This is a genomic window from Flavobacterium sp. (assembly GCF_036782315.1).
Classification (GTDB): domain Bacteria; phylum Bacteroidota; class Bacteroidia; order Flavobacteriales; family Flavobacteriaceae; genus Flavobacterium.
Genome location: NZ_DAIPZK010000011.1, coordinates 1 through 57,671, shown reverse-complemented (window position 1 = coordinate 57,671; position 57,671 = coordinate 1). Strand labels below are relative to the sequence as shown.

Sequence of the window (57,671 nt, the reverse complement as noted above, 5' to 3'; positions counted from 1 at the left end):
TGGCAGGTAAAATCAAAATGGAAAAATCTGCTATTTCAATGGAAATGAGTGCTAAATTAGCAGCAAAATAAGATTTTTTATAAAATAAAAAGCCGAATTTCAATTTAGAAATTCGGCTTTTTTTATGCTCTATATTTATCGTTTAATCCCCGTTCTTCTAAAATCATTGGAATGATTTTTTCTAAGCGAGCTATTTGCGTTTTTTCTTGTTTGGCAGTAATTATGTGTTCTATAAACTCTCTTTGTTTGTATGGAGAAAATTTATTGAATTTGGTAAAAAGTTCTGAATTATTATCCAATTCTTTTTGCAATAACTCAGGGATAATAGTTTCTTTTTTTTCTTTTGGAATTGACAGTCCTTTTTCTTCAATCTCAATGGCTTCTTTTATATAGTTTAAAATCAGTTTTTCATCGATTTCGTTAGCTGAATTAAATCGCATTTGACGTAAAGATTTGGTGTTTTCTTCATTAGCATTGATAAGCAATTTTTTTTCATCTTTCAAAAAAACACCATTGTAAAACCAAATTCCAAAATAGGATTTAAAACCACCAATTCCTACTACATTTTTATTTTTATAGGTATACACGGGTCCGCCCCACTTAGTAGTTTCAACTAAGGGTGTTTTACGAATTATAGCGTGCAATTGTTCTATTTCGTTATCCCATTGGTTGGTTTTATTCCATTTGTTTTCTGTTTCCAAAATTATATATATTAATGTTTTTCAAATATAAAAAATCTTCCAAAAAAAAGAGGAACAATGTCCTCTTTAATTAGTCTTAGAATTTTACTTTTACTGTAATTGGTTTACCATTTCGCATTACGGTTACGTCTTTCTCATCACCCACGTTTAGTTTAGCTAAACAATCCATGTAACCATATACTTCTTTGATTTCGCAATCCCCAATTTTTACCAAAATATCACCTGCTATAATTCCAGCTGTATGAGCAGGACGATTATCGGTAACTCCATCAATATGCAAACCATCACCATGATCAGTATAATCTGGCATAATCCCCAATGTTACTTTATATTTTGGAACTACTTTTTCTGAATTCATGGCGGTTTTAGTGAATTCAATTTTTTCTAATTTTTCAATATCCGAACATACTCTAAATACATAATCTGTAATGTTTTTCACGCCATAATAGTTGATTTTATCTTCATCATCTGATGGTTTATGATAGTCATTATGCGTTCCAGTAAAGAAAAATAATACAGGAATATCTTTTAAATAAAACGATGTATGATCAGAAGGGCCTTGTCCAGCCAGGTCTAAAGTAATATTAAAACCAGCAGGTTTATTTTTGTTTACGATTTTTGTGAATTCTGGAGAAGTTCCAACACCACCCACTGTTAAGCCTTTATCTGTATTTAATCGTCCAATCATATCCATATTAATCATTGTTACTACATTTGGATATAAGGATTTCAAGGTTTCAGTCATGTGTTTAGAACCAATTAAACCATCTTCTTCACCCGAAAACAAAGCAAAAATATAATTCGCATTTTCTTTTGCTTTGTTTTTTGATAACATACGCGCTAATTCTAAAACTCCAGCCACGCCCGAAGAATTATCATCAGCACCATTATGAATTTCACCATGAGAATTTGGTTTCGTAGAATGATTGTGTTCGTTTAAACCTAAATGATCATAATGTGCTCCAATAACAATCGTTTTAGAAGCTTTGTTATCTAAAAATGCAATTACATTGGTTCCGTGATTTGCTTTATCACCAGAGCCATCTGTAGCATGTGGATTCAATTTTACTTTATAATTGAATTTTTGAAAGTAACTATTGTTAGCATAAGGTTTTAATCCCAATGCTTTGAATTCTTTTGCGATGTAATCTGCTGCTTTTTTTTCTCCTATTGAACCAGTTAAGCGACCTTGTAATTCATCTGAGGCTAAATAAGTGATATGTTTTTTTAGCGATTTTGGTTGGGCAATTTCAGCAGCATCACCTTCAACCCAATCGGCAATAAAAACATTGGTTTCTCTTGGTTTGCTTTGCATTCTATTACTTGAGAAAACCAATTTTTTTCCATCTGGTGAAAACATTGGAAACGCGTTAAATTCGCTTTCCCAAGTAATTTGTTGTAAGTTTTCGCCATTAATATCAATCATAAACAATTGAAAATCATATCCACGAGTTGAATGATGATTTGAAGAAAATATAATCTTCTTATCAGAAGGATGAAAGTAAGGAGCCCAATTGGCTTTACCAAGATTCGTAATTTGTTTTAAATCTGAACCATCAATGTTGCACGTGTAGATTTCCATTTCAGATGGAGCGACAAGATTTTGTGCTAATAAATCTTTATATTCTTTAATAGCTTCAGGCGTTTTTGGACGAGACGAACGAAATACAATTTTTTTACTATCGTGCGAAAAGAAACAACCACCATCATATCCTAATCCAGAAGTGATTTGCTTCAAATTGCTTCCATCAATATCCATGACATAAATTTCTAAATCACCACTTCTAATACTTGTGAAAGCAATCTTTTTTCCATCTGGAGATACTACCGCTTCAGCATCATAACCCGGGCTATTGGTAAGTTGTTTAACGATTTTTCCATTTAAATCTGCCATATAAATGTCAAATTCAGGATAAATTGCCCATAGATATTTTCCATCTATTGGCTTTGGCGGTGCTGGACAAGCATGGTCTGCAGCGTGAGTAGAAGCATATATGATATGCTTTCCGTCAGGCATATAAAACGAACAAGTAGTTCTCCCTTTTCCAGTTGAAACTAATTGCAAACTTTTTTCATTGAATTCTTGTGCTTGTAAATCTAACATGAAGATTTGATCACACGTAACCCCAAACGCTTTATTGGTAACTTGAAGCGTTAATTTGTCACCTTTTGGACTAAAATAAGCTTCGGCATTATCGCCTCCAAAAGTTAACTGTTTGATGTTTTTAAGATGTTTTTCTTGAGCTACCGAAATACTGCTAACAATTAAAAGAACACCTAATAATAGATTTTTTTTCATGTTTATTTTTTGAAACATAATTGCTTTGATTTTTAATAACAATAGAATGCGAATATACAAAAAAAGACAAGCTGTAAATTGCTTGTCTTTATAATACTTATCTATACGTAAATAGATTATTTTTTAAATGTTGCTGTAATCTCGGCAATTTTTACAATTACTTCTGTAGCTTTTACCATGCTTTCAACGGGAACATATTCATATTTTCCGTGAAAATTGTGTCCGCCAGCAAAAATATTTGGACAAGGTAATCCTTTGTAAGATAATTGACATCCATCCGTTCCACCGCGAATAGGTTTTATAATAGGTTTAATTCCTAATTCCTTCATCGCTTTCTCGGCAATTTCTACAATATGAAAAACAGGTTTTACTTTTTCTTTCATGTTGTAATATTGATCTTTTACTTCAGCAATTACAATTTCTTCTCCAAATTGTTTTTTCCATTTTTTATTGAATTTATTCGCTAATTCATGGATAAACTCTTTTCTTTCTTTGAATTTTTTAGCACTATGGTCACGAATGATTAATTCAACAACCGTTTCTTCAATACTTCCAGTGATACCTACTACATGAAAGAAACCTTCATATCCTTTTGTTTTTTCTGGAATTTCGTTTTTAGGTAATTTTGAAATAAACTGATTTGCTAACAACATGGAATTAATCATTTTTCCTTTTGCATAGCCTGGGTGAACACTTTTTCCTTTAAATGTAATTTTAGCACCAGCGGCATTAAAATTCTCGTATTCTAATTCACCTATTTGACTTCCGTCCATTGTATAGGCCCATTCGCAACCAAATTTCTCTACATCAAACTTGTGTGCTCCACGTCCAATTTCTTCATCTGGAGTAAAACCTACACGAATTTTTCCGTGCTTGATTTCGGGATGTTGGATTAAGTATTCCATTGCCGACATAATTTCTGTAATACCCGCTTTATCATCAGCACCAAGTAAAGTGGTTCCGTCTGTTGTAATTAAAGTTTGTCCTTTGTATTGCAATAAGTCTTTAAAATAACTGGGTGATAAAACAATGTTTTGTTTTTTATTCAAAACGATATCTCCGCCATCGTAATTTTTTACAATTTGTGGCTTTACGTTAGCACCCGTAAAATCAGGAGTTGTATCATAATGTGAAACAAAACCAATAGTAGGAACTTCATGTTTTACATTACTTTCTAATGTAGCCATAACATAACCATTTTTGTCAATAGTTACTTCTGTCATACCCATTGCTTTAAGTTCTTTTACTAAAAGATTTGCAAGGTCGAGTTGTTTTTTAGTACTTGGTGTAGTATCAGAATTTGGATCTGATTCGGTGTCTATAGTAACGTAGCTTATAAAGCGATCGATAATGTGTTGCATGATTAATAATTTGTACAAATATATGGAATAGGTTGAATAGGTTAATTAATTCTCCTATTCATTTTATAAATTAGGCAAACTAAATTATTTCCCGATACAATATCTTTTTTCTCTTTATTAATAAGGGTTAAAGAGGTTAGAGGTGTACTCGGGGTGTTAAAAATTAAATTTATTTAAGTTTTAAAACTTTAACAAAAATAAGTAAAAAATAAAGATCTTGGATTAAAAAATAGTTGTTTAATTTTAAAAAGGATACAATTATTTAAAAGTAAATTGGAGTTAACAAATGCTTTTGAATTCTATTTAACAATATTTTATACAAACAATAATTCATTTTTTATACATTTGTGATGTTTTAAAGTTAAAAATGAAAAAATATCACATAATATTAATAGTTTTATTAGGCATGTTTTTAATGCCTAATACTGCTATGGCTTGTGGTAACTCTAATTCAAAACATTCTTGTGAAAAAGAAGTTTCATCTAACAAAACTGAAAAGAAGTGTTGTTGTAGTAATGACAGTTCTGAAAGCAAAGATGAAAAGGGATGTAATGGCGATTGTGGTCATTCAAATTGTGGTTGTTCTATGACTTGTCCTTCTTCTTCAATCATTTTTATTCCAGAAATTACTTTTAAAATTAACTTTATTCAATATTCTTCAATAGAGAAAGTTAAGTTTTCATACACGGCACCATCAATCTCAGATGGTTTTCATTCTATTTGGCTAATACCTAAAATAGGCTAAATTCTTTTTTTGACAGCCATTAGTGTGTCAAATTTATAGCATTTTGCTATCAGATTAATCATCAGTTTACTTTCCGTTTTTATTTTTAATTATTTTAAGCAGATAGACTTGTAAACTGTTATTCATTATTTTTTTATCAACTTATCAAAGGAATTCACTTTGATTACTAATACATTATTAAAATGAAAAATTCATTTAAAAATATAATGCTAGCAACTTTTATATTGCTTAGTATTGCTGTCAATGCACAAATTAAAAATGCAAAAACAGAAACAGTTAAAATTTATGGAAACTGTGGAATGTGCGAAACCAAAATCGAAAATGCAGGAAATATCAAAAAAGTAGCTAAAGTAGATTGGGATCAAGATTCGAAGATGGCCACTTTAACTTATGATACTACTAAAACTAATCCAGACGAAATACTAAAAAGAATAGCATTAGCAGGATATGATAGTGATAAGTTTCTTGCACCAGATGATGTCTATGACAATCTTCATGGATGTTGTCAATATGACAGAGTTGCTAAAGTTCCAGTTAAAGAAGAAATCAAAGTGGAAGAAACTACTGAAATCCATAATAATCATGTAAACCACAATGAAACTTCAAAGATGGTACTTCAAGAAGTTAACCAACTTAAAGTTGTTTTTGATAACTATTTTGTGGTAAAAGATGCTATGATTTCTTCTGATGGTAACACAACTTCAATTGCTTCAAAGGAATTACTAACTGCAATAAACAATGTTAAAATGGACAAATTGGATATGGATGTTCATATGGTTTGGATGAAAGTTGTAAATCAAATTAAAAAAGATACTGAACTGATTTCAAAATCAAAAGATATTAATAAACAACGAAATCACTTTACAACATTATCAAAAGACATTTATTCATTATTAAAAGTTGCAAAGTATGAGGTTCCAGTTTATTTCCAACATTGCCCTATGTACAATGATGGTAAAGGTGCAAATTGGTTAAGTAAAGAAAATGCAGTAAAAAATCCTTACTACGGCTCAATGATGTTAACTTGTGGAAAAACGGTAGAAACTATTAAATAATCTAAAATGAGAAGAATAATTTTTGCATTTTTTTTAATTACTAATATAGCCACTGCACAGATTGATGTTGGAGATACAATACCATCAATAGCATTAAAAAGTACTAGTAATACAGAGGTAAATATTACATCTTTTAAAGGGAAATATGTATTAATTGATTTTTGGGCATCATGGTGTGGTCCTTGCAGATTAGGCAATAAAAAGTTAGTAAAACTACATAATGAAGTTAGTTCAGATAAAATAGAAATAATAGGAATATCAATCGATACAGATACTAATAAATGGCTAAAAGCTGTTGAAAAAGATAAAATTAAATTTACCCAATTGATAGACTCAAAAGGTTTTGATGCTGAAACAGCAATACAATTTGGTGTAGAGGAATTACCATCGAAATTTTTATTCAATGAAGAAGGTATTCTAATTGCAAAAAATCCAACAGAAGAAGAAATAATTAAATTAATAGAAAAGTAAAATGAAAAAAATAAATAAAGTATATCTAGTAATTGCATCAATCGTTTTGATGTTTTCAATAAAAAGTAATGCACAAATTGTAAAAGCTGAAATTAGAGCAACGGGTTTAACTTGCTCAATGTGTTCAAATGCTATAAATAAGCAACTTAAAGCATTACCAGACGTTATCAATGTTGAAACTGACTTAAATACTAACACATTCACGGTAACTCTTAAAGAAGGAAATGAATTAAGTCCAAAAACATTTAAGGAAAAAGTAGAAAAAGCAGGTTTTTTTATTGGATCATTAGTAATAACTGCCAAAGCTGAAACCATTAGTAAAAGTCCTTACATTTTAGTAAATGACAAAAAAGACACTACAGAAGTTGTTAAATTTCAAGTAGTTGATAAAGGTTATGTTACAGAAAAAGAGTTTAAAAAATTATCAAAATCATTTAAGGACATTTCGACTTATGTTGCAAACAGTGAAGATGATTTTCATATTAAAATTTTAAACTAATGAGAAAGTTTTTTATTCTAATAATATTATTCAGTATTCAAAAAAGTGTAAGTCAAGAACTGTTTCTAATCACAGATCCCGCTAGTAATGTTCCGGCAAACTCATTAGGTGTCAATCTTCTTCAATCACGTTTTAAAGAAGAATTTAAATCAGGATATAGTTATCATCTGATGCCCGAAGTTACATATGGGATTAATAAAAATTTGATGGTTCGTGCATCTGCTTTTGTGAGTAACAGAAGTAATGATTTAGTAACAGAAGGAGGAAGCTTTTATGTCAAATATCGTTTTTATTCTACAGATGATTTAAACAGTCATTTCCGTATGGCAGCTTTTGGAAGATATAGTTTCAATAATGCCGACATACATCAGGAACAAATTGAAATCATGGGACATAATACGGGTTTTGAATCTGGAATTGTGGCTACTAAACTGATTAAAAAATTAGCAATTAGTTCATCAATTAGTTTTGAGAAAGCTTTTGACAACAAACCAGATTATCCATTTCCAAACGAATTAGGAGATAATGCCACTAATTACACTCTTTCTTTTGGAAAATTAATGTACCCTAAAAAGTACACTAGTTTCAAACAAACCAATATCAATTTAATGGTTGAATTTGCAGGTCAAACCATTAACGAAAACGGTAAATCATATTTGGATGTTGTGCCTGTAATTCAATTTATTTTCAACAGTCAAGCGAGAGTTGATGTAGCTTACAGACATGAGTTAATGAGTTCAATGGTACGTTCGGCGCCAAATGGAGTGTATTTCAATTTGTATTATACTTTCTTCAATTTAAAAAAGCAAAGTAATTAATTTCAAAAATCAATTATCATGAAAACACTATTTATTATAGCGTTGTTAGCAATTACAATAACTTCTTGCAATCACAAAGTAAAAGAAACCGATGGCATAGAAACAAAATCAACTTCGAACGAATTGTATGCTTGTTCTATACATCCAGAAATTACAGGAAAAAAGGGTGAAGAATGTTCAAAATGTGGAATGGAATTAACGGAGCCTGTACAACAAAAAGAAGCAACACATAACCACAATGATGGTTCACACGAACATAAAGATACAACAACAGTTGAAGCTCAAAATGTTCAGGAAAAGACAGAAGTTTCTCAAGAATCAACAAATCAATTTTCAACATCTGAAATTATTGCTAACTATTTAAAACTTAAAAATGCTTTGACAAAAGATGATAGTAAAGTAGCTGCTATAACTGCAAAAAGTTTATTAAAAACATTTAATAGTACTGATACTTCTTCTCTTAATTCAAAATTAAAAAATGAACTTTTAAGTATATTAGAAAAAGGTAGCGTTCATGCAAAGCATATCGGAGATAATTCTGGCAAAATTCATAATCAAAGAGAACATTTTATTATGCTAAGTAATAGCATTAATGATTTAATCATAACCTTTGGTTCAAAGCAAAAACTATATCAAGATTTCTGTCCCATGGCAAATGATGGTAAAGGAGCTATTTGGATAAGTGAGGTTAAGGAAATTAAAAACCCTTATTATGGTGCTGAAATGTTGAGTTGTGGTAGTTTGAAAAAGACATTCTAACATAAAAAGGCAATGAAACTCTATATTAAAAATATGGTTTGCGATCGTTGTAAAATGGTTGTTAAAAATGAAATCGAAAATTTAGGATATTCACTAGTAAAAGTTGAATTAGGAGAAATTGAACTGAATCAAGAGATTACAGATATTCAAAAAAAGGATATTAAATTAAATCTTGAGAAGTTTGGTTTTGAAGTAATTGATGATAAAAGAAGTCGAATAATTGAACTTATCAAAAATAAATTAATTGATTTAGTTCAAAATAAAAATGCAGATTTAGATAAAAATCTATCGTTATTTCTCTCAGAAAACCTAAATCAGGATTACAGTAAACTAAGTAATTTATTTTCAGAGATTGAAGGTATTAGTATAGAAAAGTATTTTATAAATCTAAAAATTGAAAAAGTTAAAGAGCTTATTATTTATGATGAATTAAGTTTTAGTGAAATTGCTGATTTACTTAATTACAGTAGTGTAGCACATTTAAGTAACCAATTTAAAAAAATAACTGGTTTTACACCAACGCATTTCAAACAAATAAAAGAAGCTAAACGAACGCAAATCGATAAATTATAAATAGTGTAAATCATTTCCATAATTATACAAGTCAACTTAAGCCAATCATCAGAACTTTGTACCAATAAAACTCATAAAGATGAAAACTGAAACAAGAAAACAGATTTACATTCCTCTTGAAAATGTTGAGAGTGAGCACTGTGCTTTAATAGTTGATAAAGGTATACAGTCAGTAAAAAACATTACAAGTCATACTGTAGAGTTAAATAACAATCGAGCAGTTATTGAAACAGATAAACCTGAAGAAGTTATTCCGAATGTTGTAAAAACTATTCGTGATTTAGGATATGAAGTAACAACAATAAAAAAGACAATTCCGGTGCTTCAAATGACTTGTGCTTCATGTGCGATTAGTACAGAAAGCATCGTAAAATTTTTACCTGGTATTGTTTCATCACAAGTTAATTATGCAACAGCCACTTTAACAGTTGAATATATTCCGAGTTTAGTTACAGTAAATCAAATGCGTCAAGCAGTTCAAAGCATTGGTTATGATTTATTTATTGAGGAAGGAAATGAAAATTCTGAAACTTTAGAAGAACTTCACCAAAAAAAATATAATTTACTAAAAAAGAAAACAATTGGAGCTGTTTTTTTGACATTACCACTAGTAATTATAGCCATGTTTTTTAGGGATATTCCTTACGCTAATTACATTATGTGGGTGTTATCAACTCCTGTAATTTTAGGTTTTGGTAAAGACTTTTTTATAAATGCTTGGAAGCAAACTAAACATGGGTCTGCCAATATGGACACACTAGTTGCATTAAGTACAGGTGTTGCTTATATATTTAGTGTATTCAATACTCTTTTCCCAGATTATTGGCATTCAAAAGGATTACACGCTCATGTTTATTTTGAATCTGCAGCAGTAGTAATTGCTTTTATTTTATTAGGTAAGTTACTGGAAGAGAATGCTAAAGGAAATACATCTTCAGCAATTAAGAAGTTAATCGGCTTACAACCCAAAACCGTTAACATATTAGATACTGAACAGAATCAAATAGCATTACCTATTGAACAAGTTGAAGTTGGAATGACCATCATAGTTAAGCCAGGAGATAAAGTAGCGGTTGATGGAATAGTAACACAAGGAAGTTCGTTTGTAGATGAAAGCATGTTAAGTGGAGAACCATTAGCTGTTAAAAAGGAAGTAAATGATAAAGTGTTTTCAGGAACAATCAATCAAAAAGGAAGTTTCCAGTTTAAAGCTGAAAAAATTGGTTCAGATACTATGTTGGCTCAAATCATTAAAATGGTTCAAGAAGCACAAGGTAGTAAAGCTCCAGTGCAGAAATTGGTGGATAAAATTGCAGGTATATTTGTACCAATTGTTATAGGAATTGCAATTCTTTCTCTTATATCATGGGTAATTTTAGGAGGTGAAAATGGATTTACACAAGGAATACTAGCTTTAGTGACAGTTTTAGTAATTGCATGTCCATGTGCATTAGGTTTGGCAACTCCAACAGCTATTATGGTTGGTGTGGGTAAAGGAGCTGAGCAAGGTATTTTGATTAAAGACGCTGAAAGTTTAGAATTAGCAAAAAAAGTAGATGCTATAATTCTGGATAAAACAGGAACTATTACCTATGGAAAACCTACTGTAACCAATAGTAAATGGTTGGATGAAAATGATAACTTAAAACAAATATTATTAAGTATTGAAAAACAATCTGAGCATCCATTAGCTGAAGCCGTTGTAAATTATCTAAAAGATATAAATACGGTTCACATACATCATATTGAAAGTCTAACAGGTAAAGGTGTTAGAGCAAATTATAAGGATATTAATTATTTAGTGGGTAATCAAAAACTATTAACCGAAAACCAAATACTAATAGACAATTCCTTAAAGGAACAAGCAGATAAATGGTTGCATAAAGCAAAAACAGTTATATGGTTTGCGGATGACAAAAAAGCTTTAGCAGTTTTAGCTATAGCAGATGAGATTAAAGAAACTTCTATTGAAGCAATTAAGGAATTACAAAAAATGGGTATTGAAGTCCATATGTTAACCGGAGATAATTATAATACAGCTAAAGCTATTGCTGAAAAAACAGGAATTTCAAGTTTCAAAGGTGAAGTACTTCCAAAAGACAAAGCCGATTTTGTAAAAGAACTTCAAGCAAAAGGTAAAATTGTAGCTATGGTAGGTGATGGTATTAACGACAGTACCGCATTAGCTCAAGCCAATGTGAGTATTGCAATGGGAAAAGGAAGTGATATTGCAATCGATGTTGCCAAAATGACAATTATATCATCCGACTTAATGAAAATTTCAACAGCAATAAAACTCTCAAAAAGCACTGTAAATACAATAAAACAAAATTTATTTTGGGCATTTATTTATAATGTTGTAGGTATTCCAATTGCAGCTGGAATTCTTTACCCAATCAATGGTTTTTTACTTAATCCAATGATTGCTGGAGCAGCAATGGCACTAAGTAGTATAAGTGTTGTTGGCAATAGTTTAAGGCTTAAATATTTCAATAGTTAATTAAAATCATAAAACAATGGAAAAGAATATTTTTAAATTCAAAACGAATATAAATTGTATGGGCTGTGTCGCAAAAGTTACACCCACATTAAATGAGATTTCTGAGATAGAAAACTGGGAAGTTGATGTCCAAAATAAGGATAAAGTTTTAACTATTGAAACACAATCTTTAAATCAGAATGAAATAGTAGCAGCAGTTGAAAAGGCTGGTTTTAAAATTGAAAAAATAACTAACTAACAAGATGAGAAAAATAATCTTTACAAGCTTTCTATTAATTCAAGCGTTATTAATAAATGCTCAAGAAAAAATTCAAATAAGAACAACATCTGCAAGTCCTGCTTCATCATTTGAACAGGAAGTCGGCAGTGCAAAAATTAAAATAGCCTATAGTAGACCATTAGTAAGAGGCAGAAAAATATTTGGTGAGTTAGTACCATTTGATAAACTTTGGCGAACTGGTGCAAGTGATTGTACCGTAATTACAACTTCTGAAGATATCTCCTTTGGTAATAGTATATTAAAAGCGGGTAGTTATTCAATATTTTCAATTCCTTCAATTAATGAGTGGACAATAATCATTAATACAGATATAACTTTACATGGTGAAACCGGCTATGATGAGAAAAAAGACGTAATGCGTTTTAAAGTTCCCACAGAAAAAAGTCCCTATTTCTATGAAACATTTACAATTGAATTAAATGACATTAATAGCAAAGGTGAAGCATTTCTAAAAATCTTTTGGGAAAATACTATGGTCAAAATACCAATTAAAAGTAAAGAGGACGATATGTTATTAGCGTTGATAGACCAACATATCGTTAAAGGAAAAACGCAAGATGCCAACTTATTATTTCAAGCAGCTAACTATTATTACAGTACAAATAGAGATTTCAAACAAGCAATTAAATGGCTATTGGATGCTGAAAAGTTAAATCCTCAAAATTTCCATTATCCAAATTTGAGACAAAAAATAGCATCGGAAAACAAAGATTACACTAGTGCTATTGAAGCTGCAAAAAGGGCAGTATCATTAGCAGATAAGGAAAAAATGAAAAAAACTATAGAAACATTGAACAATAAAATAGCAAGTTGGGAATTGCTATTAAAAAAATAAAATCAAAAATGCTTGATTTTCAAAAATTTGCAATAACTAAAATGAAAATATCAGATATGGATTTACAAAATATTTTTTCAAAAAAAATGTTGCAAATAGTACTATTACTTTTTGTATCACAAATCTTATTCGCTCAAAAAATAGTACGATACGATTTATACGTTCGCGATACAATTGTCAACTATTCTGGAACTGAAAAAAGAGCTATTGCGGTGAACGGTCAAATTCCAATGCCAACCTTAACTTTTACAGAAGGCGATATTGCCGAAATATATGTCCATAACGAATTGAAAGAAACTACTTCGTTGCATTGGCACGGATTATTTTTACCTAACAAAGAAGATGGAGTACCGAATTTAACCCAAATGCCCATTCAACCTGGCACAACGCATAAATATACGTTTCCCATCATCCAAAACGGAACGCATTGGTATCATTCGCACTCTGGATTGCAAGAACAAATCGGAATGTATGGTATGTTCATTATGAATAAAAAAGAAAACGATCCTACTTTTAGAAGAGGTATCGATGATTTACCTACCATTCCTGTCATTTTAAGTGAATGGACCGATTTAAAACCCGAAAACGTTCACCGAATGTTGCACAACGCTTCCGATTGGTTTGCCATCAAAAAAGGTTCCACACAAAGTTATAGTGAAGCCATTAAACAAGGGCATTTTAAAACAAAACTAGGCAACGAGTGGAAACGAATGAATGCCATGGATGTAAGCGATGTCTATTACGAAAAGTTTCTAATAAACGGAAAAAACGAAAGTCAATTAGCACAATTCAAAGGAGGTGATAAAGTCCGACTTCGTATTGCCAATGGAGGTGCTTCCTCTTATTTTTGGTTGACCTATGCAGGTGGAAAAATTACGGTAGTAGCTAGTGATGGTAATGATGTAGAACCTGTGGAAGTAGATCGATTACTAATTGCTGTTTCAGAAACCTATGATGTCATAGTCACAATTCCAGCCGATAATACGTCATATGAATTTTTAGCTACCGCCGAAGATAGAACAAAGTCGGCTTCAGTTTATATTGGAAACGGTATCAAACAATTGATTTCACCCTTGCCAAAATTAAAATATTTTGAAGGGATGGAGATGATGAACGATATGATGAAAATGAACGGTGAGTTAGATGATATGGGAATGAGCATGTCTTTAAATCAAATGGATATGAACGTAGTTATGTATCCCGAAATTACTGGAGAAGCTGATAATAAAAAGAAAGAACAAACACCAAAGGCAGCAAGCCATCAAGAACATTCAAAACATAATAAGTATGATGCTAATGCATTGGCGAACATCACCACATTGAATTACGCCATGCTTAAAGCTACCGAAAAAACAACATTACCAAAAGATGCACCAGTAAAAGAACTTCGTTTTGAACTTACGGGAAACATGAACCGTTATGTGTGGAGTATGGACAATAAAGTGATTTCAGAAACCGATAAAATCTTAATTAAGAAAGGCGAAAATGTTAGAATTACGCTCTACAACGGTTCCATGATGCGCCATCCCATGCATTTACACGGACACGATTTTAGAATCATTAACGGACAAGGGGATTATGCACCTTTAAAAAACGTAATGGATTTAATGCCAATGGAAACCAATGTAATAGAATTCAATGCTAATATTGAGGGCGATTGGTTTTTTCATTGTCACATCTTGTATCACATGATGGCAGGCATGGGTAGAATTTTTACGTATGAAAATCAGGAACCCAATCCATTAATTCCTAATCCAAAATTAGCCCAACGCAAATTATTTGCTGATGACAGAGCTTTTCACATCATGGCTGAAAACGATTTTGCTACCAATGGAAATGATGGTATGGCAATGGTACAAAATACCCGTTGGAGTTTAGGTGCAGAATGGAGATTAGGATACAACGATATGCACGGTTATGAAGCCGAATTCCACTTGGGAAGATACATTGGTAAAATGCAATGGTTAATGCCCTTCATAGGTTTTGACTGGCGTTACCGCGACATGGAAGGCGAAGTTGAAAAAAATATATTCGGACAAAAAAACACCAAAGACCACAGAGCTGTTTTCAGTGCAGGATTCGCCTATACCTTACCCATGTTAGTTCAATTTCAAGCAGAGGTTTTTCAAGATGGAAATCTAAGATTACAATTAATGCGTGAAGACATACCTGTTTCCAAACGATTACGAATGGGCTTCATGGTCAATACCGATACCGAGTATATGTTAGAAGCACGATATATCCTAAAACGAAATCTCAGTCTAAGAACCCATTACGATAGTGATATGGGGTTTGGAGTAGGGTTAAATTTAAATTATTAATAGAAAAGAGCGCTTTCAACTGCGCTCTTTTTTTATTTAAAATTATTTTTGATTATTTCTTCAAAATCCTCTTTTATAAACTCCCAATATTTTCCTTTATAGCAAATTGGGTCAAAATCATCATCAGCTTGTTCAAAAGAAATAAAGTTTTGAATAATTAAATTTCTATCATGAGTATAAAGATATCTTTGTTCATGTAGTTCTATCATTTGATTTATAGAATAAGAATCAAGTAAATTATGTAAATCCCAAAAATCCTTTTTTCTTCCACCTCTTTGAATGACATCTATCTTCATAGCAATAATCTCTTCAATATACCACCAACTAATCTAAAGTTTTGAAAAATAGGAGCATTCATTAAAGTAATGAGACTATTTTTCAGCAAATCATTTACGGTATTGTAATAGAGCATTATGCTTTTTGTTTGTTTTTATTAACAGTGTAAGGTTTTCTTCTTGAGTTTTGAAGAGCCACTTTAATCTTAGGTAAACCGTAAAAAGCTTCTAGCTCTTTTTTTTCGGTTTCATTTCCTCTTTCATAAACTCTTTGAATAATTGCTCTATATTGCTTATCCCAGTTAATTTTAGAAATATCAGTATCCCAAAAAAGTGACTTTCTTAGATTAGATAGGTTAGGAGTATGGCTTGATTTCTTTTTTTCTTCGGCTATTTCATAAAAGGTTTGTAGAAATGCTAATGAGCCTTCTTCTAAACCGAGTGCTGCTTCAATTTTTAAAGCTAATGCCGTATTGAGACTTCTTCTGCCTTTAGTAATAGAATTAATGGTTTGTGGATGTTCTCCTATAGAAAAGGCAAAAGGACGCTGAGAAATCTCTTTTTTTGCTAATAAACGCTCTAAAATGATTCCTGGATGAATGCCTTTATATTTTTCTAGTTCAAAACTCATAATATAAATGTAAACAAATTTGTTTACATATTGCAAGAATGTTGCCACAGTTTTTATATACAGTCTATTCACCGCTATAGCAGTAATTTTAAGCTGTTGTTTCTGGTTTTAAAAACTATGTTGATTGTTTTCTCAATACTATATTTTTTTATAAAATTAAGTGAGAATTTTTAATTTTTTCTTTCAAACTTTCTTCCACGCTCGTGATTTCTGCAAACGTATACCATTTGTTTACAGTATCACTAATTTGCTTTATGATGTTATCCGCTTTTTTAATATTCATTGCTTTTGCAACCATCAATAAGTCTTCTTTAGTTATGTCTTTTCTTTTTCCATTTAAACTCAAATTGTGTTGGCTTACCCATGTGCTCTCAGGACTATATGCAAAGAATATATCATAGGCTGGAGCTAATTCCCATTCTGAATCCTTTTTTAATCTAAAAGCAAAATTTTTGGTATGATCATCACAATTTCTTGAGATTACGTTAAATACCATTCTTCTATACATTTGCTCGGCTTGTGGATATGGAAGTTGTAATATACGCATCGTTTGAAACAATTGTTCGTAGCTGAAACTTGTTATTTGATTAAAATCGTAATGCTGCATGGCACACAAGGTTTGTATATGGTGTTTTTGGTCTCCATTTTCACGGTCAAAACGTTTTGTCATAAAATGGGCTCTTCCGTTTTCTTCCATAAGTCTACATTCCATCATATCAATTTCACATGCTTTTGCCATAAGATAGTATGCCATCTCGACTCTTCCGAAACCTGTACTCTCTCCAAACTGTACATCGCTAATTGTGTCTAATTTAATTAGCCAGTGTTCAAAACCTTTTGGAGCTATAGTTTGTCCTGATTTTACTTGTCCGGTTTTTTCATTATAAGCTATAATTGCTTTTGGACGAGCACCACCTGCTGAAGTTCCTATTTTTAGAATATCTAGCATTGCTTTTTGTTCATCCACATTTAAGTTGGTTTCAAAACTTTCTTTTCTAGTAAGCATCTTTCTAGATATGTTTACTAAACTATCAATTTCAATATCAAATGCTCTTTTATTTGGTTTCAGTTGTGATGGTTCAAATTCCAAAGCACCCATTCCACGTGTGCCTATAAAACACAAAAGTTCTACAGGATTCATGCTGTTTTCAGGACGACCATTTTGTGCTAACCAACTATTAATAAGTTGATTTCCATAATCATCAGGTAATACATCGGCTAATAGTCCAGGTAATCCTTTGAATGTTTTTACATCTCTCAGTTCTGGAAACGAAAAAATACGTTTATTACTATTAGTAATAGGCATTTTTATTGGGGCTAAATCAGATTTAGTGTTTATGAATTTAGGATCGTATTCAAAACTTGCTATACCAGTTGCTTTATCCCAAGCAACGGCACCAACGGTTTCTCCCCATATTTTTACAAAAGCGGTTGTAATCATTACCAGTCAGATTTTTTAGTAGTATCGTTATCCGTGTTTCTAGCACGTTGTCTTTTTTGTTGTGCTTTTTTTGCGAGTTCTATAGGGCTTATTTCTTGTTTGATTGAAAAGATATCTAGTAGTGGCAAAACACCTAAAGCTCTTAATATTTGAATTAATGAAAGTAATGTAATGGCTTCACCATTCTCAATTTGACCTAACGTCCATTTGTTTATGCCAGCTTCTTTTGCTAATTGAGCTTGCGTTCTGTTACTATTCAATCGTTCATTTTTAATGAATGCTCCAATTTGACTTACGATAGCTGAATCACTCATGGCAATCCAATTTATATTGGTATTTTCCATCTTTATTGAGTTAAATTATTATTATAATTGGTATTTCCCAACAAATATAGTAATTAATTATATATTATATGTGAATATTTTAAGTTTTTATGTAGGTAAATACAGGTTTTAATGCTTTTTTTAATTGTTAATATTGGTATTTACCTATTTTACTAGTGTTTTAAGTTTAGAACATGTAGTAAGTTTTTACTGTAAAAAATGCGGTGAATAGATAAATTGATCACCGCAAACTAATAATTATAATTTAAATTTGTTTCGTTTTCTAACATTTGTTTGTTTTGTATTAAAACAATTTATATATTTGCATAATTAATCTTTGATTCAAAATTATGGTATTTCAAATTTCACAAGATCAAATAGGTCAACGTATTGCTGAGTTGAGAAAGAGAAAGCAACTATCTCAAGAAGACTTGGCTAAGATGGTTGGTATATCTAGACCTTCTTTAACCCAAATTGAATTAGGGAAAAGAAGTTTGAATATTATGGAGTTACAAAAATTTGGACAAGTACTAGGTTTTTCACTTGATGATTTTATGTCTGAAAAATTTTCTTTGGATGCTTTAGATTATTCGGAAGAGAAAAAAGAAAAAAGAGCTACGAGTAGAATTTCTGTACCTTCTCTAAAAGCAGGTAAGATGAGAAATATTTTACTCTATATTTTAGAACATTGTGCTGGAAAACCTAATGTAGGGGAAACGGTTTTGTATAAGTTATTGTATTTTTCTGATTTCAATTATTATGAATTGTACGAAGAGCAATTAACAGGTGCCTCTTATCGAAAATTGCCATTTGGTCCTGTTCCTCAAAATTTAGATATCATCATTAATGATATGATTGAGAGTGAGCAAATTCAACGTTTACGAACGGAATATCATGGTTATCCGCAAACTCGATATATACCTCTTGTAAAAGCTGACTTGACTGAATTCAAGGCTAGTGAAAAAGAAGTTATTGATAGAGTTATTGAGCAAATGAGCGATTGGTCGGCATCAGCTGTAAGCAATTATTCTCATAAGGATATACCTTGGATGGTTTCTAAAGATGGGGAAGAAATCAATTATGAATTAGCTTTTTATCGTGAACCTCCTTTCTCTGTTAGGAATTATGAAGAAGATGATGCCTTATGATTGTATTTGAAGAAATAGCTCCTTATAAGAAGGATTTTAAAACTCTTGTAAAAAAATACAAAACCTTAGCAGATGATCTGGAAACTGTTAAGAAAGTATTGTGTGTTCTTCCTGAAGACAGACCTCCTTTTAGTTTTAGAATTGATAATTTAGGAGTGTCAAACTGTGTAATAAAAGTTAAGAAAATAGCTTGCAAGTCGCTTAAAGGAAAAGGGGTTAATTCGGGATTGCGATTAGTTTATGCTTATTTTGAAGAGGAAAAGAGAATAGTCTTTATAGAGCTTTATCATAAAAATGATAAAGAAAATGAAGACAGAGAACGAATATTAGACTATTTTAAATAATAGATTATGAAGGTAAAATTTAAAGAAGGACATGCTGGCGTAATTACTCTTCTAAATGGGGAAGTATTTAACTATGGCTTAAAAAGATATATTTTTAAAACAAATATTTTGGTTTATTATACTGGTAAAGCTCTTCGTGAATTATTCAAAATCAATCCATCTGAAGAAGAAAAATTATTTATTAGTAAAGTATTAGAACTTTCTGAAAAAGAGTTACAAAAACTCGATTATATAGGAAAAGTAAAAATTTCGGATGTAGTATCTTATACATAAAAAATAACCGAAGCTTATGGAATAGTGCTTCGGTCAGATTAATTTAATTGATTGGTCCCTCTTAAATTATTCTGCAAAAGTAATAGAATTCTTTTTATTACCTAATTATTCCTTGGGTTTTTAATCAAACACCTCAGTATTAAATAGTTTGATTGGATAAAATCTGAAAACCATGGCAAAAAATGGTACACCGGGAGATGGTCACCGCAATGGGGCTGTAAAAGGAAGAAGTCAGACTTATAATCCAAAAACCGAACAGTATGTTAAGCGTGATACTAGTACTGGTCGTTTTATGGATGTTAAGCAAGACGGGACTCCATTTAAAGGGGTTCGCAAAGAGAAATAATTTCTTTGTATTGAGTAATTAGGTGTGTAGCACCAATAATAAGGTGCTGCATTTTTGTTTAACTAAAAAGATTCTTATGAGTAATATTACCCAAAGGTTTCAACCAAGCCAAAAAGCTACTGTTTGCTACAAAAATAGCTGTGTTACAGTTTATAATGAAGTAGCCGAAGTAGTCAATGTAATTGCCGTTGCCACAACATTGATTATAGCAGTTTCTTTAGTTGCAAAAGCGTTGAAGTAATTAAAAAAAACCCAATCATATCTTGGCGGAGCTGATTGGGTTATAGGGAAATAAGTTGTTCGACTTTAAATACTTAGGTTTTTACCTTAGTATCCCTCTATTTTGTTGTGTAAAACTAAGATGTTTTTTATTAAAAACAAATTTTTAGCAACAAAAACCGCATGAAACTCAGAACTCCAAGAGTTTTTAAATGATTAGGAGTGTTAAAATATTTAAAAAAATAAAAAACAAAGTATCATGAATACAAAAAAAGACGGTCAGGATGACCACAGTAAAAGACCTTCGTTAGAATTAATTATTGAAGGGAAAAAGTTTGAATGGTTTGAGCAGTTCATTACGGGAAAACAATTGAAAGAATTGAGAGGACTTCCTCTTGATTGTGAATTATTCTTAGATATAGTTGAACCTTGGAAAGATGATGCTATTTTGAATGATGAAATTGTTGACTTGGCAAGACCAGGAATTGAGCAATTTTACATCAAACAGAAATTAAAGTATTCTATTGATGGTGAAAACTTTGAAACTGATAAGCAGTATATCAAAGGTTCTCAAATAAGAAGACAGGGAAATATTCCATCTGATTATCAAATCTTTTTGGATAATAAACAACCATGGGATGACGATTTAATTGAAGACGATGAAATAGTTGATTTAGCAAGACCAGGTAAGGAAAAGTTCTACTCTAAAAAAGAAGTTACTGAATTCATTATCATTGTAAATGGTAGAGAAAAACAATGGTGCGAAAAAACTATAAGTTTCAAGCAAGTTGTTGAATTGGCATTTGGAAATTATCAAGAAAATCCAAATACTGTTTATACGGTAACCTATGCTAAAGGTCCTCATCAAAATCCTGAAGGTAGTATGGTTAAAGGAGATAAAGTTTTTGTAACTAATAAAATGGTTTTCAATGTTACAGCAACTAATAAGTCATAGTCCCGACCTTAAAAGATTACAAGATGAGGGTTATGAACTTGAGGTTAAAGGTGGATATTTACTTATCCACCATATGCCTTATGTTAATCATCTAAGAGAGGTTAAATATGGAATTTTGGTTAGTGAATTATCGTTGGCTAATAGTCAAAAAACTATTAAACCAAGTACACATGTTATAAATTTCATTGGCGAATATCCTTGTAATAGTGATGGAAGTATTATTACTGCTATTAAGCATCTTAATCAACAAAATCTCGGTAATGGAATAGTAGTTAATTTTTCTTTTTCTAACAAACCTCAAAATGGTTATTCTGATTATTTTGAAAAAGTATCTACTTATGCAAACATTATTTGTTCACCAGCGAAAAGTATTGATCCTTTAGTTACAGAAAAGACTTTTAGAATTAGAGAAAATATAATTGATACTGATGTTTTTCAATATATTGATACAAATTCTAGTAGAGCGAAAATTAATCTTATTAATGAAAAAGTTAAAGGACAAAAGATCGCTATCATTGGATTAGGTGGAACCGGTGCTTATATCCTGGATTTACTTTCTAAAACTCCTGTGAGCGAAATTCATCTTTTTGATGGTGATGTGTTTTCACAACATAATGCATTTCGTTCTCCCGGAGCTGCTGGAAAGGAAGATTTAGATTCTGTGCCATCAAAAGTTGAATATTATTCTAGTCAATATTCCAAAATTCATCAAAAAATTTCTGCACATCATGGATATGTTTCAAAAGAGAATATGGAGGATTTACTGACTATGTCACACGTGTTTATTTGTATTGATAATGATGTTTCAAGAAAGTTGATTATTCAGTTTTTGTTAAAAAACAATATTTCATTTATAGATGTTGGACTTGGGGTGAATACGTTAGATGATGCTTTGATTGGGACTGTTAGAGTTACAACAGGAACTAATGAAAAGCATAATCATTTAGCTGATAGAATTCCTTTTGTTAATGAAGATAATAACGATTATAACACTAACATTCAAATAGCAGAGTTGAATTGTTTGAATGCAGTTTTAGCTGTTATTAAATGGAAAAAGCTCTGTGGTTTCTATCAAGATCTACGAGAAGAGCATCATAGTACTTATTCTATAAATGTTAATCAATTGACAAGTGATGAAGTTACAGCATAAGTTTGTTGAGTTTATTCCAGAAGTATTGGAAGATGGAATATTATATATTTCGCTTACCTATTGTACAGCCATACACAAATGTGTGTGTGGCTGTAACAATGAGGTTGTTACACCATTCTCACCAACGGATTGGAAAATGACTTTTGATGGTGAAACCATTAGTTTATCTCCTTCTATTGGTAATTGGAATTTTGCATGTCAATCTCATTATTTTATTAGAAAAAGTAAGATTGAATTTGCTAGAATTTGGTCGTCAGATGAAATAAATGATGGGGTTCAAAAAGACGAAAAGAAAAAGAAAAACTTTTTTTTCAAAAGGAAAAAAAAGAAGAAAAGATAAATCTTTATAAACAAAAAAAACAGGTGTTATTTACCTGTTTTTTTCTTTTTTATATAGAAGTGGGTCACAGGTTTGAATTCTGATCTGTCTTAATTCCACACTATACAAGGAAATTTTGTGATAAGTTAAAATTAGTTGGTCAAAAAAAAATCTTAAAAAGAGAAAGTAAATATGTATCATTTTTAGCAGCTACTAAAATTGATGCTAAAGAAGAAATTAATAATATTTCTATCATCCCACAAATTTAATATCATTTTAAATGACTCAAAAAATCCAACAACTCAGGTTCAATAACTTCTTCCCATTCTTCCTTGGTCATATTTCCAAAAACATTAAAATTATTCTTTTCTTTAATATTTTTATTTCTTAATTCTTTTTCAGCGATGACCGATTTAATGATTGTCCTAGCATTTTCATCAGGCTTAAAATAAGGAAATATTCCTTCATCACAACTATACACACGCTCAATACACCTTGGATGATAATAATTTTCAATACAACTTCTATGAATGACGTAAGATTTTGCATTTAATTTTCTATCTCTAAAACTTTGAGCTTTTTGATTTTGTTCTGCTTCTTTATTCTCTTGTTTATCACTATCAATTAAAAGAAATAAGTTTCTACCTGATTTATCAAAATAATCAATATTCAAAAAGCTATCTATATCTGCTCCTCCTCCAAAAGGAAGAACTAATATTTTTGGATTATTAATTAAATCAAAACCTAATATTTTTTTACAAATGATGTCATAGAATTTCATATCATTTGTACTTTCAACGAAAAGAAGGTGTTCATGATGATCCCTTAAATTAAATGAAGGCTTAATCCCTAATTCATCGATAATCTTAAACAAAAATTCTTGCTCATTACCATCTATAGCATTTTCATAATTAGATTGACTGCCTTTTGTACATAAAACTACGCCTTTTACATCAGTTGCTCCAGCAAAAACTGGTGAATGGGTTGTAGTAATAACTTGATTATCATACGACAATTCTTTTAATGCTATTAATAAATCTTGCTGTGCTGTTGGGTGTAAAAAGGTTTCTGGTTCTTCAATTAAGTAAATGATATTATTTCCCTTGCTTTTTTCTGCCAAATACCTAAATCTAGCTACCATAAAAAGTCTACGATAACCGGTTCCTTTATGCGTCATCGGTATAAACTTTTCATCACCGTTAAATTGAAATGAAACATCTACGCTTTTGATAGCATCTTTCCACACAACATTTGGGGTTATATCAATATCTTGCAAATTAGTCGCATACTCTTGCATATAAGATTTTAATATTGCAGCTTCTTTTTGCATTTCTAAATTAATCTCCTTTTGAAAATCTTCAAAACGCGCTTGCTCTCGGGTAAAATACTCCTCAATTTCAGCAACTGATGCTGTTTTAAATTTGGTATCCGCTTCTAAACCATAATCTGCTTTAAACATTTCAACATCTGGAAACAACGAAGCAATTTTCATATCATCCATAATCCAAAAATTAGCTCGTGGCTCTTCAGCAAAATGAAGTTTAATGTGTTTGATTTTCTCTGCTTTTGAATTTCTGCCTTTACCCTCAACTGGGATTTGAATAGCATTAGCTTCAATAATAGTTGAAATTTCTTCATCAGATTTAAAATACAATCCTTTTAAATCTTCTCTAACAAAATCATCAATTAGTATTTCTTCTGTAGACCAACTTTTTCCATCACGAGTTGCTGTCCTCCTATAAACTATATTTTCATCGAAAATAAAGTCTTCAATAAATTCATCTAAACCTTCTGTCTTTTTGACTTTTGATTTTACCTTTGAACTCAATAATTCAATAATATTTCCACTTTTAAAACTAAATTCCATTTCAATTGGAATTCCAATTATATTAAAATCGGTAATAGTAATAGCAAAATTTTTTAAATCCAAAAAAGAAGCAATTGCATTTAAAATAATTGTCTTTCCAGAATCATTTTTTCCTACAATAGATGCGAATGGTGATAAATTGATTTCTCTTCTTTCTTTAACTCCTCTGTAATTGGTTAATGTTATGTTTGAAATGTACATTGTTTTGTTTGTTTATTCGAATGTGATTACTTAGTTGTGTAGAATAGAATAATAAATTTAGATTAGACCTAATTCTTTACCAATATCTTGATACAATTTCGACAGTGGTCTTTTATGCTGCTCCTTTTCTAAAGCATAATTGCCTAAAATCATTCTATCAATCTCAGACTTACTAAATTTCAGACCTTTATATGAACTTAAATACTCTCTGTACTTTTGTGAATACTTTAAATTTCTCTTTATGATTAATTCAATTGCATGATCATGATGAAGTTCATATAGCTCTTTCAAATTAAAAACTTCTAAATGACCAGGAATTGAATTTTTAAAAAAAACTTCAATATCTGATTTTCCAGATAATGGATTTACTATAGCTATGTTTTTTATCTTGTGACTTAATTCAAAGTCATTATAATTTAATAGATAAGGGTTTTTCAAATTTTTAACAAATGGGTCGTTTTCTTCTTTAGCTCCAAAACCATTACAAGATTTACATGAAGGAATTAAATTAAAATAGCTTAATGCCAGTTGAGGGTACTTGGATTTTGGGTAAAAATGGTCTATTTCAGGTTTTATTTTTTTGTTCCTCGATGTGGTATATATGTAATTTCTGTTACAGTATGGACAAGTATTAACTTTAATTCTATTTATAAAATCCCATTTTTTTAATCCCTTTTCATAACCGTGACTTACAAAAATATTTTTTAAAATCGTATTGTCATCATGATTAGTGTCGATAAAACTAGATAATGTGGTATTTAGGTCATCTACAAAATCAACCAAATTATTAGGACTTAAATTAATTAAATTCTTCAGCGAATTGTTTGTTTCGTCATTCAATGTTGTTAAATAAGCACGCAGACCAGGTGATAGATTCACATCTACTTTATTTTTTTTTATCTTTCCTGCTGTCAAAACTCTATTAAGATGATGTAAAACATCATCTTTAACTGCTAAATAATGAGCATCCGAAAACGAGTTATTTATTTGAAGTGGTATCACTTTTTTAGTTGTTTTAGTTTTTCCTCTAACTTTAATATCTCATCATTTTTAAACTCTGGAAAAGCCTCCAAAAACATATCATTTAGTTTTTCATTTAAGTAAGGCTCTCCTATTTGATCAATAACCTTTTTTGCTACTTCAGGTGAGGAAATCCATTTTTTTTCAACTCTTTTATTTTTATCATTTAAATATTCAATGACATCTTGAATCTTACTTTTTGCAAATTCTCCGATTAAGCCATCACCAATAAAAAAAGAGTCTGATAACAAATCGCTAATATTTGCACCAAATGAGTTTTTTGGTTTCGTATATTGATCAAATACAACATTTGAGTTTTCCTTATCTAAGTAAATTGTATTATAGTTTAAAACATCTGACAAAGTTAAAGGGTCGTGAGTAGTAAATATGATTTGAACGTTAGATTTAAGCGATTTAAAATAAATGTCAAAAAAGAACAATATGGATTTAACAAATTGCTTTTTCCATTTTGGATGAAATCCCAAATCAGCTTCATCTAGTAAAACTATATTTATATTATTCATCCATTTAAAAAATGTTAGCTCTTCAAGAGATTCATGAAACCTTGAAAAAAGATTTAACAAAGCGTTTTCACCAGAGCTTAAAGCTCTTTCAGAAGGCAAAAAATTAATAAAGTCTTCAATTTTATCTTCTTTGGTGAATTTAAAATCTGTAAAATTTTCAATGTTTTTTTGATAGTAACTATTTACTTTGTTTAAAAAAGTATTTTGAAGTTCTAGTAGTTCTATTGCTTTATTTTGTTCTAAAAAAATTGCTTTCTCACTCCAATCAAACTCAATAAATTTTATTTTATCGTTTACGTTTGCTTGATCAATAAATTCATTTACCTTAAGTATTAAATCTTTTGTTTCTGATATAGGTAATAAAGTGAATTTTTTTCCGTTTTGAATTTTATAAAAATGATTTTCTAAAAAGAAAAAGAATGAATTTTGAGCTGATTCATTTTTGAATTTATCACTAAATTTATTTATATCGATATCTAAAAATCCTTCTTCTAGAAATCTATTCTCCTTTTCCATTTGTATTATAAATAAGCAAATGAAATCCATTAGAAAATAATTTTTCAGCAATTCTTTCTGGAATTCTCCAACCCTTCTTTTATCTATATCATTAGCCTCTTGTCTGGTCTTTTTATAAATATATTGTATAAAATTTCTGAATCCATAAGGTGTATTGTGAAATCGTATTTCGTCTTTTTCTCTGTCAACTTCAATTAAATATCTTGTAAAAGTTATTTTATTTAAATTGTCAGATGGTAAATTAAATATCTTACAAAACTCTTTACCAATTTCTGAATTTTTGAAATTCATCTGACGAATTTCATTTTTCATCTTTAGTTGTTGTAAAGGCTCAATTTTTGAGTTCGATTTTCTCTTTGTATCAATGTCTTCTAAATCTTTTTGCATTAAAAAATCAAAACTTAAATCAATACCACTTCTTCTAGACTTAAAATCTAGAAATGGTGAATAATAAAATGTGGAAATAGTATTATTTGTGGTATGATTTTCAATATGAAAAGTAAACTTTGCATTTGATTTACTTGAAACTAATATTTTATCATTATCTTCAAAGAATATTGTTGATATATAACCATATTCACTATTTAGAGAATTAGAAATGATTTCTAAAAGAGAACTTTTTCCTGCTCCGTTTTTACCGACTATAGCCGATAGTAACAATACAGTATCTTGATTGTAAAAGTTAGGAATGAAATTTTTGTTATCTTCTTTTGTTATAAAGCCTTTTTCATTAATTGAAAAAAAATATCTTCCTCCAAAATTTATTATTTGTGGTTTCTCAAACAAGAAATGGTTTTCAATGTATATTGCGGATAATATCATATAAATTTTTACCTCGGATAAATTCCATTATTTTTCATCCAATTCAAATGTCTTTTTAAATCATCTGGATTGAATTTTTCTTTTTCTTTAGACCAACTGTAGAATTTCTTTAAAATTAATTCAAGGTTTATAAGTTCTTTATTTTCAAGGGCTTCTTTCCAGCAAGCATAAAGAGTTGCAACAGCTTCTATATCTTGAGATTTGTATTTTCTAAAAGTGGCAATCAAATAATCTATTTTTGGTTTATCAGCTTCAAAATATTTTTGATAATCATTTTGGTGTGAACCAACAGCCCCTAATGGTTTGTATTTTAAAAACTCGGTTTTCTCAAATTTAAACCATCTTTTTTCTTCAAGTTGCTTATCTAAAGAACGCATTAATCGGTTATCATAAGGCCCCATGGCTTGTTTTAAAAAATTCATTGGTAAACTCATGTTGTTTATTTCTTGACATAAGTACAGCAACTTTTGAAGTTTTAAATGACCTAATGTTGCTTCATCATGAAGCTGATAAACTATTTCAGCAGCTAATAAAGTTCTTTTGTATATATCAACATTCGAAGGTTTTAAAGATATTACCTTGGCTTGTTTTTTATTTTTACTTTTTAGTTCTTCAGCTGGCTCTGCAACCATACCAAGTATTGTATCTTCAACTTTATAATTTTCTTTAGCTGAGCTAGTTGAAGCCACACTAACCTGCCCATTCATCAACATAGGCAACAACCAATCTCGTAATGAGGCAAGTTCTTGGTTTTCCTTGTAGTTAATGGAAATTTTTTTATAAATTGATTCAACTTTTTCATTAAATAATTTTAAAATATCTTCGGCTGGAATTACTAATTTAAATCCATTTACCATCCCAGAATTCAAATTATTAATATTTGTACCTAAACACTCATTCTTAATTGTATTGGACATAAAGTCAGATTGTGTATAATTAAATAAATAAAAATGATAATATTGTTTTGGAACAAACTTTGCACAAAACGCTCCAAATGAGACTGTTTCATCAAAATAATAAAAACCATTTTTTCCTATATGCTCAATACTTCCACTTGACATAGTAATTAAAATATCAAACTTGTTTAAAATTTGTTTTTTGTTTACTAATTCACTAGGAACATATACCATATCATTAAGGTCTATCTGATTTCCAGTTATATTAGTAGCCCTCAAAATTGGGATTACATTACTATCATTTGAAGTTTTTATTGATTTCTTATCATAACTAACACCTCTAATAAATTCTGAAATATCCGAAATAGTTCCAATCTCCCACCCTTCAGGAATCTCTCTCTTCAACTCTTCATTCCAAACCATTTTACCTCCTGAAGATTTATAAGGTTTTCCTTCTTCATTGGGAAAATCAAACTGAACAAACCAATAATGATACAAAGTCTTAGCCATAGCTTCTAACTCCGAATTGATTCTATTGTTGATTTCTATTTTTGAATCTATATTTGATAAAAATATTGATGTTTTTTTTTGAACTTCTGTTTCTGGTACATAAAATTCATATGATGCTAAGTTATCATTGGTTAAATTAGGAAAAGTTGAACCACTTGTTAAATTTAATATTGAATTTAAATTGTACTCAATAAGATATTTTAAAAAATGATTAAATTCTTTACCTTTTTTATGAGATATAGAAGCTAATCCTCTTCCAATTGCATATTTTTTATCTGCCCAATTCATTCTACCAGTTGTAGAACCCCTAACACAAAAAAGTATATCAAATTCTTGGCATACTTTTTTTGGATCATTTGTGTATTGTTTTGGAATCGGGTAAAACGAGGTGAATTCAGATGGCCCATTTAAAAGAGGAATTCCATCTCCATTCTCATTGCAAGTTTCGCCTTGGGGCGATTGTCCCATTTTTATGTTTGCTAAATCAGAAAGTTTAACTTTAATCATAATTTCAACCCTTTCAAATTATTTTGAATTTCCATTTCTAAAGTCTTGTTTTCCTTAAAAAGTTCACTTAAATTAGATTCAAAGTTTTTCATTTTGGCAGTAAATTCTTCTGGAGAAATATCCACATGTTCAATTTTAACTTCAAAATATTGTCCTGCACTTAGGCTGTGGTTTTTGGCTATAATGTCATCATAACTAACCACTACTGAGAAATCGTCAATAGCCTTTTTGGTGTTAAACGTGTCAATAATCTTATCTTCTTCTTCGTATGACAACACGGTTTTTTGGTTCTTACCTTCTTTAATTGTAGTGCCTAATTTTGAGGCATCAATCAAAACTACATCTCCTTGATTTTGCTTGTCTAAAAAGATAATAGAAACGTTGGTACCAGTAGTGGCAAAAATGTTACTTGGCATACTTACCACACCCGCCAACATTTTACTGCTCACCATACGTTCTCTAATTTTTTTATCGATACCACTTTGTGCAGTAATAAAACCTGTAGGTACCACTATTGCCGCTTTACCTGTATCTTTTAATGAGTAGATAATGTGTTGTAAGAACATGAGGTAAATCGCCATACTTTCTTTCTTGGTTTTTGGAATATTAGGTATTCCTGCAAAAAAACGGTCATGGTTTTCTTTGGTGTCTAAGTCAGCACTAAAATCAGAGAAATCCAATTTAAATGGAGGGTTACTCACAATGTAGTCAAACTGTTGTAAGCGTCCATTTTTGTCTTTGTGAAACGGTTCTAAAATGGTGTTTCCTTTCACTACATTAGGTATGGAATGTACCAAGTCATTCAAAATTAAATTTAAACGCAACAAATTAGACGACTTTTGTGAAATGTCTTGTGAGTAAATAGTACATTTATCTTCTCCAATTTGATGGGCTAAATTCATTAAAAGCGTCCCAGAACCCGCACTTGGATCATAACAGGTTACATTACTTACATTTTCATTCACTAAACAACGAGCCATAATTTTAGCTACGGCATGCGGTGTAAAATATTCGGCATATTTTCCGCCACTGTTAGTATTGTAATCTTTAATTAAATATTCGAAAATAGTTGCATAAAAATCAAATTTCTCATGAAAAATATGTTCAAAACTAAAGTTAACTAGCTTGTTAATGATTGCTTTGCAAAATTCATCTCGTTTGTCGGTTACATATTTGCTAATGTTTTCAAATAAAACGATTTTTTCACCACCTTCTGTAATTACAGAGAAGATGTCGCTGTTTTCTTTGGCAATATCTAATAAGGTTGCATCGAACAAATCAGCAAATTTGGGCTCGTTTTGTTTTTCAAACAGACTTGTTATAAACTGGTGTGGTTGTAAACGTGCAGTACTTTCACTCATTTGAAACGAAAGCATTTCGTAATCGTCTGTGGTGTAAGAAGCTAAAACGGCTTTTAAATCTTTTGCATTGGATATTTTTGGGTCTATTTTTTTTAGTTCATGAACAAATTTATCGTTCAAAAACTTGTATAAAAAAACTTGGGTAATAATCTTAAATTCGTTTCCGTCATTTCCCAAACCATAATTTGCACAAACACTTTTCAGGTCATCAATTAATGTTTTGGTTTGCTTTTCAAATTGTACTGAGGTTGTCATTTTATTTTTGGGTTCTATAATTTAGGCAACTCTGCCATAAAATTCATTCATATATTCTTTAACTATCATAGCATTCACACGTTTTGCATTAGCTGAATCAAGTGCAATGTCATTTTTAGATTTAAACTGTTCTACTACGTATTTGATAATCATTCGCTCTACGTAACTTTCATTTTCTAATATGTTAGAGTTCTGTAAAATTTGTTGGTCAACCGCTGCTTTCAAACCTTGTAAGGCTTCAAATAATTTACTTTCGCTATCAGTTAATGGATCTTTTTCCATCAAACGTTTGTGCAAACGGGCATATTTTTCGTCATTTTCATACTTAGCACGTAGCAATTGATTTTTACGTTCTAATTCTTTGGCTTGCGTATAAATTGCCTCTAAAGCTTTGATGTTAGCTTCCATTTCTTCTTTGGTTACTTCGTTTAAATTTTTCTTTTTAAACAAGCGTTCCAATTCTTCTTTTAAGGAAATAAAAATAGGGTCAGCAGGGTCAAAATTGCCACCCAACATTTCACGTGTTTTTTGAAGTGTATTTTTTAATTGGTCAGCCAATACCATTTCTTCCTCCTTTACTTTTACAAAGGCAAAAATGACATCTTCTAGAGCAATATTTAATAAATTAGTATTGTCAATATTGGTTTCTAAGGCTTCTTTAGTGTTAATTAATGCTAAATGGTTATTGGCTTCTCGAGACAATATAGTTAACCTATGAAAATCTAATTTCTCTAATAAATCATAATTACCTGACAATCGGATTAAATTATACAAGCTTTTTGCGTTATTCAATACACGTGTAATTTTCAACATTTCACTTCTATCTTGAATCTGTGAAATTTGCTGTGAAAAGATTTCTGCATTTAAAGTATCAAAATGAAACAAAACGTCTTTGATTTCTTGAATCTCCTGTTTTATTTCTTCGGGTGTTTTAAATAAATTGGAATAATGTTCCATTTCATCGCCTAACTCGGCTTGTAATTCCCTAAAATAATCTTGATTGGTTTTGTCAAATTCACGTTGAATATCTGCAAAATCAACTACATAACCATATTTAAAATCTTTATATGTTCTGTTTACACGGGTTAGGGTTTGCAATAAATTATGTGCTTTTATAACCCTTCCTACATATAGTTTTTTTAATCGTGGTGCATCAAAGCCTGTAAGTAACATGTTGTATACAAACAACAAATCGATTTTTCCGTCTTTGAATTCATCTACTTGATTTTTTCGGTCATCTTTTGTGCCAATATCATGTAAAATAACAGCAACCGATTTTACTTTACTCTCATTTTTCTTTTTATCACCATAGCTTTCATGAGGTTCAGCAGCCAATAATAAATCATCAGAAACAGTTTTTTCTGCGTATTTATCTTGGAAGATTTCATACATCATTTTGGCTTGATCCGAAGAATCACATACTACCATTCCTCCAATCGTGTTGTCATTAAAAGCAATACGTGCACGTTCAAAATCTTGAATAACATAATCTAGCATCGGTTCAACAAATCTAGGATGTGCATAGACTTGTTTTTTGTCACCATTGCCTTTTAAAATATCGATAGATTCTAAAGCTTCCTTTAATTTTAATTGATAATTGGTTTCAATTTCTTCTCGAATTAAGCGCAAGGTGTAACCATCCGAAATAGATGAATTGTAGTAGTATTTATGAATGTAACTACCAAATAAAGCTCTAGAGTTGAAATCGTCGCCTAATAATGGTGTTCCCGTTAATCCTAATTTAATTGCATTTACATCCGATTCATTCAAGTTTGCCAAGAAACTACCTTTTGGATTATAACTGCGGTGTACTTCATCTAAGAAGTAAACCCTTTGAATAGACAAATTATAATCTGTATTTCGAACCACATCTGGATCGTCTTTGAATTTTTGAATGTTAACAACGGTAATTTCAGGTTTCCCTGAGCTATTATGAATAACAGAAGTTGCTTTGATGTCTTTTGAAAACTCCTCTCTCGAGTTTATTTTATGAACAACTAAACCTCTGCTTAGAAACTCTTTGCTTGCTTGGGTTAGTAAATCCAGTCGGTCAACAATAAAATAAAATTTAGGAACAACACCTTTTTTTTGAAAAAAATTAGTTAGATACTTAACGTTATAATATGCCAAAGCGGTTTTACCACTTCCTTGAGTATGCCAAATAATTCCTTTTTTAATTCCTTCTTCGAGTTTACTCTCAATCGCTTTTGTCGCAAATAATTGAGGGTAACGCATTATATGCTTTTGCAGACCAGTAGATCCTTTCACATAGGCTATTCCAAACTGTAACATAAAAGCCAATCGTTGTTTTTGAAACAAAGATGTAGAAATTCTATTGGTTGGTGTATTATAGTGTTTATTGGTTAAGAATTCTGGTGAGTTTTTAATACTTAATAAATTATTGTCTTTTAAAACAAAATTCTCTTGAGAATCATCAACTACAGAAAATAGCGAATCAAAATTGAAATGATCTTCTTCTCTGAAGTAATTGAAATTGGGTTTAGAATAGGAGGGGGTAGCATAAAAAGCACCTTCAATTGGTAAAGGTGAACTATTATCATATTCCATATTATTTGAAAAAACCATCAATTGAGTTAAGTTCACAAAATGACGAAATTTTTTATTTTGAAATCGAGTTTGAATACGCTTATGTTCTGCTAAAACACCATCTTGATTGTTTGGCTTTTTAACCTCAATAAAAACTAAAGGCATTCCATTAATCAAAAGAATTACATCAGGACGAAATTCTTCATCGTCTTTTTTATAGGTTAATTCCGTTACAACATTAAAAGAATTATTTTCAAAATTTTCAAAATCAATTAATCTAACACCAGATTGATCTATAAGTTTTTCATAAAAAGCCTTTCCTAAATCTTCATTTTCTAGACAAAGTGCAATTTCATCATAAACTCTATCAACATCTCCGGAACTCAACTCAGGATTCAATCTATGAAGACTAGATTTAAAAATATCTGTAAAAATATTTGTCGATTCATCCCATTTTTGGTCTGATAAAGATAAATATTCATACCCTAAATGCATCAAATGCAATATAGTAGGAATTTTTACACGAGAATCTTCGTTGAATTTCATTGATTAATTTTATATGTATAGTATAAACCTTCAAACATAACGAAAAAAAAGGGTATTTACAACTCGTAAAAATAACTGATTTTCAAACCAGGTATTTTTACGGGGGTACCATTGGAAACAAAGGTAAACAAAGGGAAAACAAAATAAATGAGGAAAACCGTAAATGAAATGATAAAAATAGTTTCCGCTAATTAGTTTCTATTGTTTGCCTTTGTTTTCTTTTTTTGACTGTTGAAAAAAGAATGAGAAAAGACTAAAAAGAATTGGATTAGAATTTCTATTTTTACATCAGAAAAATATTTTTAATCGCGTAAGCTATTAATCTTGGGAATAGAAAACTAGGAATCTTCTAAACAAACCAATGAATTAATAGGCTTACGCCCGTGCATAATATTGCGTGGGCGTAGTCTTCTGTTTGTTGGGTCTCCTAGTACCTCTATTTCGGTTGGCTAATGTCTCACGCATTTTTTTATGCTTATGGAAAACTCAACTTCACTTGACATCAGAACTGAATTTGTAAACGTAATTTTATTTGGTTCAACTATTGCACCTGAAATAACAAAAAGTATTAATACTTCAGCTGAATTTAATCATATACTCCAGTTAAAGTATGACAGTGAAAGAGAGCAATTACTTTACCCCATTTGCTCTAGTTTTTTAAAGGATTTAGACTATGATGGAAGATTATCATTAATTGATTTAATGACCTCTGATGGGATGTATTGTAAATTTATTTTTGCTTGGTATTTACTTTCAAAAAATCATTTAATAAAATCATTTGAAGATGCTGAATACTATGTAACTAAAGACTTATTAGAATTTAAGATTGAAGGTAAAATTAACGATAGTGTAATTCAATTTTTTAAAATAATTCTTGATCGATTATCTTTATTCAAATTTAAAATTCCAGGCAAAATCAATAATAGCGAGTATTTGAGAATAACTTCTAAAATAAACAATTGTGATATCGAAAATTATTTCCTTTAGAAGATATTTTTATTTATCTTTGAAACACTGGAGCTGGGTATAGTCTTGGCGGAGAGAGTAACTTCGGTGAAACCGACCAAAAAGTGAGATCAGACAGAAAAAAGACTTGAGTTAATCAAGTCTTTTTTTGTTAGAAATATTTATCGTTTTAAATCATCATCTAAAATTGAAACTAAGTATTCTAAATAGTAATCTAATTTATCAATGTCTAAATTAGAAAGTCTCCCAGTTTCATTATGCTTTTTAGTAATTTGATTTATATTAACTCCAATTTTATTGATTGCAAATACAAATCGCGGATCCTTATTTGTATTTATTGTTATGTTTTTCTTTTTAAATGTTTTGATAAAAACATCTCTAATTACATCTGATTTATTATCTCCAAATTTGCTTAAAAATTGAAACTCTTCTTCAGTAAATCTGACTGTAACTTTTCTATTTCTGATTTCCGAAGGTTTTGATTTTGGTCTTCCTCCGTTATTTTTTTTGTAACTCATTTACACTAGAAATTTTATTTATATCTTAAAAAAATTATCGAGTTTACGAAGATAATTTCAAGGGTTATTGTCCGACAATAACATACCTTGCTATTTTCATTTGAAAACAATTTTATTTTCTTTTTAATACCCAATCATTAAGGTCTTTATATTCTGAATATAAACTGCTTTTGTCAATCGCATTTTGATGTTTTGAAAGGATTTGGTTTGTACAATTTTTGCCAGCAGCATCATTATCTAAATAAAGTTCAATCAAATTATATTTATCTAAAATGACATCACATTTATTAATTAAAGCAATGGAATTTAGAATTAAAAAGTCGCAATTTTGATTGTGAAAAACACTATTAAGATTTTTATAGGATAGGTAATCTATAAAACCTTCAAACACACAAATTGTATTTGAATTATTTTCAATTAAGGTTATGTCTTTTCTCCCGATGCAAATTTTAGTGTATTTGGAGCGTAACTCATAACCCAAACTTCTGTTCTGAAAACCAATAGCGAAATAGTTTTTTCCTTTAAGCTCATAATGAATTTCTTTTAAATGAGATTCTCCAGTAAATGAGTGAATATTTCTAGCTTTTAAATATTGTAAAAGAGCATAATGTTGAATTTGAATAGCCTTTGTTATTTTAGTATTGTTCACATTTTCAGTCAACTTTGGAGACGAGTGAAAAGAAAATGAACCATTTTCTAGTTTTTGTATGGCTTCATAAGCGGTTAATGAATTCAATCTCATCATCAAATCAATTACATTTCCTCCATGACCAATTCCGAAGTCATACCAACAATTTTTTTCTAAAGATACTTTGAAAGAAGGCTCGGATTCGGAACGAAAAGGGGAGAGGAACCAAACCTCTTTTTCAGATTGTTTTTTTGGTGCATGACCGGACTTTTTTAGAGCATCAATAATCGAGATTTTTCGAGCTTTTTCGAAGGTTATTTTTTTTTCTTTCATCGGGAAAAATTTTTTTTTCGTCTAACTTGTTAAATAATTATAGGTTAACCTATTGTAAGGGCGTGTCAAGTGTTGATTTTACTGGTGTTAAGAGATGTAAATCACACAAATTGACTAAGTTTTTATTTTCAAATCACACAAAATGACTAAACAAATCACACAAAATGACTAAATAGAACAGCTTCTATCACTTATATTTAGTTAAGTGTGATTTTGGTATTTCAAGTTCAGGCAAAATCACATTAATTAATAAGCTAAATATGTCTTTTTTAGTTTTAAGTCCAGATGTAAGTTCGTCATCTAACCTTTGGAAACGATAAAATGCTTTCTCTAGGTTGTTCTGTTGTACTAGAATTTCGGTATAGTCTAATGCTTTGGTGTCTTTATAATTAGGGAAATAGATATTTAAGAAGCTATAAACGTATATGTAGTGCCTTTCTTTAACGCCTGAGAAGCCGCTTTTGTTTCTATAATTCCCATGAATTTTTATCGAGATTCTCTCGTATTTTTTATTTGATTTTATCAATGAATAAGTGAAAAATAAATCTGCTTTTTCTTTTAATTCACTAATTGAATCATCAAGTACTCTTTGTCGAAAATGCGCTATTTGTTTGTATTTATTCTCTATTGATAAATACACTTTTAAATCTTCTATTGAACAATTGTAGCCACCTTTATCTTCCCAACGACAACAGAGTTCATATAGAGCTTTAGAATAGATTGAACTAAGTCCAATAGCGATTGTCTTTTGAATTGGTGTAAAACCACCTCCTAAATAGCAAAAAAACCTGCAAGCTTGTGACGGAACAATAAATGAAATGTATTGAGAATTTCTAATGTACTTTATACCACTTATTAGCGAAGTAATATTTTCTTGGATCTGGTGTGATTTTCCATTTATTCCCGGAATATTTATATGATACTCAACTTGCTTTGAAGCTAATGATTTTACGGAATCCTTAATCCTTTGATAATTATTATTCTTCTCAATTTTCTTAAGCTCAATTGTTATTTCTTGCTCCGAATATTCCATATTGACATCTAAACTTTGCGATTTTGATAACTCGTCAATAATGAAATAAATGATGTTATATTCAATAGTTGACAATGTAAATCGCGCAGTTGAAATGTGATTGGGTTTTCTTATGTAAATGGTATTATTCAAAGTCTTTTTTAGCTTGTTACAAATTCAAAATCTAGTAAAACTCGAATGAAAGTATAGAAAGAGTATTCTACACTTTCATTTTACTTCTTGTATGTAGTATATTCGATTGCTTTTTGCTCTATTTGAAAAACAGAGTTTGATTTGTTTTGTAACAACCATTCATCAATTTCTTTCTTTTGGAAGAAAAGTGTTTTACCGTTTGGTTTAGAGTAGGGGATTATACTTTTGTGAACCAACTTGTATATGTAGCTGCGTGAAAATCCTGTATAGTTTATTAAATCTTCAACAGTTAAGATTTGTTTTACACTACTTACTAGTAATGTTTCAAGCTTATTAAGCTTTTCGATAATTACTTCATTTGCGTCCATGTTTTTTTCTTTTTTTAAGATTATATGGACAAATGTCAGGATAGGAAAATAGAAAAACATTAAGGTATTAAGAACCTTAATGTTTTTTTATTTTTTCAAAAATCGAACGGATTATTTTAATGTTTGGCGAATTGTTTTTACTTTGATTGCCTCCACTATAAAGAGTTGAAGCTTTAAATGTTCTATCTTTTGTTTTTATATTACCAGCGTGTTCAATAAAAGTTAAAGGTATTTTTTCATTGAGATCTTCATTAAAACATTCAATAAAAAATTTAATTTCAACATTTGTAATTTTAAAATGAATTACAGAATTGTGGTCTTTCCAGTCTAATTTAAATACTTTTATGAAATCTTCTTTTGAAGTTCTATCAATATCAATAAAATCATATCTATTTAACTCATTATAGATTTCTTCCAACACTTCATTTTTAACTTCAATTTGATAATTACCTTTGATTTTTTTTGAAGACGAATTGTTCTTGATCTGATTATTTTCTATAGAATCATTTGAAAGAGATTTGACCTTATTTTCAATACTATTTAGAAGATTAATGTAATTTTCCTTGTTGTGTTCCAACTCCTCAATTAAATCAGAAATAAACATATCATTTTCAATAAATAAATTATTAGTTCTTTTTAATTGATTTTTTAAAGTAGGAATAATTATTTCTAGAGGATTTAAAAAATGTTCTAATAAGTATTCTTTAGTTATTAAAAGTTTTTTAGTTAAGGTTTCTGTTGAATATTCCTTTGTTCTTAAGAGATTAATAATTAATTCTTGAAAATCTTTTTTACAATTAAATTCTAAATAATATTCTTTATCAGAATTTGAAATATTTCTGTTAGATCTTGTAAAAATATCATCTATGTTATATTGGGATCTTTCCCTTTTTTTTGTAAAATGGCTAAAGTATTCTTTGGTGAATGGATATAGAGGTTTTTCAATAAAAACTTCGCAAAACAAGCTAAAATGCTCAAATTCATTTAACTTTTTTATTTTATTTTTAATTTTTTTATCGGTTGTTTCAGGATTATTATTCATTAATAATTTTCTAATCTTAAAATAATCTTTGTTTTTTTGAAAGTAATTAATAATCATGATATTATATTTTTATTTCTGGAATTAGATTAGCAGCTTCTTTCATTTTTTGATCTACAATCTTAGCGTAAATTGCTGTTGTTCGGATCTCCCGATGGCCAAGACGTTTTGAAACAGTATAAATATCAGCTCCATTTTCAAGTAATAGCACAGCATTAGTATGTCTGGCACTGTGGAAAGTAATGTGTTTTGAAATACCGGCTCTGTTACACCAATGTACAATCTCATTATTGTAAACCGCTCCATATTTTAAACCTTTAAAAACCCTTTCTGAAGGGTGTTGTCTTTCACCTAGTAATTCTCTTGCTTGACTTGATATGTATAAATATTCAACACCATCTGTTTTTTCTTGGCGAAAATTTATTCTACTAATTCCATTGTCTTCATCTCTAATTTCTCTCCAGTTTAAAGTATTGATATCAGACCAACGTAATCCAGTTAAGCAGGAAAAAATAAAAGCATTTTTAAGTACCTGGTATTTACAATTTGTGCTAGCGAGAGCTTGTAATTCTTGATAGGTTAAATATTCTCTTTGACTTTCAGCTTGCTCAAAAGATTTGATCTTTGAAGCATAATTGATAGATAGATAGCCTTCATCAAAAGCAGCTCTCAAGCATGCTTTAAATTTATTCAGATAGGAGTATTTTGAATTAAGGGAAAGAGGTAAATTACTTTTAGTTTTTGCTTCCTTGTCAAAATAGTTACGAACCATTTTCACAAATTCTTCATCAATCTCTTCAAATAGTAAATTAGCATTGATACATCTTTTTAAATGTAGAAATGTAGCGGTCCAGTTTCCGTAGTTTTTCGGGGAATCGCTTTTTTCTTCAGTTTTTTCAATAAAAAAATCCAAGAAGCGTCTTTTTGATTTTGAAGTATTTTTAATATCAAACTTACCCTGAAAGAATTCAGCTTTTCTTATAGATAGAATTTGCTCCGCTAAAAGTTCAGTTTCTTTGTTCTCTTTCTTTTCAGCAGCAGTAAGTGGATTTTGATGAAGATATAGTTTTAAATACTCAAAGTCTCTTAAATGAATTCTTTTACCGTCTTTATCTAATTGTGAGCCTTTATAATATTCAAGGTAAAGACTGTACTTATCGTTCTTAAGCTTTTTCTTTTTTAAAGTGATTTTCATAGGTGTACATTTTTACACCTTTTTAGTATGAAGGTGTACATGAGATGAAACAAATGTACTAATAAGGTAAATCATAAACAAGTCGAAAGACTTGTAAATACTTGCTAGTCAAGTAAAAGAACAAAAAGTAAATCAAGAGAAAGCGGTTTTATTTCCCGATACAAAAATTAGCAAAAATATTACCTAAAAGTTCATCATTGGTAACTTCCCCAGTAATCTCACCAAAGTAATGTAATGCAGAGCGAATATCAATTGCCATCAAATCAGAAGAAAGTCCCGAATCCAATCCCCATTTCACTTTTTTAATTTCTTCTAGCGCTTTTAATAAAGAGTCGTAATGACGTGTGTTGGTTACGATTGTTTCGTTATTTCTAAGTGCGCCAGTGTTTACTAAAGAAAGTAGTTCAGCTTTTAATGTATCAATGCCTGATTTTTCTTTAGCTGAAATAGTTGCCAATTTAACATTCAATTCTTTTAATTGTTGGCGAATTTGATTCACTTCTGCCTCCGAAATTAAATCGATTTTATTGACTACAACGATAAGTTGTTTTAATGGGTATTTATTTTTTATTTTTTCAATTTCGGTAATGTATTGCGAACCTGAAACTTGAAACTTGGAACTTTCAAACAAATAAATTACTACTTGAGCTTGCTCAATCTTCTCAAATGTCTTCTGAATTCCAATACTCTCAACAACGTCTTTCGTTTCACGAATTCCTGCCGTATCAATAAATCTAAAACCAATTCCGTCAATTACTAATTCATCTTCAATCGTATCACGAGTTGTTCCAGCAATATCAGAAACAATGGCGCGTTCTTCGTTTAATAAAGCGTTTAATAAAGTCGATTTTCCAACATTTGGTTCGCCTACAATGGCCACTGGAATACCGTTTTTAATAACATTACCAACAGCAAACGAATCAATTAATCGTTTCAATACAAATTCAATGCGTTCTAATAAATCATGAAATTGTGTTCTGTCAGCAAATTCAACATCTTCTTCTGCAAAGTCTAATTCTAATTCGATTAGAGAAGCAAAATTCAATAATTCTTCACGAAGTTTAGCAATCTCGTTACTGAAACCACCGCGCATTTGTTGCATCGCAATTTGGTGTGAAGCTTCATTATCCGAAGCAATCAAATCAGCCACCGCTTCGGCTTGCGATAAGTCCAATTTCCCGTTTAAAAAAGCTCGTAAGGTAAATTCACCTGCTTGCGCCATTTTCGCGCCTTTACGAAGTAATAATTGGATGATTTGTTGTTGAATAAAAGTAGAACCATGACACGAGATTTCAATCACGTTTTCACCTGTGTACGAATTCGGACCTTTGAAAATCGAAAGCAATACTTGGTCATAAACTTTGCCATTATCCACAATATGTCCCAAATGAATGGTATGTGTTTTCTGTTTCGTGATATCCTTTCCTGAAACCGATTGAAATACGTCAGCGGCTATCGTAATAGCATCTTTACCAGATAATCGAATAATAGCAATCGCACCCGCTCCAGACGGTGTAGCTAATGCAACTATGGTTTCTTGTGGAATCATGTTCTAAATTTAATCCTGCAAAGATAAATCAAAGTCAGAAGTTAGAAGTTAGAAGTTGGAAGTTTTTTTAGTTACACAAAGTCTCACGAAGTTTAGCACAGAGTTACACCAAGTTTTTCTTTGCGTTCTTTGCAAAAAACTTTGCTTCTTTGCGTTATAAAAAATATTACTTGTTCAAGAGATGCTTGCCAACATGACAAACTAAGTGGATAGGCTATTGTGAACTATGTAAAGTGAAACGTCCGAAGCTTCGGACTAAAATCAACACAAAGCAACTCTATTGTGTCTATGTGTTTAAAAGAAAACTCCCGCTTGAAAATCCGCTTTATTCGTGAGCCAATAAAATAAAATTAAAAAACCACTAAAGCCAAAGCCAAGTGGTTTTTAAGTTAGTTAAGGTTGGTAATAAGATTTTAAGTTAAACTATAAAATCAAATATTGTAAATTAGTTGCTCAACATTACTGGCATTACTAGCATCGTAACGGTTTCGCCTTCGTCTAAGCCGTCTACTGGAGTTAAAATTCCTGCTCTGTTTGGCATCGACATTTCTAATTGGATTTCATCACTTGATAAATTATTCAACATTTCGGTTAAGAAACGTGAGTTAAAACCGATTTGCATATCGTCTCCTTGGTAATCACAAGTCAAACGCTCGTCAGCTTTGTTTGAATAATCGATATCTTCTGCCGAAATATTCAATTCGGTTCCTGCGATTTTTAAACGAATTTGGTGCGTAGTTTTGTTAGCAAAAATAGCTACACGACGAACCGAGTTTAAAAACTGAACTCTGTTGATTAATAATTTGTTTGGATTTTCTTTTGGAATAACCGCCTCATAGTTTGGATATTTTCCATCGATCAAACGACAAGTTAATACATAATTCTCGAAAGAGAACGTTGCATTAGAATCATTGTATTCGATAGCTACTTCTGCGTCAGATGCTGCTAAAATTCCTTTTAAAATGTTTAAAGGTTTCTTTGGCATAATAAAATCAGCTACTTGTGATGCTTTTACATCGGTACGAGCATATTTTACTAATTTGTGAGCGTCTGTTGCTACGAAAATTAATCCTTCTGGTGAAAATTGGAAGAATACACCACTCATTACAGGGCGTAAATCATCGTTTCCAGCAGCAAAAATAGTTTTACTTACTGCAGTTGCTAATACTTCAGCAGGAACTAATGTTTTTGAAGGATCATCTAAAACTACTGCTTTAGGGAATTCTTCTCCTGGTGCATAAGCAATCGCATATTTACCCGAGTTTGAGCTAATTTCTACAGTTGAATTATCCTCAACAGTAAACGTTAACGGTTGCTCTGGGAAGGTTTTTAAGATATCTAATAAAAGTTTCGCTGGAATAGCAACACTTCCTTGACTTGTAGAATCAATTTCTAACGTAGCCGTCATTGTTGTTTCTAAATCAGAAGCTGAAACTTTTAATTGGTTGTTGTCTAATTCAAAAAGGAAATTATCAAGGATAGGTAAGGTGTTACTACTGTTGATAACACTTCCTAAAACTTGTAATTGTTTTAATAAATACGAACTCGATACTATAAACTTCATCATCTTGTATTTTAAAATCGTGATTTGATTTTATATTTCACAAATATATTCTAATTCTGTTCAACCGCAAAAACAATTTTATTAACAACTAGCGGCTGTATTTTCTTTTGCGTAAGAAAGTAAATAAAAATCCAAAGATTGCTAAAACAACTATTGGTAATCCGACAGTTACCATTTGTGCGGTTGTGTAATTTTTATATACTTCTTCTTTGTTCAAAAGTGGTAAATCAACATCTTTACTTCGGATGTTAATAAGTCCGTTATCGTCTAAAAGGTAATTTACGCAGTTCATTAAGAACTCTTTGTTACCATATAATTGATTCGTCCACTTGTCAAAACCTAATTCTAATGGAACGCCTTTGTCTAACTGGTTTTTAATTACATCACCATCCGAAATTACAATCATTTTATTGTCTTTTCCAGTAGCTAGGAATGAATTGTCTTTAAAAGGTAATACTCGGTTTTGATACATCGAATTGAATTTTCCTTCCATTAAAACCGCTACAGGCAATAATCCTTTTCCTAAATATTCTTCTTCTGTAGTTTCTTCTGTAACCATGTCTAATGAGATAGGGCTTGGTGTTCCAACGGTTTTAGAATATTCAGACGAACTCAATAAAACGGTTTTCTTAATGTCGTTTTTCAGGATTTCGATTGGAGAAGTAAATTCAAACTTAATCCCTTCCATGTTTTTCACAATTGGATGTGTTGAAGTTGGATAAACAAAAGGTGAAAATTTCCAACGATATTCTTGCATTTGGGTTTCACTTCCTCGATTTCCTGTTGCTAATTTAATTGGCGTTGCATATTCGTCTTTTACCAACAACGGATTAATTCTAATTCCGTATTTAAAGAACATATCGGTTAAGTTCAATTCGCGTTGTGCGGCTAAAATCGTACCGGTTTCGTTGTATAAACTGTCCATATCAGCTGAAACGGCATCAACTAACCACAAGGTTTTTCCACCATTCATAATGAACTGGTCTAACACTTGTTTTTCTTCTTCTGTGAAAGCTTCTGTTGGTTTTGCAATTACGGCTAAATCATATTTTTTAAGCGCTTCTAAAGTCTGAGTAGGTTGTTTTGCTACCGAATCCAATGTAAAAGGTCCAATGTAATAACTTTCTTTAACCGTTCTTAAGAAATCGGCCATGAAAGGTTCAATTAACTCGCCATTCCCTTTGATTACGGCAATTTTCTTTTGTTTTTCTTTCGAAATTTTATTGATAGCTTCTGCAAAACCAAATTCCAAATGCTGTACTGAACTAATTACTTTTTGCTCGGTTGAAGCTCCCATTAAGTTTTTCAATAAAGCCACTTTCGTGAATTTATCACCATATGTTGCTTGCGCCCAAGGAAAAACAACTTCTTGCGATTGCTTTCCTTTGTCTTCCACGGTGATGCTTAGCGGTTGCATGCCTTTCGCGTAGAATTCTTTCATTTTTTCTACTCGCGTTTCCTCTTTTTCAATCGGATTTTTGAAGTTGAAAATAATGTTCGAATTATAAGCCGTGAATTCTTCTAAAAGTTGTTTGGTTTCGTTTTGTAAACGTTTAAATTCTGGTGGAAAGTTGCCTTCTAAATACACTTCAATGTATAACGGACTATCCACACTTTCAATAATGTTTAAAGTCGTTTCCGATAAAGTATAGCGTTTGTCTTGCGTTAAATCGAAACGTTTGAAAAAGAAGTTGCTAATTAAATTGATAACGATGATTGCTAAAAATACAATTCCTAATCGCTTTAAAGCCTTTGATTTGTTCTCCTTCATTACCATTTCAAAGATTTAAGTTGATAAACCGTTGCCGATAAAAATAAAAACGTAACACTCACAAAGTACACAATATCACGTGTGTCTAACACACCGCGACTCATACTTTTAAAGTGATAATCCATTCCTAAAGCAGCAAACATCGAACTATAATTTCCAAGGAAAGAAGCAATGCCATCAAATCCGAAATAGAAAAAGAAACAACAAAAAACCGCAATTATAAATGCTACAATTTGATTGTCTGATAAAGTAGAAGCAAAAATTCCAATTGCCGTGTAAGCCGCAATCAAGAACAACAATCCGAAATACGAACCAAGTGTACTTCCCATATCAATATTGCCTTGCGGATTTCCAAAATGCGAAATCGTCAATACATAAATAATCGTTGGAACAATCGCTAAAATGATTAAAATTAACGCACCTAAGAATTTTCCGTTTACGATGTCCCAATTAGAAAGCGGTTTGGTAAACAACAATTCAATCGTTCCTTGTTTTTTCTCATCCGAAAAACTGCGCATGGTTACAGCAGGAATTAAGAAAATTAAAATCCATGGTGCCAATTTGAAGAACGGACTCATATCGGCAAAACCCGAGTTTAATATGTTGAATTCGCCTTCAAAAACCCAAAGAAATAATCCGTTGAGTAAAAGAAAAATCCCGATGACTAAATATCCAATCGGCGAACCAAAAAAGGATTTTATTTCTCGTAATAATAATGCTTTCATTTTTTATTTGTTGTTTCAGGTTTCAAGTTTCAAGTTTTTTAACTCTCAACTCCAACTTCTAATTTCTGAATTCTAATTTCTAATTTAATGTTACCAATCTATCCACACTCCAAGCTTCAGGTTTATCGCTAAATAAAGTTTTTGTGTAGGTCCAAACGCCATCAAACAAAGCTGATTTTCTGTAATTTTCTAACGCTTCTTCGTTTTCCCAATAACTATAAGTGAAGAAAATACGTTTGTCGTTTTTGTCTTGATACAATTCTAAGAAACGGTTTCCTTCGAAGTTTCGTATGTGGTGTTTCACTTCTTCAAAATTATTTAAAAAAGCTTCGATTTTATCTTCGTGAAAACGCATTTTTACAATTCTTATGAACATATTTTTATTTGAATTTAATGGATACCGTATCTCTAAAATGCAATCCTAATAAGGTGGCTGCCGAACCTACCGTTTTTGGATTACTCTTATATATCGCAATTTCTAAATAACCGTTTTCATTGAATAACGCCAAGAAATCACCTTCTAAATCTTTCAATTGTTTCACATCAGAAACCGGAAAATCGGAGTAGTTTTTGTGCAAACGACTGAACTTCTTATTTTTGATTACGATTTCGAACTTTCTGCCTCTGATGGTTTCGTTAAATTGTTTGTGCGAAATATTAGTAACGCAATTTCCAAACGAATCGATATACACAATTTGACCTTTAATTTCGTTTAAATTATCGGAAATAGAAGAAGTCAAAACGTTTACCGGTTTCAATGATTGAATTTCCTTACCAATTACATTCAACAAACCACCTCGGGCAATATGACATGCAACTGCTACGAAAACATCCATATCGCTAGCATTAATATTCAATCGATCGTGGATGGTAATGGCTACAATTTTCTGTGGAATTTTTTTCTGAATCAAAGAGTTTAAAATTCCATTATCGGCACAAATGAAATAATGATCGTCCCATTGCATCGCAATATGTTGGGTATCGCCCACACGTTCACTGTCAACACCAATAATGTGAATCGTGCCTTTTGGAAAGTTATGATAAGCGGCTTCAATACAGTAACTCGCTTCTAATGTGTTGAATAAGTCAATCTCGTGCGAAATGTCTACAATAACCGCTTCTTGGTGTTCCGACAAAATTTTGCCTTTCAAAGCACCTACGAAGTAGTCTTTGTGTCCAAAGTCGGTAGTTAAAGTAATTATTGACATTTTTTTGTTTATAACTTATTTGAAATCCAACAGTAGTTTTTACTAAATTTGATTGCAAAGCTACTATAATTTTAGCGTTTCAAAAATAATTAAAAAAAGAAAGCCTTTGAACGAAAGAATCATTGAATTAGTCGACATTGCTCCAAAAGAATTTTGGGGTGCGCAAGATGCTCATCTTGAAACCATTAAGAAGTATTATCCAAAACTTAAAATCGTAGCACGAGGAACTACTCTTAAAGCGTATGGTGAGCCTGAAATCTTGGATGAGTTTGAAAATCGCTTCAAAAGATTGATGCATCATTTTACGCGTTACAACAGTATTGATGATAATGTTATTTTGAGGGTTTTAGAAACGAGTCATCAACATGATGCCGAACACATGCACGATCGCGATAAGATTTTAGTGCATGGTGTAGGAGGAAAGTTAATCAAAGCCATGACGCCCAACCAACAAAAATTGGTGGATTATGTACATAAAAACGACATGGTTTTCGCTATCGGTCCAGCCGGAACAGGAAAAACGTATACCGGAGTTGCCATGGCAGTAAAAGCATTGAAAGAAAAACAAGTCAAGCGAATCATATTAACACGTCCAGCTGTGGAAGCAGGGGAGAACTTAGGTTTTCTTCCTGGTGATATGAAGGAAAAGTTAGACCCATACATGCAACCGTTGTATGATGCGTTGCGCGATATGTTGCCACCACAAACTTTAGAAGATTACATTTTAAAAGGCATCATTCAAATTGCACCATTAGCGTTTATGCGTGGACGAACGTTAGATAACGCTTTCGTAATCTTAGATGAAGCGCAAAATACCACGCACTCCCAAATGAAAATGTTCTTAACCCGTATGGGAAAAAACGCCAAATTCATCATCACGGGCGACCCAGGTCAGGTGGATTTACCACGAAGAACGATTTCAGGATTGAAAGAAGCTATTTTGGTTTTGAAAGATGTTGAAGGCATCGGAATCATTTACTTAGATGACAAAGATATCGTACGTCACCGTTTAGTGAAGAAAATTATTGATGCGTATAAGAGTATTGAGAATAATGATTAGATAAGTGTTCTAAAAATAGTTTATATTTAAAGGGGTCGAATTCGTCCCCTTTTTTATTGGAAGTAAGTATTTATATCTGATTTAAAATATTAAAAACTTTGATTTTATGATTGATTTCAGCATCCCATAAACGTTAAAAAAATCTTATAATTCCACTTTTTAAAAAATAAAACCCCGCTTTTACTCGTTTCAATTGTAAACCCTAAAATTTACAAGTATGAAAAAAGTAGTTTTGTTTTTAGCCACGTTATGTTATGGTTTAAGTTATGGTCAAGAAATTCCAAAAATGGATATCACACCAAGGAATTCTTGGTTTAAAGCAGGATTAACTGCTGGTGTACCAATGGGAGACGCAAAAGATATTTCGTCTTTTAATGTGGGAGTTGACGTAAGAGGGCAATATTTGTTTAATCCGCATTTTGGAATTGGTATTGCTTCTGGATACAATCATTTTTTTGGTAAAGATGATGTGGATGATTTTGGTGTGGTTCCGTTAGCAGGTTTCGCTAGATATTATTTTCAAACTGAAGGTGTATTTATTGGTACCGATTTAGGTTACGGATTCTTAACTAACGTTGATAATGCAGGTGGTTTGTATTTTAATCCCCAAATTGGATATCACAATAGAAAATGGAATATCTACGGCTATTACCAAAATACTTTTGCCGAAGACATTAACATTCGTTCTTTAGGAGTTGGGGTAACGTATAACATCATGTTCAAATAAATTTTCGTGATGATAAATTTTCGTCACATCGAGTGATTTTTTTCCGACACTTCGGAAGAAAATCGTATCGAGACAAGAAAATTGGAGTCAAAAACTATTCTCGATTTTCGTCACTTCGAGTGCATAGCGTATCGAGAAGTTTTGTTTTGCTTTACTCCACAAAAAACACTCGAACTGACGTTTTTGTAAATTACTCCGAAAGAATTTAAATATCTTTAAAATAACAAAGAGAAGTTCAAAAGAGCTTCTCTTTTTTTATGAAATCATTTTTTGAAAGAAAATAAATAGTTTACTTTTGCACCACACAAACAACAACACAACATAATGAATACAATTACGACTACCAATTTCAATTTTCCAGGTCAAAAGTCGGTGTACCGTGGAAAAGTTAGAGAAGTTTACAATATCAATGATGAATTATTAGTGATGGTTGCTACCGACCGTCTTTCTGCATTTGATGTGGTTTTACCAAAAGGAATTCCTTATAAAGGTCAAATCCTTAATCAAATCGCTACTAAATTCATGGAATTAACTGCTGATATCGTACCCAATTGGTTAGTAGCCACTCCAGATCCAAACGTAGCGGTTGGACATTTATGCGAGCCTTTTAAAGTGGAAATGGTAATTCGCGGGTATTTATCAGGACATGCAGCGCGTGAATATGCAGCAGGAAGAAGAGTTCTTTGCGGTGTGGAAATGCCAGAAGGTTTAAAAGAAAACGATAAATTCCCAACACCCATCATCACGCCAACAACGAAAGCAGATAACGGTTCGCACGACGAAGACATTTCGCGCGAAGCTATTTTAGCCAACGGAATTGTAACCGAAGAAGATTACTTAACCTTAGAAAAGTATACTAGAGCCTTATACCAAAGAGGAACTGAAATTGCAGCATCTCGCGGTTTAATCTTAGTAGATACGAAATACGAATTCGGGAAAACAAAAGACGGACAAATTGTATTAATCGATGAAATCCACACGCCTGATTCTTCGCGTTATTTCTACGCAGAAGGATATGCTGAAAGACAAGCAAATGGCGAAGAACAAAAACAATTATCAAAAGAGTTCGTTCGTCGTTGGTTAATTGAAAATGGTTTCCAAGGAAAAGAAGGCCAACAAATTCCAAACATGACCGACGAATACATCGAAACGGTTTCAGAACGTTACATTGAGTTATTCGAAAACATCATTGGAGAGAAATTCGTAAAAGCGGATATTTCGAACATCAATGAAAGAATTGAGAAGAATGTTTTGAATTATTTACAAAATAGATAAGCAATCATACATTAAAAGTAAAAGTCGGTAGTTCACCGACTTTTTTTTATCCCATTCGTTAAAGTTTTGTTAGAATTGTAGTACAGCTGTAACGATATACTGATGGGTTCGTCCTATTCATATCAATCATTAAAAATCAATCATCATGAAAAAAACGAACAGATTTTGGGTAATTCTACCCGCAGTAGCCATGTTGTTTACCAGTGCATTACAAGCAAGTGAAAGTACAACAACTAACACAGCACCAGTTGCCGTTGCGAAATTAACTCCTTCACAATTAAATTTAGCCATTAGTAAAGGCGATTTAGCCAAAGTGAAACAATTAGTGGAAATAGGAGTAGACGTTAACAAAAAAGACGAACGTGGCATAACACCCTTAATGTATGCTATCTTATTCAAGCAAACCGAAATTGTTTCTTACCTAATTAGAAACGGTGCCGATTACAGAGCCGAAGACGCAAAAGGAAATACGATTTCTGATTACGCCGAGAAATCAAAATCAGAAGAAATTATAAAACTGGTCAACGACGCTCGTAGAAGAAGATAAGAGAAAATCCCGCGAAAGCGGGATTTTTTGTGTTTTAATTTTCAGGTGAAAGGATTTTCGTGAAATTGGTGTCAAATCTCTTTTAATATCAATTTTCATTCAAAGTCATCTTCATTCGGTTCCGGTTCGTCACTAAAATCATAATCAAATGTATTAATTGCTTTTGCACCAGTTATTTTTACATCTTCAAGATTGAATGTTCCTTGAGGATATTCATAAACTTGATAATCAAACTCAATTTCATTACCACAATTATCACAATCGAAAGTCATTTCCCAACTGTAACCATTTTCTGGTCCCATTTGTCTTTCACTTCCACCTGTGGCTTCAAAATCTGCTTCTTCTGAATCGAAATCTGTTTGTTTTCCACACTTGTGACAAACAATTGAAAAAGTACCATTTACAAAACTCATAATTTTTTAAATTTTAATTGTTATTATTTGGTTTAAGATATAAGTGTTTAATGCTTTCTTATAATGTTTTACGTTAAGGTATTGTTGAAGTGATTACTTATTGTCAAGCTGTCCATTTTACTCCTCAATTATTCTCTTTATTTTTTCGTAAATAGATTTTTCATAATTATCAAAACTATTCATCACAGATTTCCTTTCAGTATTATTTTTCGCATCGTAATAGTCTATAATTTTTTGTGGCACGCCATAGTCACTTGCAATTCTTGCTTCGGGGGTGAATGCATTGTATTCAAGTTTTATTAATAATTTATCGATGCCTGTAATTGTGTCAAAATCTTGCTTTAAATGCTGTGAAACTCTGAACTTGTACATCAAATTAAAAACTCCTAGATATTTTACGAGTTGGTATTTAAACGTGTTGAAAATCAAAGTCGAGCTTAGTCGCATAGCTGAATTAACAGCATTTTCAGTTAGTCTGTTAATATCAATCTTTTTATTTTTTTGTTCTGCTTCTTTAACTTTTTCTCTAACGCTATTCATCAACCTTTCGTAATTATAATCGTAAACTCCAGAAAATCCATTATATAGGTAACTCAAAAGAGATGCTGTTAATATTGATGACTCAACACCATCTTTATCTTTGTATTTTCTGTCGATTAAAAAGTATAAGAATTTATTTTCCGTTGTAAATTCTTTTACCAGTTCTAATATAATTTGGAAGCCTGATTTATCTAAAATTAAAAAGGGTTCGGAGTTGAGTCCAGCTATTAAGTCTCTAATTTTTATTTGTGATTCTTTTGAAAGTTTGTTGATTAGATCATATATTTTAATTTTATCTCTTTTGCTAATTACTTTAAATTGAGAAATAATCTCATCTGGGATACCTCTTTCATTTTGAAGCTTTTTTATTTCTTCTAGCCTTTGTTTGCTCCTATCGTCTAAAAATTGAGAAGGAGTCATTTCATCATCAATTTCTTTTCTGTTGTCAGATGTTTGATAATTTTTATGCTCTATTTGGTTTCCAGTTTGGGTTATTACATCTATAAATTCCTTGTCTAATGATATTACTCTGCCTTTGTAATGTTCCATAAAGCGACCAGCTCTGCCAGCAATATTTTTTGCATCAAATGTTAACAAAGGCTTTCCGTTTTTACCCGCTCCCTTTTCACTTTTATAAACAATCATATTTTTAGCAGTCGTATTAACACCCTCAGTAATTGTTGTGGTTGATGTAAGAATGTTAACTCCTGATTGATGTGTATTGAAAAGGCCAACTATTTCCTTTTGGATATATTTTGGAACTACTCCGTGATGAACGCCAATTCCTTTTTTAAGAGATTTTATTACAACCCAATCGTTATCATATCTACTTTTTAAGTGTTCCAAAAAAGATGAAAAATAATTTGAGTCTATATTTGCTCTGTCATATTCTGTTGCTACTTTTTCAGCATTTGCTTGTGTGTTACAGTAAACTATTACGTTTTCTTCTTTTAGAAGAAGTCGATCAATAATTTCTTGAATCTTGGCCTTTTTGGTTGTTTTTCTACTAAAGTCAAATTCAATTCCATCAATGTTTATTTTCCCCTTTTCTGATTCAATTTCATTTTTACTGACCTTGACTATTTCGTATTGGTTTCTTAAAAGTTTAATAATCTGAAAGTCTGACAAGAATAAGTCAAAAGAAGGATTGTAATTTTGTGATTCAGGCTCAAAAATTTCAATATATGGACCCGCTAAAAGCAAGTCTACATCTGTGAATCTTGACATTCCATAAAATATTGCCATTCTATAGGCAACATCTCTTTCGTTCTCTTTTGCTTCATCGTCAATTATATAGCCGTTATCTATCTTATAAACTTCATCTATAAATATGAAATCAAGTTTTAGGTCTAAATTCGTTTTGTCAAGAAATGATAGGAATCTTTCTGGTGTAAAAATGAAAATATTTGTCTCACCATAATCATTGTCTATATCACTAAGAGTATGTATTTTATATTCTAATTGAAACTTTATTTTTCCTTCTTTGATTTTAGATAAATTCTCAGTCAACAAGGCTATGCTAGGGAAAATGAGCGCAATATTTTTATACTGCATTTTCTTTATTACCTCATAAACTAGGTGTGTCTTGCCAAAAGAAGTTGAAGCTGAAAGGAAAAATCTATTTCTTTGACCTTCAAAAAATAGATTAAGAATTTCCATTTGATACTGATGAAGCTTTGAGTTGTCATCTGTATATAATGAAGATTCATACAATAAAGAGGAAAGGGTATTCAAACCAATATTCTCATCATCTATAGATGAGTTGTATTGGGGATTGAACTTTTCAAGTATATCATAATAATGTGGAACTCCTACTTTATTTGATAAATAAAGTAAAAACCGTTTATCAGAATCATCAAGTTCTTCATCTTTGATAAAGTCAAAAAAGTCACAAACTTTGTCAAGAAAATCATGAGAAGCTAAATTTCCGTCATTGAACGAGTTTAAAGCCTTTACGACATCAAGGGTTCTTTCTTGTCTATCCATTCAATAATTGTTTCTTTTGATTTTTTTACATCTTCAATTGGCATAAGAATAAAAAATATAGAATACTCAATGCTAATCTTGTCAAATTTCAAATGGCTGTAATTATCATTTATATGCTTAATTACAGCTCTAATTGTTTCATTATAGTCGTTCTCAACAGTGTTGAAAGTAACCAAAACAGGATATACCAATTTAATTTGATTATCTCTTAATTCAGCTTCTAATGATTCAATTATGCATTTATCCCATTTGTCGAGTATCTCATATAACTTTGATTCTTTGTCAATTATATTTCCTTTCTTCTGTAGTATTGTTGTGAAATTAGTGTTTACTAAATAATCATCAGAGATAGCCTTTTCAATATTACTGAATACTTTTTCGATGGCGGCTATGCCATCTTCATAAAATTTGGTTTCGCCAAACCACAATTCGATTTCATTTCCTCTTTGTATTAATTGAAAAGAATCATAACCTGTTACTTCTGACTTTTTCTGGATATCATAAAAGTATCCACGAGATACTAAAGTATTTGCATTATATAATTGATTAAGGACTGTGTAAAGCAATGATTCCCCATATATTCCTAATCGTCTTTTGGCAAGGTCAGATGCAGAATGGTTGTACTTAAACTTTGTATTAAAAGCTTTTACGAACATTTTTTGATGGTCGCCATCCAAAAGTTGAAATTCATCATAAGCATAGTAAAGAATACTTTCGTAAATAATTCTGTTCAAATCATCTGTATTTCCACATTTGTAACAGTCGTCATTTAAATCTTTATGTGTTATACAGGTTTTATCGATACCTAAATCTAAGTTTGACAACTTATATTCTAAGATGATTGTATTGTTTATCAGTTGTCTTAAACTATTCTTCATTCACTTAATATATTTATGGGTTGTTGTATTTAAATTTGTTCACAACTAGTTTATAAGTCACATAAAATCAAACTTATTTACCAAATTTTAGATTTAACTTTCTTATAAAGTTAATTCCTCCTGCGATATAACAAAATTCCCACAAATAATTTGCTGTAGTTTTTCTGCAGTTTATGTTAAAATTTCAAAAAAGAGCAAAAAAAAAGTCCTCAAAAAATGAGGACTTTAGGTTTTATAAAAAAACAATTCTCGACTTCGCTCGAACTGACATTTTTATTATTTAAAATAACTAAACGTTTCGTTATTTTCAATTTTCAATAACGTTTCGTAAATCAATTTAATTACATTTTCTACGTCGTCGCGGTGAACCATTTCTACGGTTGTGTGCATATAGCGCAACGGTAACGAAATCAAAGCCGAGGCAACACCGCCATTGCTATATGCAAAAGCATCGGTATCGGTTCCCGTAACGCGAGAAGTCGCATGGCGTTGGAAAGGTATTTTGTTTTCTACTGCTGTGTCCACAATCATTTCACGTAAAATGTTTTGTGTCGCAGGAGCGTAGGCAATCACAGGTCCGCGTCCCATTTTTAAATCACCTTCAATTTTTTTGTCAATCATTGGCGTAGTGGTGTCGTGGCAAACATCGGTTACTATGGCAACGTTGGGTTTAATGCGTTGGGTAATCATTTCGGCACCACGCAAACCAATTTCCTCCTGCACCGAGTTCACAATGTACAATCCGAAAGGTAATTTCTTTTTGTTCTCCTTTAATAAACGCGCTACTTCGGCAATCATAAAACCACCCATGCGGTTATCAATGGCTCTACATACAAATTTATCGTGGTTTAAAATCTCAAAAGTATCTGGATACGTAATCACACAACCCACATGAACGCCTAAAGCTTCAACTTCGGCTTTCGTTGAGCAACCGCAATCGATAAATATGTTTTCAATTTTTGCTGTTTCTTCTGCTTTTCCGCTTCTTCCTCTAGTGTGAATCGCTGGCCAACCAAAAACACCACGCACAATGCCTTTCTTCGTATGAATGTTCACACGCTTCGATGGCGCAATCTGATGATCCGAACCTCCGTTTCTAATCACGTAGATTAATCCGTCATCGGTAATGTAATTCACATACCACGAAATTTCATCGGCATGACCTTCAATCACCACTTTATAAGGCGCATCTGGATTAATAACACCCACCGCACTTCCGTAGGTATCGGTAATAAAAGTATCCACATACGGTTTTAGGTAGTCCATCCAAATTTTTTGCCCTTCCGCTTCATGTCCCGTTGGCGAGGCATTATTCAAATAATTTTCCAAAAAAGTCATCGACGACTTCTTTAATATCGATTTTGTGCTCATGGTAACTATAATTTTTTGCTAAAATAAAAATAAGTAAGTAGAGTTTCACAATATTTCAATATTTTTGGTTTACTTTTTGCAGTAAGTTAAAAAGTTAAAATCAATCATCATGTACAAATCATTATTAAGTAGTTTTTTCTTGTTCATCGCTACTTTCTCGTTCGCCCAAACCGAAACCGATACCTTAAAAATGACGGCACAAGATTCGTCAATTATATATTCTATCGAATTAAAGGAAATTATCTTCACGCCTGATAACGTTTACACCACCGACGAAGACAAAAAAGCCAAGTTAATATTAAAGAGAAGAATCTTTAAAGTCTATCCGTATGCCAAATTAACGGCAGATAAACTAACGCAGTTAAACGCCACCATGGCAAAACTGAAAACCAGTCGCGAAAAAAAGAAATATTTTAAAATCGTAGAAAAGTATTTAGAGGAAGAATTCGAACCCCGTTTAAAAAAGTTATCGCGTAAAGACGGTCAAATCCTAGTCAAACTCATTTATCGTCAAACCGGAAGCACCACTTACGATTTAATCAAAGAATACAAAAGCGGATGGAAAGCCTTTTGGGCTAACTCCACAGCGTATATGTTCGATATCAACCTCAAAACCGAGTACAAACCTTACGACATTAAAGAAGACTATCATATAGAAGGCATCTTAAATGCCGCTTTCAATCAAGGGCAACTAAGCAAACAAGATGCTAAAAAAGCCATAGACTTCGACAAACTAAACGATCACTGGATCAATAAAATCAAAATCCAAAAGCCTCAGCCAAAAGATTAAATTGAGAAGCAGGCATTTCGCACTCCATAAAGACTAATAGTCCCGCTGTCCGCTATATCTTTTACAAACCTGACAGGTTTTCAAAAACCTGTCAGGTTCATAAAAGGATGCTGCTACCATCGGGGCTAGACAAGGTGTATAGTATTCCATATAACCATCCCATTGGCTCGCACCGCGAGCCATCCTTCCTCGCACCTGCGAGTTGTCATTCCGCCGAAGTAGGAATCTCCTGCGCAGCAGGCTACTGCTTAACGAAGTTAAGTCATCACAACTGAATACGTAATTACACTATATATGTATAAAAATTCCCCCTTTGAAGGGGGCTAGGGGGATGTTGCATCTAATTTATTTACCCGCCAACCCACTTTTATGAACTTTACCTATACTATATATAAGTAACAAAACACTTCCATGACTTATATGTTTAACAACCCACTTTTATATAAGTAAAGAATTTTCCTCGCGCCTGCGAGTTGTCATTCCGCCGAAGTAGGAATCTCCTGCGGAGCAGGCTTTTGCTTAACGCAGTTAAGCCATCACAACTGAATACGTAATTACACTATATATGTATAAGAATTCCCCTTTGAAGGGGGGGGTAGGGGGATGTAACCGCAATATTTGAAAACTTCCCCATTCAAAATTCGTTAATCCTCATTCAATATTCAAACACTCTTCTTTTGTGCGCTTAGTGCTTCCCTTGTGTCCTTAGTGGTTAAACCCTAAAAAAAATTATTCTATATTAAATCCTTGTTATCAGAGAGTTAAGAAAAACATGAAAAAAAAGAGGAAAAAAAGATTGCAAAAGGCTTGCGATTAGCGAAAAGATTTCTACTTTTGCACCC

General features: G+C 31.3%; 55 protein-coding genes (1 of these 55 running past the window's edge). 26 read left to right on the top strand and 29 right to left on the bottom strand.

Translation table 11 applies throughout. The features are described 5' to 3' along the window. On the top strand, window positions 1–71 hold the 3' end of the coding sequence (gene yajC / locus V7P59_RS10145) for a preprotein translocase subunit YajC (protein WP_333810047.1). 199 nt of this gene lie to the left of the window's left edge; the window shows 71 of its 270 coding nt (coding positions 200–270); its start codon lies off the left edge, out of view; it ends in the stop codon at window positions 69–71. Window positions 72–122: 51 nt separating this feature from the next. On the opposite strand, the gene V7P59_RS10140 is transcribed toward yajC, so the two are convergent. The 3 genes from V7P59_RS10140 to pepT form a co-directional block, all read right to left on the bottom strand. After that, a complete protein-coding gene (locus V7P59_RS10140) occupies window positions 123–701 on the bottom strand; it encodes a YdeI/OmpD-associated family protein (RefSeq protein WP_333810046.1) in 579 nt (192 codons plus the stop codon). Window positions 702–777: 76 nt separating this feature from the next. After that, the gene (locus V7P59_RS10135; RefSeq protein WP_333810045.1) at window positions 778–3,000 is read right to left on the bottom strand and encodes a M20/M25/M40 family metallo-hydrolase; all 2,223 of its coding nucleotides are present in this window, start codon (window positions 2,998–3,000) and stop codon (window positions 778–780) included. 116 nt (window positions 3,001–3,116) lie between these two features. Then, window positions 3,117–4,361, bottom strand: a complete 1,245-nt coding sequence (gene pepT / locus V7P59_RS10130; RefSeq protein ID WP_333810044.1) for a peptidase T — start codon at window positions 4,359–4,361, stop codon at window positions 3,117–3,119. 367 nt (window positions 4,362–4,728) lie between these two features. On the opposite strand from pepT, the gene V7P59_RS10125 reads away from it, so the two are divergent. The 11 genes from V7P59_RS10125 (at window position 4,729) to V7P59_RS10075 (ending at window position 15,217) form a co-directional block, all read left to right on the top strand. Next, window positions 4,729–5,106, top strand: a complete 378-nt coding sequence (locus V7P59_RS10125; protein ID WP_035693491.1) for a hypothetical protein — start codon at window positions 4,729–4,731, stop codon at window positions 5,104–5,106. Between the two features lie 182 nt (window positions 5,107–5,288). Beyond that, window positions 5,289–6,161, top strand: coding sequence for a DUF3347 domain-containing protein (locus tag V7P59_RS10120; protein WP_264369088.1), 873 nt, complete (start codon window positions 5,289–5,291; stop codon window positions 6,159–6,161). 6 nt (window positions 6,162–6,167) lie between these two features. Continuing rightward, window positions 6,168–6,632 carry a TlpA family protein disulfide reductase gene (locus V7P59_RS10115; RefSeq protein ID WP_333810042.1) on the top strand — a complete coding sequence of 155 codons (465 nt, stop codon included), beginning with the start codon at window positions 6,168–6,170 and terminating at the stop codon, window positions 6,630–6,632. A 1-nt stretch (window position 6,633) separates the two neighbouring features. Then, window positions 6,634–7,131 carry a heavy-metal-associated domain-containing protein gene (locus V7P59_RS10110; RefSeq protein WP_333810041.1) on the top strand — a complete coding sequence of 166 codons (498 nt, stop codon included), beginning with the start codon at window positions 6,634–6,636 and terminating at the stop codon, window positions 7,129–7,131. Further along, window positions 7,131–7,949, top strand: coding sequence for a hypothetical protein (locus tag V7P59_RS10105; protein WP_288981939.1), 819 nt, complete (start codon window positions 7,131–7,133; stop codon window positions 7,947–7,949). Before V7P59_RS10110 ends, V7P59_RS10105 begins: the two co-directional genes overlap by 1 nt. Before the next feature lie 18 nt (window positions 7,950–7,967). Continuing rightward, window positions 7,968–8,708, top strand: a complete 741-nt coding sequence (locus tag V7P59_RS10100; RefSeq protein WP_333810040.1) for a DUF3347 domain-containing protein — start codon at window positions 7,968–7,970, stop codon at window positions 8,706–8,708. Window positions 8,709–8,720: 12 nt separating this feature from the next. Continuing rightward, complete coding sequence (locus tag V7P59_RS10095) at window positions 8,721–9,281, top strand: AraC family transcriptional regulator (protein WP_262319440.1); 561 nt, start codon at window positions 8,721–8,723, stop codon at window positions 9,279–9,281. 79 nt (window positions 9,282–9,360) lie between these two features. Then, the gene (locus V7P59_RS10090) at window positions 9,361–11,781 is read left to right on the top strand and encodes a heavy metal translocating P-type ATPase (protein ID WP_333810039.1); all 2,421 of its coding nucleotides are present in this window, start codon (window positions 9,361–9,363) and stop codon (window positions 11,779–11,781) included. A gap of 16 nt (window positions 11,782–11,797) precedes the next feature. After that, window positions 11,798–12,019, top strand: a complete 222-nt coding sequence (locus V7P59_RS10085; RefSeq protein WP_262319442.1) for a heavy-metal-associated domain-containing protein — start codon at window positions 11,798–11,800, stop codon at window positions 12,017–12,019. Between the two features lie 4 nt (window positions 12,020–12,023). Beyond that, window positions 12,024–12,896, top strand: a complete 873-nt coding sequence (locus V7P59_RS10080) for a DUF2911 domain-containing protein (RefSeq protein ID WP_333810038.1) — start codon at window positions 12,024–12,026, stop codon at window positions 12,894–12,896. Window positions 12,897–12,952: 56 nt separating this feature from the next. Continuing rightward, window positions 12,953–15,217, top strand: coding sequence for a multicopper oxidase domain-containing protein (locus V7P59_RS10075; RefSeq protein ID WP_442902422.1), 2,265 nt, complete (start codon window positions 12,953–12,955; stop codon window positions 15,215–15,217). Window positions 15,218–15,249: 32 nt separating this feature from the next. Here the strand turns inward: V7P59_RS10075 and V7P59_RS10070 are convergent, their stop codons facing one another. The 4 genes from V7P59_RS10070 to V7P59_RS10055 all read right to left on the bottom strand — a co-directional run bounded on the left by V7P59_RS10070 (window position 15,250) and on the right by V7P59_RS10055 (window position 17,908). Further along, window positions 15,250–15,519, bottom strand: coding sequence for a hypothetical protein (locus V7P59_RS10070; RefSeq protein WP_442902421.1), 270 nt, complete (start codon window positions 15,517–15,519; stop codon window positions 15,250–15,252). Between the two features lie 109 nt (window positions 15,520–15,628). Further along, complete coding sequence (locus V7P59_RS10065) at window positions 15,629–16,123, bottom strand: helix-turn-helix transcriptional regulator (RefSeq protein ID WP_333810035.1); 495 nt, start codon at window positions 16,121–16,123, stop codon at window positions 15,629–15,631. Between the two features lie 148 nt (window positions 16,124–16,271). Then, on the bottom strand, window positions 16,272–17,564 hold the full coding sequence (locus V7P59_RS10060) for a type II toxin-antitoxin system HipA family toxin (RefSeq protein WP_333810034.1): 1,293 nt from the start codon (window positions 17,562–17,564) through the stop codon (window positions 16,272–16,274). Next, a complete protein-coding gene (locus V7P59_RS10055) occupies window positions 17,564–17,908 on the bottom strand; it encodes a helix-turn-helix domain-containing protein (protein ID WP_333810033.1) in 345 nt (114 codons plus the stop codon). Before V7P59_RS10055 ends, V7P59_RS10060 begins: the two co-directional genes overlap by 1 nt. Window positions 17,909–18,237: 329 nt before the next feature. Here V7P59_RS10055 and V7P59_RS10050 point away from each other — a divergent pair, with 329 nt between their 5' ends. The 8 genes from V7P59_RS10050 (at window position 18,238) to V7P59_RS10015 (ending at window position 22,662) form a co-directional block, all read left to right on the top strand. Further along, entirely contained in the window at window positions 18,238–19,035 is a 798-nt protein-coding gene (locus V7P59_RS10050; protein ID WP_333810032.1) for a type II toxin-antitoxin system antitoxin SocA domain-containing protein, read from the top strand. Continuing rightward, a complete protein-coding gene (locus tag V7P59_RS10045) occupies window positions 19,032–19,379 on the top strand; it encodes a hypothetical protein (RefSeq protein ID WP_333810031.1) in 348 nt (115 codons plus the stop codon). Before V7P59_RS10050 ends, V7P59_RS10045 begins: the two co-directional genes overlap by 4 nt. Before the next feature lie 6 nt (window positions 19,380–19,385). Next, window positions 19,386–19,652 (top strand): hypothetical protein, encoded by a 267-nt coding sequence (locus V7P59_RS10040; protein WP_333810030.1) that lies wholly within the window; start codon window positions 19,386–19,388, stop codon window positions 19,650–19,652. Window positions 19,653–19,824: 172 nt separating this feature from the next. Next, on the top strand, window positions 19,825–19,998 hold the full coding sequence (locus tag V7P59_RS10035; RefSeq protein ID WP_333810029.1) for a hypothetical protein: 174 nt from the start codon (window positions 19,825–19,827) through the stop codon (window positions 19,996–19,998). A gap of 76 nt (window positions 19,999–20,074) precedes the next feature. Beyond that, window positions 20,075–20,239: a hypothetical protein gene (locus V7P59_RS10030; protein WP_333810028.1), complete on the top strand. Its 165-nt coding sequence runs from the start codon at window positions 20,075–20,077 to the stop codon at window positions 20,237–20,239. A gap of 237 nt (window positions 20,240–20,476) precedes the next feature. Continuing rightward, a complete protein-coding gene (locus V7P59_RS10025) occupies window positions 20,477–21,172 on the top strand; it encodes a multiubiquitin domain-containing protein (RefSeq protein WP_333810027.1) in 696 nt (231 codons plus the stop codon). Further along, on the top strand, window positions 21,147–22,322 hold the full coding sequence (locus V7P59_RS10020; protein ID WP_333810026.1) for a ThiF family adenylyltransferase: 1,176 nt from the start codon (window positions 21,147–21,149) through the stop codon (window positions 22,320–22,322). The genes V7P59_RS10025 and V7P59_RS10020 overlap by 26 nt, the downstream gene beginning before the upstream one ends. Then, complete coding sequence (locus V7P59_RS10015) at window positions 22,306–22,662, top strand: DUF6527 family protein (protein WP_333810025.1); 357 nt, start codon at window positions 22,306–22,308, stop codon at window positions 22,660–22,662. The genes V7P59_RS10020 and V7P59_RS10015 overlap by 17 nt, the downstream gene beginning before the upstream one ends. Window positions 22,663–22,912: 250 nt before the next feature. Here the strand turns inward: V7P59_RS10015 and V7P59_RS10010 are convergent, their stop codons facing one another. The 6 genes from V7P59_RS10010 to V7P59_RS09985 are packed head-to-tail and all read right to left on the bottom strand — an operon-like array spanning window position 22,913 to window position 34,213. Beyond that, window positions 22,913–24,709: an ATP-dependent nuclease gene (locus tag V7P59_RS10010; RefSeq protein WP_333810024.1), complete on the bottom strand. Its 1,797-nt coding sequence runs from the start codon at window positions 24,707–24,709 to the stop codon at window positions 22,913–22,915. A 57-nt stretch (window positions 24,710–24,766) separates the two neighbouring features. Then, complete coding sequence (locus V7P59_RS10005) at window positions 24,767–25,711, bottom strand: HNH endonuclease (RefSeq protein ID WP_333810023.1); 945 nt, start codon at window positions 25,709–25,711, stop codon at window positions 24,767–24,769. Beyond that, the gene (locus tag V7P59_RS10000) at window positions 25,708–27,591 is read right to left on the bottom strand and encodes an AAA family ATPase (protein WP_333810022.1); all 1,884 of its coding nucleotides are present in this window, start codon (window positions 27,589–27,591) and stop codon (window positions 25,708–25,710) included. Before V7P59_RS10000 ends, V7P59_RS10005 begins: the two co-directional genes overlap by 4 nt. A gap of 8 nt (window positions 27,592–27,599) precedes the next feature. Beyond that, entirely contained in the window at window positions 27,600–29,504 is a 1,905-nt protein-coding gene (locus tag V7P59_RS09995; RefSeq protein ID WP_333810021.1) for a restriction endonuclease subunit S, read from the bottom strand. Further along, the gene (locus V7P59_RS09990) at window positions 29,501–31,120 is read right to left on the bottom strand and encodes an HsdM family class I SAM-dependent methyltransferase (RefSeq protein ID WP_333810020.1); all 1,620 of its coding nucleotides are present in this window, start codon (window positions 31,118–31,120) and stop codon (window positions 29,501–29,503) included. The genes V7P59_RS09995 and V7P59_RS09990 overlap by 4 nt, the downstream gene beginning before the upstream one ends. A gap of 21 nt (window positions 31,121–31,141) precedes the next feature. Next, the gene (locus tag V7P59_RS09985) at window positions 31,142–34,213 is read right to left on the bottom strand and encodes a type I restriction endonuclease subunit R (protein WP_333810019.1); all 3,072 of its coding nucleotides are present in this window, start codon (window positions 34,211–34,213) and stop codon (window positions 31,142–31,144) included. 477 nt (window positions 34,214–34,690) lie between these two features. On the opposite strand from V7P59_RS09985, the gene V7P59_RS09980 reads away from it, so the two are divergent. Further along, the gene (locus V7P59_RS09980) at window positions 34,691–35,200 is read left to right on the top strand and encodes a hypothetical protein (RefSeq protein WP_333810018.1); all 510 of its coding nucleotides are present in this window, start codon (window positions 34,691–34,693) and stop codon (window positions 35,198–35,200) included. Window positions 35,201–35,340: 140 nt separating this feature from the next. Here V7P59_RS09980 and mobC read toward each other — a convergent pair whose 3' ends face one another. The 12 genes from mobC to V7P59_RS09920 all read right to left on the bottom strand — a co-directional run bounded on the left by mobC (window position 35,341) and on the right by V7P59_RS09920 (window position 47,242). Then, entirely contained in the window at window positions 35,341–35,697 is a 357-nt protein-coding gene (gene mobC, locus V7P59_RS09975; RefSeq protein ID WP_333810017.1) for a plasmid mobilization relaxosome protein MobC, read from the bottom strand. Window positions 35,698–35,809: 112 nt separating this feature from the next. Further along, a complete protein-coding gene (locus V7P59_RS09970) occupies window positions 35,810–36,658 on the bottom strand; it encodes a toprim domain-containing protein (protein WP_333810016.1) in 849 nt (282 codons plus the stop codon). A gap of 187 nt (window positions 36,659–36,845) precedes the next feature. Beyond that, entirely contained in the window at window positions 36,846–37,823 is a 978-nt protein-coding gene (locus tag V7P59_RS09965) for a replication initiation protein (RefSeq protein ID WP_333810015.1), read from the bottom strand. 80 nt (window positions 37,824–37,903) lie between these two features. Further along, on the bottom strand, window positions 37,904–38,191 hold the full coding sequence (locus tag V7P59_RS09960; RefSeq protein ID WP_333810014.1) for a helix-turn-helix transcriptional regulator: 288 nt from the start codon (window positions 38,189–38,191) through the stop codon (window positions 37,904–37,906). A gap of 76 nt (window positions 38,192–38,267) precedes the next feature. Next, a complete protein-coding gene (locus V7P59_RS09955) occupies window positions 38,268–39,290 on the bottom strand; it encodes a hypothetical protein (RefSeq protein ID WP_333810013.1) in 1,023 nt (340 codons plus the stop codon). Window positions 39,291–39,294: 4 nt separating this feature from the next. Beyond that, window positions 39,295–40,425, bottom strand: coding sequence for a tyrosine-type recombinase/integrase (locus V7P59_RS09950; protein WP_333810012.1), 1,131 nt, complete (start codon window positions 40,423–40,425; stop codon window positions 39,295–39,297). A gap of 148 nt (window positions 40,426–40,573) precedes the next feature. Beyond that, window positions 40,574–41,974 (bottom strand): tRNA uridine-5-carboxymethylaminomethyl(34) synthesis GTPase MnmE, encoded by a 1,401-nt coding sequence (gene mnmE, locus V7P59_RS09945; protein WP_333810011.1) that lies wholly within the window; start codon window positions 41,972–41,974, stop codon window positions 40,574–40,576. 445 nt (window positions 41,975–42,419) lie between these two features. Then, complete coding sequence (gene dnaN, locus V7P59_RS09940; protein WP_297868407.1) at window positions 42,420–43,538, bottom strand: DNA polymerase III subunit beta; 1,119 nt, start codon at window positions 43,536–43,538, stop codon at window positions 42,420–42,422. A gap of 88 nt (window positions 43,539–43,626) precedes the next feature. After that, on the bottom strand, window positions 43,627–45,309 hold the full coding sequence (gldG, locus tag V7P59_RS09935; RefSeq protein ID WP_442902419.1) for a gliding motility-associated ABC transporter substrate-binding protein GldG: 1,683 nt from the start codon (window positions 45,307–45,309) through the stop codon (window positions 43,627–43,629). After that, entirely contained in the window at window positions 45,309–46,034 is a 726-nt protein-coding gene (gene gldF, locus V7P59_RS09930; protein WP_333810009.1) for a gliding motility-associated ABC transporter permease subunit GldF, read from the bottom strand. The genes gldG and gldF overlap by 1 nt, the downstream gene beginning before the upstream one ends. Before the next feature lie 79 nt (window positions 46,035–46,113). Beyond that, window positions 46,114–46,410 carry a putative quinol monooxygenase gene (locus tag V7P59_RS09925; protein ID WP_297868405.1) on the bottom strand — a complete coding sequence of 99 codons (297 nt, stop codon included), beginning with the start codon at window positions 46,408–46,410 and terminating at the stop codon, window positions 46,114–46,116. Window positions 46,411–46,414: 4 nt separating this feature from the next. Next, a complete protein-coding gene (locus tag V7P59_RS09920) occupies window positions 46,415–47,242 on the bottom strand; it encodes an SAM hydrolase/SAM-dependent halogenase family protein (protein WP_333810008.1) in 828 nt (275 codons plus the stop codon). Window positions 47,243–47,348: 106 nt separating this feature from the next. On the opposite strand from V7P59_RS09920, the gene V7P59_RS09915 reads away from it, so the two are divergent. From V7P59_RS09915 to V7P59_RS09900, 4 genes are all read left to right on the top strand, one after another. Then, window positions 47,349–48,302 carry a PhoH family protein gene (locus V7P59_RS09915; protein ID WP_333810007.1) on the top strand — a complete coding sequence of 318 codons (954 nt, stop codon included), beginning with the start codon at window positions 47,349–47,351 and terminating at the stop codon, window positions 48,300–48,302. A gap of 217 nt (window positions 48,303–48,519) precedes the next feature. After that, window positions 48,520–49,029, top strand: a complete 510-nt coding sequence (locus V7P59_RS09910; RefSeq protein WP_333810006.1) for a hypothetical protein — start codon at window positions 48,520–48,522, stop codon at window positions 49,027–49,029. 324 nt (window positions 49,030–49,353) lie between these two features. Continuing rightward, window positions 49,354–50,304 carry a phosphoribosylaminoimidazolesuccinocarboxamide synthase gene (locus tag V7P59_RS09905; RefSeq protein WP_333810005.1) on the top strand — a complete coding sequence of 317 codons (951 nt, stop codon included), beginning with the start codon at window positions 49,354–49,356 and terminating at the stop codon, window positions 50,302–50,304. Window positions 50,305–50,449: 145 nt separating this feature from the next. After that, window positions 50,450–50,851: an ankyrin repeat domain-containing protein gene (locus V7P59_RS09900; RefSeq protein WP_333810004.1), complete on the top strand. Its 402-nt coding sequence runs from the start codon at window positions 50,450–50,452 to the stop codon at window positions 50,849–50,851. Between the two features lie 95 nt (window positions 50,852–50,946). On the opposite strand, the gene V7P59_RS09895 is transcribed toward V7P59_RS09900, so the two are convergent. The 4 genes from V7P59_RS09895 to V7P59_RS09880 all read right to left on the bottom strand — a co-directional run bounded on the left by V7P59_RS09895 (window position 50,947) and on the right by V7P59_RS09880 (window position 56,039). Continuing rightward, a complete protein-coding gene (locus tag V7P59_RS09895) occupies window positions 50,947–51,264 on the bottom strand; it encodes a hypothetical protein (RefSeq protein WP_333810003.1) in 318 nt (105 codons plus the stop codon). A gap of 117 nt (window positions 51,265–51,381) precedes the next feature. Next, window positions 51,382–53,790, bottom strand: a complete 2,409-nt coding sequence (locus V7P59_RS09890; RefSeq protein WP_333810002.1) for a DEAD/DEAH box helicase — start codon at window positions 53,788–53,790, stop codon at window positions 51,382–51,384. Further along, window positions 53,757–54,668 carry a Hachiman antiphage defense system protein HamA gene (locus tag V7P59_RS09885; RefSeq protein WP_333810001.1) on the bottom strand — a complete coding sequence of 304 codons (912 nt, stop codon included), beginning with the start codon at window positions 54,666–54,668 and terminating at the stop codon, window positions 53,757–53,759. Before V7P59_RS09885 ends, V7P59_RS09890 begins: the two co-directional genes overlap by 34 nt. Window positions 54,669–54,944: 276 nt before the next feature. Then, entirely contained in the window at window positions 54,945–56,039 is a 1,095-nt protein-coding gene (locus tag V7P59_RS09880; RefSeq protein WP_333810000.1) for a M42 family metallopeptidase, read from the bottom strand. Window positions 56,040–56,148: 109 nt separating this feature from the next. On the opposite strand from V7P59_RS09880, the gene V7P59_RS09875 reads away from it, so the two are divergent. Then, on the top strand, window positions 56,149–56,829 hold the full coding sequence (locus tag V7P59_RS09875; protein ID WP_333809999.1) for a DUF4294 domain-containing protein: 681 nt from the start codon (window positions 56,149–56,151) through the stop codon (window positions 56,827–56,829). Window positions 56,830–57,671 lie beyond the last annotated feature (842 nt).

Excerpts from the sequence above, each read along its gene's own strand:
- V7P59_RS09900 (WP_333810004.1), top strand. The coding sequence starts at position 50,450 with ATGAAAAAAACGAACAGATTTTGGGTAATTCTACCCGCAGTAGCCATG.
- mnmE (WP_333810011.1), bottom strand. The coding sequence starts at position 41,974 with ATGATTCCACAAGAAACCATAGTTGCATTAGCTACACCGTCTGGAGCG.
- gldG (WP_442902419.1), bottom strand. The coding sequence starts at position 45,309 with ATGAAGGAGAACAAATCAAAGGCTTTAAAGCGATTAGGAATTGTATTT.
- V7P59_RS10075 (WP_442902422.1), top strand. The coding sequence starts at position 12,953 with ATGGATTTACAAAATATTTTTTCAAAAAAAATGTTGCAAATAGTACTA.
- V7P59_RS09920 (WP_333810008.1), bottom strand. The coding sequence starts at position 47,242 with ATGTCAATAATTACTTTAACTACCGACTTTGGACACAAAGACTACTTC.
- V7P59_RS10030 (WP_333810028.1), top strand. The coding sequence starts at position 20,075 with ATGAGTAATATTACCCAAAGGTTTCAACCAAGCCAAAAAGCTACTGTT.
- V7P59_RS10055 (WP_333810033.1), bottom strand. The coding sequence starts at position 17,908 with ATGGAAAATACCAATATAAATTGGATTGCCATGAGTGATTCAGCTATC.
- V7P59_RS10035 (WP_333810029.1), top strand. The coding sequence starts at position 19,825 with ATGGCAAAAAATGGTACACCGGGAGATGGTCACCGCAATGGGGCTGTA.
- V7P59_RS09955 (WP_333810013.1), bottom strand. The coding sequence starts at position 39,290 with ATGATTATTAATTACTTTCAAAAAAACAAAGATTATTTTAAGATTAGA.
- V7P59_RS10100 (WP_333810040.1), top strand. The coding sequence starts at position 7,968 with ATGAAAACACTATTTATTATAGCGTTGTTAGCAATTACAATAACTTCT.
- V7P59_RS10120 (WP_264369088.1), top strand. The coding sequence starts at position 5,289 with ATGAAAAATTCATTTAAAAATATAATGCTAGCAACTTTTATATTGCTT.
- V7P59_RS09995 (WP_333810021.1), bottom strand. The coding sequence starts at position 29,504 with ATGATTAAAGTTAAACTTTCTGATTTAGCAAACATAAAAATGGGACAA.
- V7P59_RS10020 (WP_333810026.1), top strand. The coding sequence starts at position 21,147 with ATGTTACAGCAACTAATAAGTCATAGTCCCGACCTTAAAAGATTACAA.
- V7P59_RS10045 (WP_333810031.1), top strand. The coding sequence starts at position 19,032 with ATGATTGTATTTGAAGAAATAGCTCCTTATAAGAAGGATTTTAAAACT.
- dnaN (WP_297868407.1), bottom strand. The coding sequence starts at position 43,538 with ATGAAGTTTATAGTATCGAGTTCGTATTTATTAAAACAATTACAAGTT.
- V7P59_RS09890 (WP_333810002.1), bottom strand. The coding sequence starts at position 53,790 with ATGGATAGACAAGAAAGAACCCTTGATGTCGTAAAGGCTTTAAACTCG.
- mobC (WP_333810017.1), bottom strand. The coding sequence starts at position 35,697 with ATGAGTTACAAAAAAAATAACGGAGGAAGACCAAAATCAAAACCTTCG.
- V7P59_RS10065 (WP_333810035.1), bottom strand. The coding sequence starts at position 16,123 with ATGAGTTTTGAACTAGAAAAATATAAAGGCATTCATCCAGGAATCATT.
- V7P59_RS10060 (WP_333810034.1), bottom strand. The coding sequence starts at position 17,564 with ATGATTACAACCGCTTTTGTAAAAATATGGGGAGAAACCGTTGGTGCC.
- V7P59_RS10080 (WP_333810038.1), top strand. The coding sequence starts at position 12,024 with ATGAGAAAAATAATCTTTACAAGCTTTCTATTAATTCAAGCGTTATTA.
- V7P59_RS10085 (WP_262319442.1), top strand. The coding sequence starts at position 11,798 with ATGGAAAAGAATATTTTTAAATTCAAAACGAATATAAATTGTATGGGC.
- V7P59_RS09985 (WP_333810019.1), bottom strand. The coding sequence starts at position 34,213 with ATGAAATTCAACGAAGATTCTCGTGTAAAAATTCCTACTATATTGCAT.
- V7P59_RS09925 (WP_297868405.1), bottom strand. The coding sequence starts at position 46,410 with ATGTTCATAAGAATTGTAAAAATGCGTTTTCACGAAGATAAAATCGAA.
- V7P59_RS09950 (WP_333810012.1), bottom strand. The coding sequence starts at position 40,425 with ATGAAAATCACTTTAAAAAAGAAAAAGCTTAAGAACGATAAGTACAGT.
- V7P59_RS10135 (WP_333810045.1), bottom strand. The coding sequence starts at position 3,000 with ATGAAAAAAAATCTATTATTAGGTGTTCTTTTAATTGTTAGCAGTATT.
- V7P59_RS09960 (WP_333810014.1), bottom strand. The coding sequence starts at position 38,191 with ATGGACGCAAATGAAGTAATTATCGAAAAGCTTAATAAGCTTGAAACA.
- V7P59_RS10000 (WP_333810022.1), bottom strand. The coding sequence starts at position 27,591 with ATGATATTATCCGCAATATACATTGAAAACCATTTCTTGTTTGAGAAA.
- V7P59_RS10040 (WP_333810030.1), top strand. The coding sequence starts at position 19,386 with ATGAAGGTAAAATTTAAAGAAGGACATGCTGGCGTAATTACTCTTCTA.
- pepT (WP_333810044.1), bottom strand. The coding sequence starts at position 4,361 with ATGCAACACATTATCGATCGCTTTATAAGCTACGTTACTATAGACACC.
- V7P59_RS10125 (WP_035693491.1), top strand. The coding sequence starts at position 4,729 with ATGAAAAAATATCACATAATATTAATAGTTTTATTAGGCATGTTTTTA.
- V7P59_RS10095 (WP_262319440.1), top strand. The coding sequence starts at position 8,721 with ATGAAACTCTATATTAAAAATATGGTTTGCGATCGTTGTAAAATGGTT.
- V7P59_RS09910 (WP_333810006.1), top strand. The coding sequence starts at position 48,520 with ATGAAAAAAGTAGTTTTGTTTTTAGCCACGTTATGTTATGGTTTAAGT.
- V7P59_RS09980 (WP_333810018.1), top strand. The coding sequence starts at position 34,691 with ATGGAAAACTCAACTTCACTTGACATCAGAACTGAATTTGTAAACGTA.
- V7P59_RS09970 (WP_333810016.1), bottom strand. The coding sequence starts at position 36,658 with ATGAAAGAAAAAAAAATAACCTTCGAAAAAGCTCGAAAAATCTCGATT.
- gldF (WP_333810009.1), bottom strand. The coding sequence starts at position 46,034 with ATGAAAGCATTATTATTACGAGAAATAAAATCCTTTTTTGGTTCGCCG.
- V7P59_RS09885 (WP_333810001.1), bottom strand. The coding sequence starts at position 54,668 with ATGAAGAATAGTTTAAGACAACTGATAAACAATACAATCATCTTAGAA.
- V7P59_RS10090 (WP_333810039.1), top strand. The coding sequence starts at position 9,361 with ATGAAAACTGAAACAAGAAAACAGATTTACATTCCTCTTGAAAATGTT.
- V7P59_RS09875 (WP_333809999.1), top strand. The coding sequence starts at position 56,149 with ATGTACAAATCATTATTAAGTAGTTTTTTCTTGTTCATCGCTACTTTC.
- V7P59_RS10015 (WP_333810025.1), top strand. The coding sequence starts at position 22,306 with ATGAAGTTACAGCATAAGTTTGTTGAGTTTATTCCAGAAGTATTGGAA.
- V7P59_RS09880 (WP_333810000.1), bottom strand. The coding sequence starts at position 56,039 with ATGAGCACAAAATCGATATTAAAGAAGTCGTCGATGACTTTTTTGGAA.
- V7P59_RS09895 (WP_333810003.1), bottom strand. The coding sequence starts at position 51,264 with ATGAGTTTTGTAAATGGTACTTTTTCAATTGTTTGTCACAAGTGTGGA.
- V7P59_RS10110 (WP_333810041.1), top strand. The coding sequence starts at position 6,634 with ATGAAAAAAATAAATAAAGTATATCTAGTAATTGCATCAATCGTTTTG.
- V7P59_RS09905 (WP_333810005.1), top strand. The coding sequence starts at position 49,354 with ATGAATACAATTACGACTACCAATTTCAATTTTCCAGGTCAAAAGTCG.
- V7P59_RS10050 (WP_333810032.1), top strand. The coding sequence starts at position 18,238 with ATGGTATTTCAAATTTCACAAGATCAAATAGGTCAACGTATTGCTGAG.
- V7P59_RS09990 (WP_333810020.1), bottom strand. The coding sequence starts at position 31,120 with ATGACAACCTCAGTACAATTTGAAAAGCAAACCAAAACATTAATTGAT.
- V7P59_RS10115 (WP_333810042.1), top strand. The coding sequence starts at position 6,168 with ATGAGAAGAATAATTTTTGCATTTTTTTTAATTACTAATATAGCCACT.
- V7P59_RS10025 (WP_333810027.1), top strand. The coding sequence starts at position 20,477 with ATGAATACAAAAAAAGACGGTCAGGATGACCACAGTAAAAGACCTTCG.
- V7P59_RS10105 (WP_288981939.1), top strand. The coding sequence starts at position 7,131 with ATGAGAAAGTTTTTTATTCTAATAATATTATTCAGTATTCAAAAAAGT.
- V7P59_RS10010 (WP_333810024.1), bottom strand. The coding sequence starts at position 24,709 with ATGTACATTTCAAACATAACATTAACCAATTACAGAGGAGTTAAAGAA.